Below are 52,516 nucleotides of genomic sequence, written 5' to 3' on the forward strand. Positions count from 1 at the left end.
TCCAAGACGATCGTGGCCGTCAACAAGGACGCCGAGGCCCCGATCTTCGAGCTGGTCGACTTCGGCGTGGTCGGCGACCTCTTCGACGTCGTCCCGCAGCTGACCGAGGAGGTCAAGGCCCGCAAGGGCTGATCACCGCCGCCGGGCAGTCCGAGGCCCCCGTGACCGACACCGGTCGCGGGGGCCTCGCCGTGCAGGCACCGCCTCGGTTCAGCGCAGGCTCAGGGAGACCTGCACGGGCAGGTGGTCGCTCGGGAACTGACCGTGCATCGAGAAGGTGTCCATCGACGCCTGATGCGTGGTCACCCCCGGTGAGGTCAGGATCCAGTCGATCCGGTCGCCGTCCGGCTTGAGGCGGTGGTAGCCGTGGAAGGTCGCGTACTGCGGGCCGCGGTGCTCCGCCGCGTCCCAGGTGTCGACGAGCCCCGAGTCCACCAGGGTGTCGTAGGCCCGGTTCTTGTGGGCGTAGGCGTTGAAGTCGCCGGTCACCACCACGGGCAGCCGCCGGTCGAACTCCGCGATCCGCTTCACCAGGAGCGTGGCGCTGCGCTCGCGGGCGTACTGGCTCTTCTGGTCGAAGTGGGTGTTGGCGACGTAGAACTCCCGCCCGTCGTCGGCAAGGTCCCGGAAGCGGACCCAGGTGACGATGCGGGGGAAGGCGGCGCCCCAGGTGTTGGAGCGGATGACCTCGGGGGTGTCGGAGAGCCAGAAGGTGTAGTGCTCCAGGGGTTCCAGGCGCCGCAGGTCGTAGTAGACGGCGGTCGACTCGTCCCGGCTGCCGCCCTCGCGGCCGGTGCCGACCCAGTCGTAGTGCGGTCCGAGGTCGCTGTCGATGTCGCGCAGCTGCTGGTAGAGGCCTTCCTGGGTGCCCATGACCTGGGGCTGTGCGCGGCGGAGCAGTTCGGCCATCACCGGGCGGCGGTCGGCCCAGCTGTTGGGCTCGGCGGTGCTGGCGTACCGCAGGTTGAAGGTCATGACGTCGAGGCGGGGGGCCGGCCGCGCCGGTGCCGCGAGGGTCGCGACCCGGCGGGCCCGCGAGCCGGCGGCGGAGACGGAGGAGGCGGACGAGGTGGTGATCGCGGCACTGGAGAGGGGCACGGTGACCGCTGCGGCCAACAGGGCCTGCAGTCCCAGCCGGCGGGTGACTCGGCGCTGGTTCGGCACGACGGCTCCTTCAGGGGGCACAAGCCGGACGGGCGGGCGTTGAGCAGTGTGATACCCAGGAGTGTGATGAGCGTGAACATGCCCAGATGGGGGCGTGTCGGCCCGTGGACACGGTGTTGACCGCCCCGACGGCACCCGGATACCTTCATTCAACGGATTGTTGATTCCGTACAGTGGAAAACAGGAGGGTGCGGGATGGGCCAGGGCCGGCAGGAGAAGGTGGCGACGAGCCTCGCGGGCGCCGTCAGCGAGGGGATCAGCGCCTCCCTCGCACCCGTCGACGCCGAACTGGAGCGCCGCTATCCGGGTGATCCGGGGACCCGGCAGCCCGTCCACACCGTGTACGTCCCCGGCGACGCCTTCACGGCCGGCACGATCCGCTCCTGGGGCGACCGGGCCCTCGCCGCCCTCGACGAACACGCCCCCGACGCCGCCGCCTTCGCCGCCGTCCTCGGCCTGCCCGACGACCTCGCCGAGCCGGTCCACTCCCGGGTCCGCGCCAAACTGGAGCGGGAGCCGGTGGAAGACCTGCGCGTCGACTTCGAGGACGGCTACGGCCCCCGCCCCGACGCCGAGGAGGACGAGACCGCCGCCCGCGCCGCCCGGCTGATCGCCGAGGCGTACGCCGAGGGCACGGCCGCGCCGTACATGGGCATCCGGATGAAGTGCATGGAGGCGCCGGTGCGCGACCGGGGCATCCGCACCCTCGACATCTTCCTCACCGGGCTGATCGCGGCCGGGCCACTGCCCGCGGGACTCGTGCTGACCCTGCCCAAGGTGACCTACCCCGAACAGGTCACCGCGATGGTGCGGCTCCTGGAGGCCTTCGAGAAGGCGCACGGACTGGAGCCCGGCCGGATCGGCTTCGAGATCCAGATCGAGACCAGCCAGTCCATCCTCGCCACCGACGGCACCGCCACCGTCGCCCGGATGATCCAGGCCGCCGAGGGCCGCGCCACCGGACTGCACTACGGCACCTTCGACTACAGCGCCTGCCTCGGGGTCTCCGCCGCCCACCAGGCGAGCGACCACCCGGCCGCCGACCACGCCAAGGCGGTCATGCAGGTCGCCGCCGCCGGTACGGGCGTACGCGTGTCGGACGGCTCCACCAACGTCCTGCCCGTCGGCCCGACGGCCAAGGTGCACGACGCCTGGCGGCTGCACTACGGCCTCACCCGGCGCGCCCTGGCCCGCGCCTACTACCAGGGCTGGGACATGCACCCCGGCCACCTGCCGACCCGGTACGCGGCCGTGTTCGCGTTCTACCGCGAGGGCCTGGAGCAGGCGGCCGCCCGGCTCGCCCGGTACGCCGGCCGCGCCGGCGGCGACGTCATGGACGAGCCCGCCACCGCCAAGGCGCTCAGCGGCTACCTGCTGCGTGGGCTGGACTGCGGCGCCCTCGACAACGGCGAGGTGGCCCGGCTGACCGGGCTGACCCGGGCCGATCTGGAGGGCTTCGCGGTGCCCCGGCGCGGCGACCTGACGGCCTTTGGGAAGTAGCGCGTACCGGTCAAGTCACAGCTTTTCCAGTCGACTTGAACCGACCCTGTCACTGCCCCGTACTCTGGTGCGCCATTCACGGACGGGTTTCACAGGATCGGGGCTGCGGTGTCGGGTTCGTACGGACAGGCTGACGGGACCGGTCGCCTGCTGGCAGGGCGGTACCGGGTCGTGGCCAGGCTCGGGCGCGGTGGTATGGGTGTGGTGTGGCGCGCCGTCGACGAGGTCCTCGGCCGCGAGGTCGCCGTGAAGGAACTGCGCGCCTACACCGACAGCGCCGCACCCGAACTCGCCGACCTGCGGCTGCGGATGCAGCGCGAGGCGCGGGCCGCCGCCCGGGTGCGGCACCCCGGGGTGGTCGTCGTGCACGACATCGCCGAGGTCGACGGCCGCCCGCTGATCGTCATGGAACTGGTCGACGGACCCTCCCTGGACGACCTGCTGCGCGAGCACGGCACGCTCGGGGCGCAGGAGGCCGCCCGCGTCGGCGCCGAGGTCATGGACGCCCTGGCCGCGGCCCACCGGGTCGGCGTCCTGCACCGCGACGTCAAGCCCGGCAACATCCTCCTCGACCGCTCGGGCCGGGTCGTCCTCACCGACTTCGGCATCGCCACCATGGCGGATCCCGGCGACGGCTCCGCCACCCAGCTGACCGGCAGCGGCGAACTCGTCGGTTCCCTCGACTACCTGGCGCCCGAGCGGGCCAAGGGCGCGGCCCCCGGCCCGGCCTCCGACATCTGGGCCCTCGGCGCCGCCCTGTACGCGGCCGTGGAGGGCGCCTCGCCGTTCGGCCGTACGTCCACCTTCTCGACGCTCACCGCGATCGTCGACGAGCCCCTCCCGGAGCCCCGCAGGGCCGGCCCGCTCGCGCCCGTGCTGCGGCGCCTGATGGACAAGCTCCCCGACGCCCGCCCGGACGCCGAGGAGGCCTGCGCGCTGCTGCGGGCGGTGGCGCGGGAACCGGTCCCGGACACGCCGACGACGGTCCTGCGGGAGCGGGAGCCCGAGCGGCCGGAGCCCGAGCGGCCGGAGCCCGAGCGGCCGGAGAGCGGGGCCGAGCCGGCGGCGCCGTCGGCGGAATGCGGGCCCGCCCCGGAGCATGTCGGACAGCTCGCCCCGGTACCCGCCGCCGGACTCGTCACGGGAGCCGGGACCCCGGGTGCCGAGCTGGTGCCCGCCCGAAGATTAGAGCCGGTGCCCGGCAGCCCGGACGGCCCGATGAGCCCCACCCGGCCGGGCCGCACCCGCCGCCGCGCCCGGCTGCTCGTCGTGGTGGCCGTCGCCGTCGTCCTCACGGCGACCGGCCTGACCGTCGCGTTACGCAACGACCGGGGGCAGACGGCGAAGACGGACGCGGGGCCGCCCGCCCCGACGCCGGCCGGCGCTTCGGAGAGCGCCCGCGGCACCGGTGCCGGGCACCCGGCCGGGGCCGATCCCGTGGGGCAGGGCGTGGAGACGGGCACCGTACCGGCCGGCAGCGCCACGCACGCCGCCGGGGGCGGACCGGCGGGACCGGCGGACGGCGCCGCCGCCACACCGTCCGGGGCGCAGACCACCGGCCCCAGCCCCTCCGGCGGTTCCGGCACCGCCGGTGCCACCGCCCCCGCCACCGCGACGGCTTCGGCCACCGCATCCGCCACCCCCGTCCCGGTCTGTGCGCCCGTGGGAGACGGCACGTACACCTGCCAGGTGCGCAGTGGCGGCGCCAAGTCCTACACCGCCGACGGCGTCAAGGTCGGCAAGGTCCGCCAGGGCGTTCACTCGTTCTACTGTCAGGCCGACCTGGGCCGCCGGGAGACCCACGGCCGGCGGACCAACGTCTGGTGGGCCGAGACCGACGACGACAAGGGCAACACCGGCGTGTACATCAGCGACGTCTACATCAAGGGCGGCACGAACGACGAGCCGCTCCCCGGACTTCCCGTCTGCTGAGCACGGACGTACCGCTCCAGCCCCGACGCGACCGCCCACTGCCGTTCCGCGAACAGCCGGGTGCCCCGCCCGCACAGCGCCGCGTCGGCTCGCGCCCGCGTGCAGAACTGCTCCGGCGTGCCACCGAACAGCTCCCTCAACTCGGCCGACTCCGCGAGGAGTTCGGTGAGCAGGGTGCGCTCGCCGGGGTGGCGGCGGGGCGCGCCGGTGCCGTCGTGCAGCACGCCGTGCCGGTTGACGTACGCGTGCACGCCCGGGAGCGTCGTGCCGTCCGCGAGAGTGGCGCGGACGGCGGGGGCGGGCAGCCAGGCCCGGACGAAGTTGCCGTGCGGCAGCGGTACGCCCTCGCTCGCGTCGATCACGTCCAGCTGCCGCCCGTCCAGCCAGAGGACGAACAACTCCCGGACCGCCGAAGGGGACGCGACCGGGGACGCCGAGACATAGCCGAGGCGGCTGACATGCGCGGAGACGCCGACGTCGAGGCCGCGCACCCGGGCGCGCACCATGGGGATGGCACCGGTGACACCGAACTCGGCCATCTTGTGCTGGAGCTGGGCGGGTGAGGCGTTGGAGCCGACCGCGAGCACCGGCACCCGGTCCTCGTCGTGCACCAGACGCCCGAGCGGCAGCAGCCGGTCGCCGTCGAGAAGCCCGGAGTCGGCCGGCCAGACACCGGGGTAGGTCAGCGGATGGTCGCGCGGCGCCTCGTCGAGGCCCAGCTCGGCGAGCGTACGGCCGGTCACGGGCGGCTCGTTCCGGCGAACTCCCGGCCGGCGGCCCTGTGGCGGCTCGGTCCCGTGAGCGTCCGGTCCGTCATGCGCGGCTCAGTCCGCCGGGGGCAGTTCGCCCGAGCCGCGAGTGATCAGCCTGGTCGGCAGCTCGATGCGCTCGGGTGCCATGAGGGTGCCGTCCAGCTGGCGGAAGAGCCGTTCGGCGGCCGTGCGGCCGAGCAGGGCCGCGTCCTGGGCGACGACCGTGAGGCCCGGGTGCAGCAGTTCGGCGAGTTCGATGTCGTCGAACCCGACGAGCGCGACCGGGCGGGACTGCTCGGCGAGGACGCGGATCACGGTGACGGTGACACGGTTGTTGCCCGCGAAGATCGCCGTGATCGGTTCCGGCCCCGACAGCATCTCCTCGGCGGCCCGGCGCACCCGCTCCGGGTCCGTCACGCCGAGGGAGGTCCACGCGGCCTCGACGGCTATCCCGGCGTCCTCCATCGCCGTCTGGTAACCGCGCAACCGCTCGACCGCCGTGTGGATCCGGGGCATGTCGCCGATGAACCCGATCCGGCGGTGGCCGTGCGCGATCAGGTGGGCGACCCCGTCCCGGGCGCCGCCGTAGCTGTCGGACAGCACCACGTCCGCGTCGATCATCCCGGCCGGGCGGTCCACGAACACCGTCGCCACGCCCGCCCTGATCTCCGGCTCCAGGTACCGGTGGTCGTCCCCGGCCGGGATCACCACCAGGCCGTCCACCCGCCGCGCGCACAGTGCCAGCGCCAGTTCCTGCTCCCGCTCCGGGTCCTCGGCGCTGGACCCGTTGATGAGCAACGCCCCGTGCGCTCGGGCCACTTCCTCCACCGCGCGGCTCAGCGGGCCGTAGAACGGGTCGGCGAGGTCCTCCAGGACCAGGCCGATGCTCGCGGTACGGCCCTTGCGCAGCACCCGCGCGCTGTCGTTGCGGCGGAAGCCCAGCGCGTCGATCGCCTCCTGCACCCGGCGCTCGGTGTCCGGGGTCACCCCGGGCTCGCCGTTGACCACCCTCGACACCGTCTTGAGGCCCACCCCGGCCCGCGCCGCCACGTCCTTCATCGTCGGCCGGGTCCCGTAACGGGAGCCGGGGAGACGGTCTGCGCGGCGGGAGGTGTCGGGCACGATGCGGCGTCCTGTCCTGTCGTCCACGGGATGCATGGGCTCATGAATCGCGTCTGGGCTCATGGGTTTGTATCAGGGATACACAGGCTCGTGGGTTTGTATGAGGATGTGGCGTCGAGCATAGAGCCTGGACAACGTTGTCAGATGCAAGGGAGACTGTCCACCGCAATCTCCGGCCTGCGTCCCCACCGCTTGACCGGCCTGTTGTGTCACTCGGCTACTCATGGTTGACGGGGAGAACTGACTCTGATGCACACCGACCTCGTGGCGGCCCTCGACATCGGCGGCACCAAGATCGCCGGCGCGCTGGTGGACGGTCACGGACGGATCCAGGCGCGCGCCCAGCGCGCCACACCCGCCCAGCAGGACGGCGAGACGGTCATGCGGGCCGTCGAGGAGGTGGTCGGCGAACTCGCCGGTTCACCGCTGTGGGGGCGCGCCCGCTCGCTCGGGATCGGCAGCGCGGGCCCGGTGGACGCCTCCGCCGGCACCGTGAGCCCGGTCAACGTGCCCGGCTGGCGGGAGTATCCGCTCGTCGAGCGGGTGCGGGCGGCCACCGGCGGGCTGCCGGTCGAGCTGATCGGCGACGGCGTCGCGATCACGGCGGCCGAACACTGGCAGGGCGCGGCCCGCGGCCACGACAACGCGCTGTGCATGGTGGTCTCGACGGGCGTCGGCGGCGGCCTGGTGCTCGGCGGCAGGCTGCACCCCGGCCCGACCGGCAACGCCGGCCACATCGGCCACATCAGCGTCGACCTCGACGGGGATCCCTGCCCCTGCGGGTCGCGCGGCTGCGTCGAGCGCATCGCCAGCGGCCCCAATATCGCCCGGCGCGCCCTGGAGGGCGGCTGGCAGCCGGGTCCCGACGGCGACACCTCGGCGGCGGCGGTGGCGGCCGCGGCCCGGTCCGGCGACCCCGTCGCGGTGGCCTCCTTCGAGCGGGCCGCCCAGGCGCTCGCGGCCGGGATCGCGGCCACCGCGACCCTGGTCGAGATCGACATCGCGGTGATCGGCGGAGGCGTCGGCAAGGCGGGGGACATCCTCTTCACGCCTCTGCGCAAGGCCCTCACCGACTACGCGACCCTCTCCTTCGTCCAGCGACTCACGGTCGTACCGGCGCAGATGGGTACGGACGCGGGCCTGGTGGGCGCCGCCGCGGCCGCGCTGGCCGCCAGGCCGGACGCGGAGGCGGCGGGGGTCTGACAGCGGTCCGACGGCGGTCGTCAGGCCGCGCAGGAACGTTCAGGCCCGGTCGGCCGGGGTTCAGGCCCGGCCGACCGGGCCGCGGGCGGCGGTGCGCTCGCACTCGGCGCCCCGCGGGAGCGGCCGGACGCCGGCCGGCGCTCGGGCAGGGCGCAGCCGGCCGGCGGCACCGGAACCCTCCGGGCCGGGGTACCGCCGGGGCCGGTGACCGGCGGGGTGCGCGCGGCGGCCCGGCCGGGCTCGCCGGACCGGCTGCCGTCCAGGCCGCAGCGATTCGCGCCGTCCGGTGTCCGGGGCCCCGGCACGCCCGGTCCCCGCTCGGGCGTGCCGCATTGCTCCCCTCGCGGGTACGCCCGTGACCCCCGGCCGCCGGCGCAGTTGAGACGGGCATGAAGAAGCGCAGCATGCTCGCCATCGCCAGCCTGGCCACCGGATTCGTCGTGGCCGCCATCACCCCGTCCCACGCGGCCGACGAAGGCCCGCTCGGCGACCTGTACGTCTCGGACACCCTGGAGCACGTCGGCCACGTCGTCGGCGAGGACAGCTTCCAGACCGACCCGGACTTCCTGGGGCAGGAGTAGCCCGGCGGAGCCCGAGTGGACGACAGTGCCGGTGTTCCGGGCGGCGGACGCCGGCACTGTCGATTGCGCGCCCTCAACGGGAACTGGTTTCCGTGGCAGTGTGGAGCGGGCAAGCCACAGGGGGCCAACAGAAGAGGGGGAGTCCGTGATCGTCTGGGTCAACGGCGCGTTCGGTGCGGGTAAGACCACCACCGCACGTGAACTGATCGAACTGATCCCGAACAGCACGCTCTTCGACCCCGAGCTCATCGGCGGGGCGCTGACACACCTGCTGCCGGCGAAGCACCTCGCCGAGGCCGGCGACTTCCAGGATCTGCCGATCTGGCGCCGGCTGGTGATCGACACGGCGGCCGCGATGCTCGCGGAGCTGGGCGGAACCCTGGTGGTTCCGATGACGCTGCTGCGCCAGGAGTACCGCGACGAGATCTTCGGCGGCCTCGCCGCGCGCCGGATCGCGGTCCGGCACCTGTGCCTCACCCCGGCGGAAACGATCCTGCGCGAGCGAATAGCCGACCGGGAGATCCCGCCCGACCTGCCCGACGGGGAGATGCGGATCCGGCAGTGGTCGTACGACCGGATCGAGCCCTACCGCACCGCCCTCGCCTCCTGGATCAGCGCCGACGCCCATCTCGTCGACACCAGCGCGCTCAGTCCCTACGAGACGGCGGTGCGGGTCGCGGAGGCGGTGGGCAGTGGCGAAGCCGCGGTATGTGACATAGTACAAACCCCCGAACCCACCGCCGAGACCGTCGCCGCAGGCGTCCTCCTCTTCGACGAACACAACCGCGTCCTCCTCGTGGACCCCACCTACAAGGCCGGCTGGGAGTTCCCCGGCGGTGTCGTCGAGCCCGGTGAGGCCCCCGCTCGGGCGGGCGTGCGGGAGGTCGAGGAGGAGACCGGGATCCGGCTGGAGGAACTGCCGGGGCTGCTCGTCGTCGACTGGGAGCAGCCCGCGCCACCCCGCTACGGCGGCCTGCGCCTGCTCTTCGACGGCGGCCGGCTCGACTCCGCCGAGGCACGGCGGCTGGTGCTGCCGGGGCCGGAACTGCGGGACTGGCGGTTCGTCACCGAGCAGGAGGCCGCCGACCTGCTGCCCTCGGTGCGTTACGAGCGGCTGCGCTGGGCGCTGCGGGCCCGCGAGCGAGGTGCGGCGCTCTACCTGGAGGCCGGAGTCCCGGTCGGTTGACATTCCCTGAAAGTCCGTCAAGTCCTCGCCGCATCAATGATGTTGGCGGGGACTTTGGCATTTCGGGGGCGTGTGTAGGGGACTTTGCACGGGGTGGAAGGTTCCTAGGGGGAAACGAGGGTGAATTGTCGCCGTCCCGGTATGAACAAGAACGTGAAGGAGGTACACAGACGTTCTACCGTCGGTGCGCAGCTCAACTTCCTCGCGGCCGCTGGCCGCCGTGCACAGGCCGGACAACGACCGGCTGAAGGAGGGACATGCGCGCGCACTCTTCGGCCCTCACGAGGGGCCTCGCACTGACCGCCGGGCTCGTCCTGGCGCTCGCCGCCTGCAGCAGCGGGGGAGGCGGCGGGGGCAGTGGCGGCAAGGGCACCTCCGCCGGCCTCACGTCCTGCGCCACCCAGGGCAAGGCCGACACCTGCAACTCCGGCACCACCAAGGCCGGCGGTACCTTCACCTACGTCATCGAGAAGAACATCCAGCAGTGGAACGTACAGGACACCAACGGCAACACCTTCGAGAACGCCGAGGCGCTGAGCCCCGTGCTGCCCCAGGTGTACGTCCCGCAGCCGGACTTCAGCGTCAAGCTCAACACCGATCTGGTGACCTCGGCGACCCAGACCAGCGCAAGCCCGCAGACCCTGGTCTACAAGATCAACCCCAAGGCGTCCTGGAACGACGGCACCGCCATCACCGCCGACGACTTCGTCTACTACTGGCGCACCAACGACGGCAAGGACTGCCCGCCGCCGCCCGCCAGCGACTCCACCCAGACCAAGGGCTGTCTGCCGGAGAGCACCGCCGGCTACGACCGGATCAAGTCGGTGACCGGCTCCGACAACGGCAAGACCGTCACCGTCGTGATGGCCAAACCCTACGCCGACTGGAAGTCCCTGTTCGGCGCGGGCTACCCGTTCTACCCGGCGCACGTCGCCGAGAAGGTCTCCGGTGCCACGGCCGGCGACGCGGCTCACATGACGGCCGCCCAGCTGACCCAGGGCTGGCAGTACTTCCAGAAGAACCCGCCCACCAAGTACGCGACCGCGGGCCCGTACCGGATGACCGAGTGGGTGGACAACGACCACGCCACCTACGAGCCCGACCCGAAGTGGACGGGCCAGAAGGCCACCCTGCAGCGGCTGATCTTCAAGGTGATCTCGGACGCCACCCAGGAGCCGATCGCGCTGCGCAACAACGAGGTCCAGGGCATCTACCCGCAGCCCGAGGTCGACCTCGTCAACCAGGTCAAGGCCATCCCCAACGTCACCTACACCATCGGCAGCGGGCTGACCTGGGAGCACTTCGACCTCAACCTGCACAACCCGGTGATCGGCAAGTACCTGGCCCTGCGGCAGGCGATGTTCACGGCCATCAGCGTCAAGGACATCATGGCCAAGACGGTCGCCCAGTTCGATCCCGGCGTGAAGCAGCTGTACAACCACAACTTCGTCCCCGGAACGGCCGGTTACAAGGACGTGGTCAGCGCCGGCGGCCAGGGCTCGGGTGACCTCACCAAGGCCAAGAAGTACCTCACCGACGCCAAGTTCACCGGAGTCGGCACCGCTCTGAAGACCCCGGACGGCAAGACCGTCGGACCCTTCGACTGCCGCTACACCACGGGCAACCAGATCCGGCAGAGCGAGTGCCAGATCCTGCAGAGCGACCTCGCCAACCTGGGGATCAAGGTCACGATCAAGCCGATCGGCGCCGCCGACCTCGGCACGGTCCTCGCCGGTCACCAGTACGACATCATCGTCTTCGCCTGGGTCGCCTCGCCGTTCGCGATCAGCGGCGCCCAGCAGCTGTGGACGACCGGAGCCGGCGGCAACTACGGCGGCTACAGCAACAAGCAGGTCGACTCCCTGATCAGCACGGCCATCGGCGAGACCGACCAGACCAAGGCCGCCGCCCTGCTCAACCAGGCCGACCAGATCATGGTCAACGACGCCTACGTGCTGCCGCTCTACCAGAAACCCACCTTCCTCGCGGTGCAGACCCGGTTCGTCAACATGCGCAACAACTCCACCAACGTCGGACCGCCGTACAACGTCGGCGAGTGGGGCCTCAAGAAGTAGCCCGACGACCAGCCGGACCGATTCCCGGCCCCGGAGACCCCGGGGCCGGGCCTCCGCGAGAGAAGACCGCATGCTCGCCTACACCGTGCGCCGCATCCTCGTCTCCATACCCGTCCTGATCGTCTCGACGTTCATCGTCTTCCTGGTCGTCGTCAACTCCGGGGACCCGGTCGCCAACTTCGCCACCTCCCGGCAACCGCCGCCCAGCAAGGCCGCCGTGACCGCCTTCGCCCGCCACATCCACGCCGACGAACCGGTCGCGGAACGCTACTGGAACTGGATCACCGGCGTCCTGCACGGCGACTGGGGCCCGTCCGTCCAGTCCAACCTGGACATCGGCCACGACCTGTTCACCCGCTTCCGGGTCACCGTCACCCTGGTCGCCGCCGCCATGCTGCTCGCCCTCGTGATGGCGATCGTCTTCGGCGTGTTCAGCGCGATCCGCCAGTACAGCGTCGCCGACTACACCATCACCTTCCTCGGCTTCCTGTTCCTCGCCATGCCCGTGTTCTGGTTCGCCGTCCTGCTCAAGCAGGCGGGCATCTGGTTCAACCAGGAGACCGGCAGCCAGTTCCTCGGCACCATCGGCGAGAAGTCCCCGTACCTCGAAGTCGACACCACCTGGAACGAGTTCACCGACCGCGTCGGCCACCTCATCCTGCCCACCATCACCCTGGCCCTGGTCTCCTTCGCCTCCTGGACCCGCTACACCCGCGCCGCCATGCTCGAAGTCCTGGACAGCGACTACGTGCGGCTCGCCCGCGCCAAGGGACTGCGCCGCGGCCGGGTGCTCACCCGGCACGCCCTGCGCACCGCGCTGATCCCGCTCGCCACCGTCACCGCCCTCGACATCGCGATCATCCTCGGCGGCGCGGTCATCACCGAGACGATCTTCCAGTGGCACGGCATGGGCGAGATGCTCGTCCAGGCCGCCACCACCCTCGACGTCTACCGGACCATGGCCTGGCTGCTGCTGTCCGCCGTCGTCGTCATCGTCTTCAACCTGTTCGCCGACCTGCTCTACGCCGTACTCGACCCGAGGATCCGCTATGACTGACATCGGAGCAGTCGGGCCGGCCGGTACCCGGACGCCGAGCGACGACCACGAGTTCACCGTCGTGCAGCGCACCCAGACGCAGCTCGTCCTGCGGCGCTTCCTGCGCCACCGGGCCGCGATGATCAGCCTGGTCGTGTTCGTGCTGATCGTGCTGTGGGCGTTCATCGGCCCGCACTTCTGGCACTACTCGTACGCCAGGTTCACGCCGGACAACTCCGAGGCCCCGTCCTGGAAGCACCCGTTCGGCACCGACTCCTCGGGGTACGACGCCTACGCCCAGGTGATGCGCGGCACCCAGACCTCCCTGAAGATCGCCATCCTCATCGCCCTCGGCTCCACCCTGGTCGGTGCCGTGTGGGGAGCCGTCGCCGGGTTCTACCGCGGATTCGTCGACGCGTTGATGATGCGCATCGCCGACCTGGTGCTGACGCTCCCGCTGTTCGCGATCGCGCTGGTCATCTCCTCGCGCAGCGGCGGCTCCTGGTACTGGATCGCCGTGGTGATCGCCGGACTGACCTGGGCGTACGTGTCGAGGGTGGTGCGCTCGACCGTGCTGTCGCTGCGCGAGAAGGAGTTCGTGGAGGCCGCCCGGGCGCTCGGCGCCTCCGACACCCGGATCATCTTCCGGCACCTGCTGCCCAACGCGCTCGGCCCGATCATCGTGAACGCCACCATCCTGGTCGCCACCGGCATCCTCACCGAGACCGCCCTGTCCTTCCTCGGGTTCGGCGTCCAGCCGCCCGACACCTCACTCGGGCTGCTGGTCGCCCAGGCACAGACCGCGGTCGACACCCGGCCCTGGCTCTTCTACATCCCCGGCGCCTTCATCATCGCCATCGCCCTCACCATCAACTTCATCGGCGACGGACTGCGCGACGCCTTCGACCCCCGGCAGCAAAGGGTGCGACAGTGACCGACACCGGCAACGGCAAGGGCGGCATCGACAGGGTCCTGGGGAAGGGCGAGGAGTCCGGTGCCGTTCTCGAGGTCGAGGACCTGAGTGTGGAGTTCCCGACCGAGGACGGGACCGTACGGGCGGTGCGCGGCGTCGGCTACCGGCTGGAGCGCGGCGAGGCGCTGGGCATCGTCGGCGAGTCGGGGTCGGGCAAGTCGGTCACCGCCCTTGCCGTGATGGGGCTGCTGCCCGGCTCGGCCCGGGTGCGCGGCTCGGCCCGGTTCGAGGGCACGGAGCTGCTCGGGATGTCCGACGCCCGGCTCTCGGACATACGCGGCAGCGGCATCGCCATGGTCTTCCAGGACCCGATGACCTCCCTCAACCCCGTCTACACCGTCGGCTACCAGATCGCCGAGACCCTCCTCCGGCACAACCCGAGGCTCGGCAGACGCCCGGCCCGCGCACGCGCCGTGGAACTCCTCGGCACCGTCGGCATCCCGAGCCCCGAACGGCGCGTCGACAGCTACCCGCACGAACTCTCCGGCGGCATGCGCCAGCGGGTCGTCATCGCCATCGCCATCGCCAACGACCCCGACGTGATCATCGCCGACGAGCCCACCACCGCCCTCGACGTCACCGTCCAGGCGCAGATCCTGGAGGCGCTGGAGGCCGCCCGCGCCGAGACCGGTGCCGCGCTCGTCCTGATCACCCACGACCTGGGGGTGGTCGCCGGCCACACCGACCGGGTCGCCGTCATGTACGCCGGGCGGATCGTGGAGACCGGCTCGGTCGAGGAGATCTTCTACACCCCGCGCATGCCCTACACCCTGGGCCTGCTCGGCTCGCTGCCCCGCCTCGACCGCGAGGAGGACCGCCTGACCCCCATCACCGGCTCCCCGCCCTCGCTGCTCAACCTGCCCCCGGGCTGCCCCTTCGCGCCCCGCTGCCCGCTGCGCCGGGAGCCCTGCGACACCACCGAACCCGCCCTGCGCCCGGCCGGATCCGACGCCCACCGCAGCGCCTGCCACTTCGCCGACGAACTCGTGGACACGGCGGCCGGCGAGGTCTTCGACGCCGTCGGCGCCGACACCGAGGCCCTGGCCCGGTTCGCGGACCTGGAGGACGATGCCCGATGACCGATCCGCTGCCCCCGCTGCCCGGTCACGGCGGCACGGGCGACCCCGTCCTCCAGGTCCGCGACCTGGTCAAACACTTCCCGGTGATGTCGCGGGGCGTGGTCCGGCGCCGGGTCGGCGACGTGCACGCCGTCTGCGGGGTCTCCTTCGACCTGCACGAGAACGAGACCCTCGGCCTGGTCGGCGAGTCCGGCTCCGGCAAGACGACCGTCTCCCGGACCCTGCTCAACCTGGAGACGGCCACCTCGGGCACCGTGCACTACCGGGGCCGCCTGCTGACCGACCTGAGCAGACGTCAGATGCGACCGCTGCGCCGCGAGTTGCAGATCGTCTTCCAGGACCCCTACGCCGCCCTGGACCCCAGGATCTCCGTCCACGAGATCGTCGCCGAACCCCTGCGCATCCACGGCCGCTACGGGCCGGGCGGCGCCGACGAGGTACGCGAACTGCTGCGCCTGGTCGGCCTCAACCCCGAGCACGGCAACCGTTTCGCGCACGAGTTCTCCGGCGGCCAGCGCCAGCGCATCGGCATCGCACGGGCGTTGGCGCTGCGCCCCAAGGTCATCGTGCTGGACGAGCCGGTCAGCGCGCTGGACGTGTCGATCCAGGCGGGCGTCCTCAACCTGCTGATGGACCTGCAGAGCGAACTGGGCCTGTCCTTCCTGTTCGTGGCGCACGACCTCTCCGTGATGCGGCACGTCGCCGGCCGGGTCGCGGTGATGTACCTGGGCCGCCTGGTGGAGATCGCCCCCGCCCGGCAGCTCTTCGCGCGGCCCGCCCACCCCTACACCCAGGCCCTGGTCTCGGCGATCCCGCTGCCCGACCCGCGCAAGGAACGGGCCCGGAAACGGATCACCGTGCAGGGCGACGTCCCGAGCCCGGTCCGCCCGCCCAGCGGCTGCCGCTTCCGCACCCGCTGCCCCAAGTTCGCCGGCCGGCTCACCGAAGGCGAGCGCACCGCCTGCGTCGAGCAGGTGCCGGACCTGGTCGACCGGGGCGGCGGCAACCCGGTCGCCTGCCACTACGCGGAGAGCGTGCAGCTGCTGTGACCGTCCGGGTACGGGAACGGCGTCAGCCGGCTCTCCCGCTCCAGCCGCCGGCAGAAGACCTCCATGCCGACGGCGAGCGGGGCGTGCCGCATCAGCAGGTCGGCGGCGGCCCGCGGGATGCCCTCGGGCCGCCGCCCGCCGGCACAGGCCCGCACGAACTCCGCGCGCTCCTCGCCCCGGTACCCGTACAGGGCGGTCACCAGCCAGATCACCAGGTGGTAGACGGTGTACACGCGGTCGTAGTGCCGGTGCCGGTCGAAGAAGTCCCGTTCGTCCGGGGCCAGTCGGAAGCGGGAGCCGAGGGAGAGCCCGAAGTCGGTGAGATACAGCTGCCGGCCGTCGGTGAGGATGTTGCGGAAGTGGGCGTCGAGATGCAGGAGACGGCTCTCCGAGAGGAACACGGTGAGTTCCTCCAGCCCGTGGGCCGTGAGGGCGCAGGCCGAGTCCGCGCGGCCCGTGCGCAGTTCGGCGTCCAGCCAGTCGTGCAGGGTGTGCGGGACGTGCTCCAGGAACAGGGTGAGGCTCGCGGACGCGTCCCGTAGGCCCTCGATGCGCTCCCGCACGCCCGCGGAGCCGCCCCAGTAGGCCACCGCCCTGTCGACGTCGACGAGTTCGCCGGGCAGCGGGGCGGGCGCGTCGGACAGGACCCGCCAGTGGTGCAGCAGCGGGAAACCGGGGAACCGGCCCGCCAGCACCCGGTCCGTCGCCACCTCGTGCGCGGCCAGCTCCCGCCAGGCCCCGAACCCCGGACTGCCGACCGCGCCGATGCCGTAGTGGCAGTACGCCGGCAGGCCGAAGAGGTTCTCGGTGGAGCGGGTGTGCCGCGGTTCCCGCTCCCGGTCGGTCAGGGGGATCCGCTTCACGAACACCGGCCTGCCGTCCACCGTGAGCCGCACCGCTCTGCCGCCGATCCCGGTGCCGAGCGGCTCTCCGGCCGCGACCAGTTCGGCCAGTTCGGCATCGCCGAGCAGGGCCAGGGAGGTCGCGATGCCGGTGTGGGCGGCGATGCGGTGCGCGGTGTCGGTCATCCCTCCATGGTCACCGCGGCGGCCCGTGGGTGTCCGCGGGTTCCCGCGGCCTGCGTACCGCGTCGGCGGTCACCGGGTCCCCGCGGCGAGGGTCCTGCGCTGTGGGCGGAGCGGTTCGGGTCACGGCGGAGGGCGGCGGACCGTGGATGTCCGCCGCCCCGGTGCGTCAGCCCGCGGCGTAGTTCCGCAGGAACAGCGCCTCCGCCACCGACAGCCGCTCCAGCTCCTCGGGGGACACGCTCTCGTTGACGGCGTGGATCTGCGCCTCCGGCTCGCTCAGGCCGATCAGCAGGATCTCGGCCTGCGGGTAGAGGCCGGCGAGGGTGTTGCACAGCGGGATGGAGCCGCCCTGGCCCGCGTACTGCATCGTCTCGTCCGGGTAGGCGACCGCCATCGCGTCGGACATCGCCCGGTACGCCGGGCTGGTGGTGTCCGCGCGAAACGGCTGGCCCTGGCCGACCACCTCGGTCCGCACCCGGGCGCCCCACGGCGTGTGCGCCTCCAGGTGGGCCTGGAGCAGCTTGCCGGCCTCGGCCGCGTCCACGCCCGGCGGCACCCGCAGGCTGACCAGGGCGCGGGCGCCGGCCTGTACCGACGGGGTGGCGCCGACCACCGGCGGGCAGTCGATGCCCAGCACCGTGACCGCCGGCCGGGCCCAGATGCGGTCCGCGACCGAACCGTCACCGATCAGCCCGACACCGTCCAGCACCTTGGCGTCCTCGCGGAACTGCTCCTCGTCGTAGGCCAGACCCTCCCACCGCGACTCCGGCGCGAACCCGTCGACCGTCGTGGAACCGTCCTCGGCGCGCAGCGAGTCCAGGACGCGGATCAGCGCGGCCAGGGCGTCGGGGGCGGCACCGCCGAACTGGCCCGAGTGCAGATTGCCCCGCAGCGTGTCGATCTGGATGCGGACCATGGCCATGCCCCGCAGTGTCGTGGTCACCGTCGGCAGCCCCACCCGGAAGTTGCCCGCGTCGCCGATGACGATCGCGTCCGCCGTCAGCAGCTCGGGGTGCTGCTCGGCGTACCGCTCCAGGCCGCCGGTGCCCATCTCCTCCGAGCCCTCGGCGATCACCTTGACGTTGACCGGGAGGCCGCCGTTCGCCTTCAGCGCGCGCAGCGCCAGCAGGTGCATGATCACGCCGCCCTTGCAGTCGGCGGCACCGCGCCCGTACCAGCGGCCGTCCCGCTCGGTCAGCTCGAACGGCGGGGTGGTCCAGGCGGCCTCGTCCAGCGGCGGCTGCACGTCGTAGTGCGCGTACAGCAGGACCGTTTTGGCACCCTCCGGACCAGGCAGATAGCCGTACACCGACTGCGTGCCGTCCGGGGTGTCCAGCACGGCGACGTCCGTGAAGTCCTCGGCGCGCAGCGCGTCGGCCACCCAGTTCGCGGCGCCTTCGCTCTCGCTCTTCGGGAACTGGGCGAAGTCCGCCACCGACTTGAAGGCCACCAGCTCGGCGAGCTCCGCCTTGGCCCTGGGCAACAGGGCGGCGACGGTCTCGGCGACCGGATTGGACGACATGGGCACGCTCCTCGTGGGTGCGACGTTGAACTGGTGAGTGGACCGATCCTCCCACAGCGGCCTGCGGCGATCTCCGCCGTAGGATGCGGGGGGACAGGTGACAGGTGTCGGCCCACGGGCGGACGGATCCTGCCCCACGGCTTTACCGGCACCTACGGCTTGAAACGCACCTACGGCTTGAAACGGCCTCTACGGCTTGATACGGCTTCTACGGCTTGATCGGAGCAGCGGACCATCGTGAGCGGCGAGAATTCTTCGGCGGACGACGTGCAGGCGGACGACGCGCAGCGGGTGTGGGACGTCGTCGTGGTGGGCGCGGGACCCGCGGGGGCCTCGGCCGCCTACGCGGCGGCGGTCGCCGGACGGCGCGTGCTGTTGCTGGAGAAGGCCGAGCTGCCCCGCTACAAGACCTGCGGCGGCGGCATCATCGGCCCCTCGCGGGACGCGCTGCCGCCCGGCTTCGAGCTGCCCCTCAGGGACCGGGTGCACGCGGTCACCTTCTCCAACAACGGACGGTTCACCCGCACCCGCCGCTCCAAGCAGATGATGTTCGGGCTCATCAACCGGCCCGAGTTCGACCAGCAGCTGGTCGAGCACGCCCAGAAGGCGGGCGCCGAGCTGCGCACCGGCGCCGCCGTGCAGCGCGTCGAGCAGCACGGCTCGGCGGTCCCGGACCGGCGGACGGTCGCGGTCGTGCTCCAGGGCGGCGAGACCCTGCTGGCCCGCGCGGTGGTCGGCGCCGACGGCAGCGCCAGCCGCATAGGCGCCCACGTCGGGGTGAAGGTCGACCAGGTCGACCTCGGCCTGGAGGCGGAGATCCCGGTGCCGGAGACGGTCGCGGAGGACTGGAAGGGCCGGGTCCTGATCGACTGGGGCCCGATGCCCGGCAGTTACGGCTGGGTCTTCCCCAAGGGCGACACGCTGACCGTCGGCGTCATCTCGGCCCGTGGCGAAGGCGCCGCCACCAAGCGGTACTTGGAGGACTTCATCGCCCGGCTCGGCCTCGCCGGCTTCGAGCCGAGCATCTCCTCCGGCCACCTGACCCGCTGCCGCGCCGACGACTCCCCGCTGTCCCGCGGCCGGGTCCTGGTCTGCGGCGACGCGGCGGGCCTGCTCGAACCGTGGACCCGCGAGGGCATCTCCTTCGCGCTGCGCTCGGGCCGGCTCGCGGGGGAGTGGGCGGTACGGATCGCCGAGGCCCACGACGCCGTCGACACCCGCCGCCAGGCGCTGAACTACGCCTTCGCCGTCAAGGCGGGCCTCGGCGTCGAGATGAGTGTCGGCAAGCGGATGCTCGCGGTGTTCGAGCGCCGCCCCGGCCTGTTCCACGCGGCGCTGACCGGGTTCCGTCCCGCCTGGCGGGCGTTCAAGGAGATCACCCAGGGCCGCACCTCCCTCGGCGAACTCATCCGCTCCCACCCGCTCGCCCAGCGCGCCCTCACCGCCTTCGGCCCGGAGCCGGCGGCGAAGGAGAACGTGCCGGCGGAGGAGGGCGCGGCCGACGAGGAAGCCGTCACTTCCTGACGGTGATCCGGAAGACGGGGTGATCGGCGCCGGCCGCGAGGAGTTCGTCGTCGGAGGACCCGGCCGTCACCCCGGGGAAGTACTGCTTGACCTCCCAGCCCCACCTCTCCAGGTAGGCCCGCAGCACCGGGAGCTTCTCGGCGTCGGGAAGCTCCACCACGGTGAACTCCCGGATCTTCCGCCCCACCCGCAGCTCCCCGCCGCCGGCCACCCGCATGTTCCGCACCCACTGCGAGTTGCCGCGCGCCGAGACCAGGTACCGGATGCCGTCGTACGTGTGCGGGTTGACCGGGACGCGCTGCATCCTGCCGCTCTTGCGGCCGCGCACGGACAGCTCCGCGCTGCCCGCGAGGCTGATCCCGCGCCGGGCGAGCCACCCGACGAGGCTGTTCATGCGGACGGCCACCGGGTTGGCCTCGGCGTAGTACGGCTTCGGAAACGGCTGCGGCTGCCGCTGCGGTTGTGACGACGACATGGTGACCCCCACTTGGTCGGATGTGATTGGGAGAGCAGTGCTCTCTCTTGAGGACCAGTGTGGGGAGATCGGTGATCCATTGCAAGAGCGGTGCTCTCTTTTTTGAGCGGTGCACTTGTGTCTGGGCGCCGCTCCGATTCGAGACCGCCGCTCCCATTCGAGACAGGTGATCCGATTCGAGGCCGGCGATCCAAATCGCGTGCGCTGCTCCATGACGTGTGCACTGCTCTGCAAGCGTGGCAAACTGCGTCCCATGACCACTCCGCAGGGCGCCCGAGCGCGAGCCAGGATGGAAGTCACCACGGCCATCAAGGACGAGGCACGCAGGCAGCTCGCGGCCGAGGGCGCGGCCAAACTGTCGTTGCGGGCGGTGGCGCGCGAGCTCGGCATGGTCTCCTCGGCGCTCTACCGCTACTTCCCCAGCCGCGACGACCTGCTGACCGCGTTGATCATCGATGCCTACGACTCCCTGGGCGAGGCCGCCGAGTCCGCCCACGCCGCTGCGGCCGACGCCGTCCCGGCGCGCCGCTGGGTCGCCGTGTGCGAGGCGGTGCGCGGCTGGGCGCTGACCCATCCGCACGAGTACGCGCTGATCTACGGCTCGCCGGTGCCCGGCTACTCGGCGCCGGAGACGACCATTCCGCCGGCCGCCCGGGTCGGCCTCGTCCTCGTCGGGATCCTGCGCGAGGCGTTCGAGGGGCGCGGTCTGGCCCGCACCCCCGTGTCCGCCGAACTCGCCCCCGAGGCCCGCCGGATGGCCGACGAACTGGTGCCCGGCCTGCCGCCGGAGGTGGCGGTGGCCGTGGCCGCGGCGTGGGCCCAGCTGTTCGGGCTGGTCGGGTTCGAACTGTTCGGTCAGTTCCAGGGGATCGTGCAGGAAGCGGAACGGGAACGGTTCTTCCGGCATGCGGCCGCACAGCTCGCCCACGGTGTGGGGCTGGTCTTTTCCTGACGGTGCCGGGTCATCCGGTCGGGCAGGCCGGGCAGGCCGGGCAGGTCGGGCAGTTCAGGTCCGTCGGGCCGTTCGGGCCGTTCGGGCCGGTCATCCGGTCACCTTCTCCAGGAACGCGGCGAGGTTCCCGACCGTCCGCCGTACCTTCTCCTCCAGTGTGAGCGACTCCGGCATCCGGCCGCCCACGCCCGCGTCCCGCTTCCCCCGCACGTACAGCGAACAGGCGAGGTCGCTGCAGAGGTAGGCGCCCACGGAGTTGCCCTGCTGCCCGGCCTTCCCCGCCTTGGCGGCGACCATCAGGGAGACTCCTCCGGTGTGCGTGGTCAGGCAGATCGTGCACATGCTGCGCCGGTTCTGCCAGGAGGCGGGGCTCGGGCAGCGCAGCGCCACCGCCCGGGGGTGACCGTCGTCCAGTTCGGTCACCAGGTAGGCGCGGTCGGGTGCCTGGGGGTCGCGCCAGCCGAAGTAGTCCAGGTCGGCCCACGGCCTTTCGGTCAGGTCGTGCGGGATGTTCAGGCGTTTTGCCGCGCCCTTGGTGCAGTTCACGAAGGCGCCGCGGATCTCTTGCTCGGTCAGCTGTCGCATGTGACGCACGCTAATTTGCCTAAAGCTTTTAGGCAAATGCATAATCGGTTCTCGGTGAGAGGTAAGAGGTCAAGGCGGAGGAGCGGGTGTGGCGCGAGCGGGACTGAGCACGGAGCGGCTGGTCCGGGCCGGAGCCGAGCTGGCCGACGAGGCCGGCTTCGACCAGGTGACCGTCTCGGCCCTGGCCAGACGGTTCGACGTGAAGGTCGCCAGCCTGTACTCGCACGTCAAGAGCTCCCAGGACCTGAAGACGAGGATCGCGCTGCTGGCGCTGGAGGAGCTCGCCGACCGGGCCGCCGACGCGCTGGCCGGCCGGGCCGGCAAGGACGCCCTCGTCGCGTTCGCCGACGTCTACCGCGACTACGCCCGTGCCCACCCCGGCCGCTACACGGCGGCCCGGCTGCGCCTCGACCCGGAGACGGCGGCGGCCAGTGCCGGTGTCCGGCACTCCCAGATGACCCGGGCGATCCTGCGCGGCTACGACCTGACGGAACCGGACGAGACCCATGCCGTCCGCATGCTGGGAAGTGTCTTCCACGGCTACGTCGACCTGGAGCTGAGCGGCGGCTTCAGCCACAGCGCCCCCGACAGCCAGCAGTCCTGGACCCGCGTCCTCGACGCCCTCGACGCGCTGCTGCGCAACTGGCCCACCCCGGACTGACCCCCCTTCGCGCAGAACACAGACGGAAGACGGACGGAACACAGAGGCGATGCACACCGACCCCCGCTGGATCACCACGCCGATCACCGCCGACCTCCTGCGCGGCGCCCTCGACCTGGAGCACACGGAACACGGCGTCCTGCCGCACCGGCTCCCGGCCCGGGCCCGCGCCCAGTGCGGCGACCCGCAACTCGCCATGGTCGAGTCCCAGCCCTCCGGCGTACGACTGGTGTTCCGCACCCACGCCACCGCCGTGGAACTGGACGCCCTCCCCACCAAGCGGCTCTACGTCGGCGCGCCGCCCCGCCCGGACGGTGTCTACGACCTGCTCGTGGACGGCACCCTGGCCGGCCAGGGCAGCGTCTCCGGCGGCACGGTCCAGGTCGTCGACATGAGCGCCGGGACCACGGAGCTGCGCCCCGGACCGATCGGCACCCTACGCTTCACCGGCCTGCCCGACCGGGAGAAGTCGGTCGAGATCTGGCTGCCGCACAACGAGACCACCGAACTGGTCGCGCTGCGCACCGACGCCCCCCTCGCCGCCGTACCCGACCACGGCCGCAAGGTCTGGCTGCACCACGGCAGTTCGATCAGCCACGGCTCCGACGCCGCGAGCCCCACCGCCATCTGGCCCGCGCTCGCCGCCTCGCTCGCCGGGGTGGAGCTGGTCAACCTGGGGCTGGGCGGTAGCGCCCTGCTCGACCCGTTCACCGCCCGTGCCGTCCGAGACGCCCCCGCCGACCTGATCAGCCTCAAGCTCGGGATCAACGTCGTCAACGCGGACCTGATGCGGCTGCGCGCCTTCGGCCCCGCCGTGCACGGCTTCCTCGACACCGTCCGGGAGGGGCACCCCACCACCCCGCTGCTGGTCGTCTCGCCGATCCTGTGCCCCATGCACGAGGACACGCCCGGTCCCACCGCCATGGACCTGAGCGCCTTCGGTGCCGGCCGGCTCGCCTTCGTCGCCACGGGCGACCCGGCCGAGCGCGCGAGCGGCAAGCTCACCCTGAACGTCGTCCGGGACGAGCTGTCCCGGATCGTCGCCCAGCGCGCGGCCGAGGACCCGCACCTGTACTACCTCGACGGCCGTGCCCTCTACGGCGAGGCCGACGCCGCCGAGCTCCCGTTGCCCGACGGACTCCACCCGGACGCGGCCACCCACCGCCGTATCGGCGAACGCTTCGCCGGGCTGGCGTTCGCGGAGGGCGGCGCGTTCGCCGGGGGCGGTGGCGGCTGCCGAGCCGGCGGCCGCTGAGCGGAGGGTCACCGGGTGGAGGGTCGCCGGGTGGAGGGTCGTTGAGCGGGCGGCCGCTGAGCGGGCGGTCGCGGAAACGGCGGTCGCGGAAACGGCGGTCGACGGGCCTGCGGTTCTCATCGCGCCGAGTCGGCCGATGCCCCGTCGCCGGCGTCCGGGACCAGTACCACCTTCCCCGCGACGGTCCCCGACTCGGCGAGCCGCAGGGCCTCGGCGGCCCGGGTCAGGGGCAGCCGGGCGGCGATGCGCGCGGTGACCTCGCCACGCTGGAAGGCCTGGAACACCTGGGTGAGGTCGGCGTCCAGCCGGGCCCGGAAACGGTCCTTGCCGAGGGCGCGGCCCTCCCAGACGTTGAAGAAGTAGGCGTGCCGCCCGTTGGGCAGCGCGTTCCACAGCCACACGCGGCCGAGGATCTTCAGCACGGGGAGCTGCTTGGAGCCGGAGTCGTCCCTGGTGGTGGCGCTGCCGTAGGCGACGAGGGTGCCGCCCGGGGCGAGGAGCCGCCAGGAGTCGACGACGCTGCGGCCACCGAGGTGGTCGAAGACGGCGTCGACACCGCCGGGGGCCAGTTCCCGGACCCGGGCCGGGACGTCCTCGGCGCGGTAGTCGACCGGGGTCACACCCAGCTCCCGCAGCGCGGCGTGATGACGGGCGGAGGCCGTGCCGATCACCCGAAGGCCCGCCGCCCGTGCGAGCTGGACGAGCACCGTGCCGACGCCGCCGTTGGCACCGTGCACCAGGATCGTGCCGCCACTGCGCACCCGCGCCTTGCGGTGCAGCATCTGCCAGGCCGTGATCCCGTTGACGACCAGCGTCTCCGCCTCCGCGGCGCCGACACCGGCGGGCACCTGTACGGCGTCGGCCGCGTCGAGCACGACATGGCTGGCCCAGCCGCCGACCTTCACGAGTGACGCCACGCGCTTGCCGACGAGCCCGGACGCGACGCCCTCACCGGTCGTGAGCACCGTGCCGACCAGGTCGTAGCCGGGGACGAACGGGAAAGGCGGCTGGTCGTAGTAGCGGCCGCGGCGCATCTGCTGCTCCGCGAAGGAGACGCCGGTCGCCTCCACGCGGACGACGATCTGGCCGGCGGCGGGGGCCGGGATCTCCCGGCGCTCGATGCGGAGGCCTTCCGGCTCCACGATGCCCGGCAGGACGACCTCGACGAGCTGGTCGGTTCCCGGGGTTCCGGTGCTTCCGGTGCGTCCGGGGGTTCCTGCGGTTTCTGCGATGCCCATGGCGACGGCCTCCGTGCGTAGCGATGTGTAGATGCAGTCGCAAGCGAGATGGGCTCTTGCTTGCGTTAGAAGCTATAACAAACATGACTGGTGCTCGCGGAAGTGTCAAGCCGTCGCGATGGATGGTGTCCTCGCGACCGTTAGAAGCCATCTCGAAAGTGATAGCCTGAAACAAAGGTGTGCGAGAGGAGCGTGATGACCATGGCGGCGGACGCAGGCGCGGACGCGGTGAGCCCCCGCGAGCGGTACCGGACCCAGGTGCGAGCGGACATCAAGGCGCGAGCCTGGGAGCAGATCGCCAGGTCAGGCGCGTCGGGCCTGTCCCTCAACGCGATCGCCAAGGAACTGGGCATGAGCGGTCCGGCCCTCTACCGCTACTTCGGCAGCCGCGACGAGCTGATCACCGAGGTGATCCGGGACGCGTACCGCAGCCTGGCCGACACCTGCCGTGCAGCCGCCGACTCCGCGGCCGGCATCGACGGCCTCGCCCACGCCCTGCGCCGCTGGGCGCTCGACGACCCCCAGCGCTACTTCCTCGTCTACGGCACGCCGGTCCCCGGCTACCACGCGCCCGAGGACATCACCGGCATCGCCCAGGAGATCATGGGGGCTCTGCTCGACGTCTGTACGGCGGCCGAGCCCGAGGCGCCTCCGCCGGTCTCCGCCGGGTTCACCGCGCACCTCTCGCAGCATCGCGAGTGGGCCGGCGGCCATCCCGCGCCGCCGGGAGTGCTGCGCCGGGCACTGGCCTTCTGGACCAGGCTGCACGGGGTTCTCTCCCTCGAACTCGCCGGCCACTTCACGGGCATGGGCTTCGACCCGGACCGGCTGTTCGACGCCGAGGTGGCGGAGCTGAAAACCGGGCGCTGATCCGGGCGCTGATCCGGATGGCGCCCCGGCCGCCGACCGGCCCCGGTGACCTCCTGCCACCTACTACCGGGGGAGTAGGCGTGATCACCTCGCCGGGCTGACGCTCGCGCGGGGCGACGGCGTCTAGCGTGGCGGTCATGGACGAGCAGCGGGTACGGGAGCGCGGCCCCGCGCAGTGGTGGCAGCACGGCCCCCCGTGGTGGAACCACCCGGAAGCCACCGCGACCACCGGTGCGACCACCATCGCCACCACCGGCGCGGGCACCGGTTCCGGTGCCGGAACCCCCCGCCGCCGCCTGCCCTGGCGTTCCACCCTCCTGCTCACCATCCTCGTGCTGGTGGGCTCGAACTTCGCCGCCCACACCCAGCCCCACCGCGAGCACCTCGACACCTACGCCCGCCTGCTGCTCCTCGCCACCTGCGCCCTGTTGCTGTGGCGGCACCGGCACCCGGTGACCGTGGTGTTCGGCACGGCCGCGCTCGCCCTGGTCTACCTCGGTGCCGGGTACCCGTACGGACCGGTCTTCGCGGCCGTCGCCGTGGCCTGCTTCGGTGCCGTAGTGGCCGGGCACCGCCGGGCCGCGTGGGCGGCACTCGGGATGCTGTGGGCCGGGCATCTGCTGATCTCGCTCTGGCTGTACCGGTGGCTGCCGCCGCCGGGCGACACGGGTACCGGCCCCGGCCAGGAAGTGATCATCGCCACCTGGGTGCTGATCATCGTCTCGGTGGCCGAACTGGTCCGGCTGCGGCGCGAGCAGTGGGCGCGGGAGCGGGCCGACCGGGCCCAGGCGGCCCGGCGGCGCGCGGACGAGGAACGGCTGCGGATCGCCCGGGAGCTGCACGACGTCCTGGCGCACAGCATCTCGGTCATCAACGTCCAGGCGGGCATGGGACTCGCGCTCCTCGACTCCGACCCCGAGCAGGCCAGGTCGGCGCTCACCACCATCAAGGCGGCCAGCAAGGAGGCGCTCGGCGAGGTGCGTCAGGTGCTCGACACCCTGCGCGCCCCGGGAGACGCGCCGCGGACGCCCGCGCCCGGTCTCGGCCGGCTGCCGGAACTGGTGGAGCAGGCGGCGAGCGCCGGCCTCACCGTGGACGTGACGGGGGAGCCGCCGCACCTCGCGCCCGGCGCCGACCTGGCCGCCTTCCGTATCGTGCAGGAGGCCCTCACCAATGTCGTACGGCACTCGGGTTCGCGGCATGCGCGCGTGCGGCTCGAAGACGGGGGCGGAAAGCTGCGGTTGCGGATCGACGACGACGGTCCCGCGACCGGGGCGGACGCGGGCGGCAGCGGGAACGGGCTGGCCGGGATGCGGGAGCGGGCGGCGGCCCTGGGTGGCACGATCGAGGCGGGGCCGCGTGCCGAGGGGGGCTTCCGGGTGCTCGCCGTACTGCCCTTGAGCGGTCGGGGCGACCCGGGCGACCCGGGCTACCAGGACGTACGGGAGGACCGATGATCCGGGTGCTGCTCGCCGACGACCAGTCGCTGGTGCGGGCCGGTTTCCGGGCGTTGCTCGACGCGCAGCCGGACATCGAGGTGACCGGTGAGGCGGCGGACGGCGAGGAGGCGCTGCGCAAGGTGCGTGAACTGCGCCCCGACGTCGTCCTGATGGACATCCGCATGCCGCGTCTGGACGGCCTGGCCGCGACCCGCCGGGTCACCGGAGAGCCGGAGCTGGCGGACGTCAAGGTGGTGATGCTGACGACGTTCGAGCTCGACGAGTACGTCTTCGAGGCGATCCGGTCCGGGGCCTCGGGCTTTCTGGTGAAGGACACCGAGCCGGACGAACTGGTGCGCGCGGTCCGGGCGGTGGTGGCCGGGGACGCGCTGCTGTCTCCGGGGGTGACGCGGCGGCTGATCGCGGAGTTCGCGGCCCGTTCCAAGGAGCCTGCGGCCGCCGACGTCCTCGCCCGGCTCACCGAGCGGGAGCGGGAGGTGATGGCCCTGGTCGGTATCGGCCTGTCCAACGAGGAGATCGCCCGCCGCCTGGTCGTCAGCCCCCTCACCGCCAAGACCCACGTGAGCCGCACCATGGTCAAGCTGGGCGCCCGCGACCGCGCCCAACTGGTCGTCCTGGCCTACGAGTCGGGGTTGGTACGGCCGGGCTGGCTGGGCTGACCCGGGCGCTGGAAGCGGACCAGCACGCTGACGACCCGGGCGACGAACAGCAGGCCGGCGAGGACCGCGCCCGCGACGGGCAGCGCCCGCTCCAGGCCGCCGGGCAGCTCGAACAGCAGCACCGGGCCGGCCACCGCCCCGAACACGACCACGGCCGCGAACACCGCACTGCACAGCGCGTATCCGATCTCGACGGTGATCGCGTCCCGCTCGGCCTGACCGCGCCGTCCCCCGTACGTCGTCATCCCGGCAGTCTCACAGCCGGGTGCCCGGCGGGGCAACAGGCCCCCGCCGGGCACACGTTCGGAGGCGTCCCCGTTCAGTCGCGTGCGGACACGCGCTCCGCCTCCAGGGAGGTGGACTTGGCGATCACGACGGTCTGCTGCGGCCGCCGGGTGCGCACTCCCGTGAGGGTGATCAGCAGCCCGGCGAGGGCCACGACCGCGACCACCAGGAAGCCGGGACGGTAGCTGTCGAGCACCGCCTGCGGGGTCGCGTGGGCGGGCGCGCCCGCGGTGACCACGGCCGTGACGATCGCCAGGAAGATCGCACCGCCCACCTGCACCGAGGTGTTGAGGAGCCCGGAGACCATGCCCTGCTCGTGGTCGTCGACGCCGTTGGTGGCCTGGATGTTGAGGGAGGGGAAGACCAGGGCGCAGGCCGCGCCGATCAGGAGCATCGACGGCAGGATCGCCGCGGCGTAGGCCGGGCTCAGGTCGACGCGGAGGAACAGGGCGTAACCGACGACCATGAACGCGAAGCCCGCCGCGATGAGCCGCGGGGTGCCGAAACGGTCCACGATCGCGCCGACCTTGGTCGACGACACCGCCACCAGCGCGCCCGCCGGAAGGAAGGCCAGGGCGGTGTGCAGCGCGGACCAGCCGAGCAGGGACTGCATGTAGAGGGTGGTGAGGAACTGGAAGCCGACGTACGAGCCGAAGAAGGCGATCGCGCCGAGCTGGGCGCGGACCTGGTTGCCCGAGCGCAGCACGCCGAGGCGGACGAGCGGTCCGGGGGAACGGCGTTCGACCTGGACGAAGACGGTCAGCAGGACGGCGACCGCGAGGAAGGAGAGCAGGGTGCGGGCCGACGCCCAGCCCACCTGCGGGGCCTCCACGACGGTGAACACCAGGAGCAGCATGGAGGCGGTGCCGAGGATCGCGCCGGGGATGTCGTAGCCGTTGTGGTCGCGTTCGCGGGAGCTGCGCGGCAGCAGCTTGAGGCCGACGAGGAGTGCGATCAGGGCGATGGGCGCGGGCAGCAGCATGGTGAGGCGCCAGCTGGCCTCGGTGAGCAGCCCGGACAGCACCAGGCCCATGGAGAAGCCGGTGGCGGCGCAGGTGGTGTAGATGGAGAGGGCGCGGTTGCGCAGCGGGCCCTCCGGGAACGTGGTCGTGATGATCGAGAGGCCGGCCGGTGCGGTGAAGGCGGCGCTCAGGCCCTTGATGAAGCGGCTGGCGATCAGCAGCGGGCCCGAGTCGACGAGGCCGCCGAGCAGCGAGGCGAGCGCGAAGACGCCGAGGGCCACGAGGAACACCTGGCGCCGGCCGAGCAGGTCCGCGGTGCGGCCGCCGAGCAGCAGCAGGCCGCCGTATCCGAGGATGTAGCCGCTGACGATCCATTGCAGCGTCGAGGTGGACAGGTGCAGGTCGGAGCCGATCGACGGCAGGGCGACGCCGACCATCGACACGTCCAGCGCGTCCAGGAACATGGCGGCGCAGAGCACCAGGAGCGTGCCCCAGAGCCGGGGGGTCCAGCGTCCCTCGGCGGCGGGTGCGGTGAGCGGAGAGGTCATGGACCCAGACACTACATGCGTATGCATTGAATGCAAACGCATTTAATTACGATGCAACAATCCTGGTTCTCTGCTACGGTGCCCCGATGGCGGCGAAGAAGCCCGAACAGGCACTCGTGGAGCAATGGCGGGACATTCTGGCCCTGCACGCCCGCACCCAGTGCGAGCTGGACCGTGCCCTGCACGGACACGGTCTGTGCGGCAGTGACTTCGAGGTCCTCGACCTGCTCTCCGACAGCCCGGCGGCGGACGGCGTCTGCAGCTTCCGGGTGCAGGAGATCGCCGAGCGGGTGCACCTGAGCCAGAGCGCGCTGTCCCGGCTGATCGCCCGCCTGGAGAAGGACGGCCTGGTCGAGCGGGCCATGTGCCCGGAGGACCGGCGGGGCGTGCGGGTGGCGCTCACCGGCAAGGGGCGCGCGCTGCACGGCGAGGTCCTGCCGGTGCAGCGCGCGGTGCTCACCCGGATGCTGGCCGCCGAGGCGGGCTGAGCCCGGCAGGCCGGACCGCTCGCCGGTGCCGGCCGGCGTCAGATACCGGAGTCCGTCCGCCACAGGTCGGCCAGTGCCGGGTCGCCGGTCACCTTCGGCACCGGTACCCGGTTCCACAGTGCCAGGTACAACTGGTCGGCAGGTCCTGCGAGTTCGGCTGTCGCGTCCTGGGGCGCGCCGAGTTCCGCTACCGGCGGTCGCTCCGACAGCCTTACGGTCCAGGCCGCGTCCGCGTCCACCGTGCGCACCCCGAGCACCCGCGGGTGTGTGCTGCGGACCCGGCTGCGGGTGCGGGCGTGGAAGCCGCGCAGCAGTTCGTCGATGCCGTCGACGGCGAAGCCCGTGCCGACCGGGGTCGCCGGGCCGCCCCGTGCCGCCTCGGCGTCGTACCGGTGGACGGTCGTCTCATGGGCCTGCCGGCGGAGCCAGAAGGCCAGCGGTGAGGGGACGGGGGCGGGGTGGAAGGTCCAGTACGTCACGTCCCGCGGGGCGGCGTCGAGGGTGTCGACGAGCCGGCGGTGGCCGTCCCGGTACCAGGCTGTCAGTTCCGTGCCGTCGATGTCCGGGGGGCCGGGGATGGGGCGGGGCGAGGTCTCGGCGTCGGCGACGACACCGGCCGCCCACCGGTGGATGGTTCCGGTGTGCCGCAGCAGGTCGCGCACCTGCCACTGCGGACAGGTGGGCACCGGGGCGTCGAGCCCCGCCTCGTCGGCGGCCGAGGCCAGCAGCCGGCCCTCCCGGTCGAGGATCTCGAGAAAGTCAGCAGTCTCCATGCGGGGAGTCTGCCGGATGTGCGGCTGTTCCTGCTGCTGGGCGATCCGCCGGACGCGCCCCGGACATGCCGTCGTTCGCGCTCAGCGCAGCAGGAACCCCACCGCGTAGCCGAGTGCGTTGACCGCCCAGTGCAGGGCCATCGGTGCCAGCAGGGAGCCGCTGCGATCGCGTACCCAGCACAGCAGACAGCCCGCCGCGGCAGTGAACAGCACGGCGCCGACGTCCACCAGGACCGCCCCGGTGACCGAGTGCCCGAAGAGCGAACCCAGGGTCGGCTTGTCCTTGTTGAGGTTCAGCGAGGGGAGGATGTGCCAGAGCCCGAAGAGCACGGAGGACAGGACGGCGGCCGAGGTGGCCGTGCGAAGACGGCACAGCAGCGCGAACAGCACCCCGCGGAAGGCGGTCTCCTCCAGCAGGACCGTCCCCACGGGCACCGCGACCAGCGCCTTGAAGGCGGTCTCCGAGCCGCTCAGCGCGTTGGTCCGCTGGTCCGCGAACAGACCGCGGGTGACCGGCAGCAGGGCCGCGCACAGGTAGACCGCCGCGACGATCCCGATCAGGGCCGCCCCCCAACGCACCCCGTCCGCAAAAGTGTTCTGCTCAAGTCCCAGCTCCGCCCAGCCGCCCCCGGCCCAGAACAGCAGCCCCACCAGGACGGCCGTGGTGAGCAGCGCGGTGAGCAGGATCCAGGACCCGGCCCAGCGGTTGTCCAGCAGGTTCGCGAGCACCAGCACGACCACCACCGCCGCCACGGCGGTACGGGTGGGGAGCCGTGCAATCCGGGGCAGCGGCATGGCGGGCGGGGTGTCAGAACCCGACCGGGGCGCGAAGCGGCAGGCAGGTCACGAGGTGCCCGCCGCCACCGCTCCGGCCCGGCACGGCGCCGACGACGGTGACGACCCCGGTACCCGACGTCCCCGGCGGGGTGCCGGCGCAGGCGGCGCGGGCACCGGCGGGGACCACGCCCGGCGGCGGCGCGGCCACGCCGACGAGCGGGGTGGCGTGCTCGGTAGTCCGGGCCAGGGCCATGCCCACCACGATGGGACACCTCGTGCGGCTCCGCACCTTTTCCCGGATCTTCCGGATGCGGCGGCGGGTGCGGTGGCCGATCGTGGTCCCGAGGTGGCGAAGTGAGTGGTGCGGGCAGGGCTCTGAATCGTACGAAGGACTGGACCCGGCGGACGGCGGATCGGGTGCGCCGGCACCTGGGCCCGGACCGGGTGGTCCGGCGACGGCCGTGCTGGGCCGGGATCGCGCTGGCGGTCCTGTGCTACTGCCTGTCCCTCACCCCGTCGCTGCTTCCGCGGGCCTGGTGGCTGCAGGGACTCGCGGCCGGTGTCTCGGCGGCCGTCGGCTACGCCGTCGGGGCCGTACTGGAGTCCCTGGCCCGGCTGCTGCTCCGCTGGGCCGGTGTCCGGGTCCGTCGGCGGGTCCGCCGTACCCTGTGGGCCGCCCTGGCCGTGCTCGGCGCCGCCGCCGTGGTCACGGCCACCGCCTGGAGCGTCCGCTGGGAGGACCAGGTCCGCCGGGTGGTGACCCTGCCCCCGCACCTCGTCTGGTGGCAGTGGGCGCTCGTCCCGGTCGTGGCCGCACTCGTGACCGCACTGCTGCTCCTGGCCGCCCGGACGGTACGGCTCGGCATCCGCGTCGTCGCCCACGCGTTCGGCGCCCTCGTCCCGCGCCCCGTCGCCTACGCCACCGGGGTCGTCCTCGCCGCCTTCGTGGTGGTCGGAGTCGTCCAGGGCTTCCTGCTGCGCGCCGCGCTGGACGCCATCGAGAGCGGCGCGTCCCTCGCCGACCAGGGCACCACCAAGGGCGTCCACCGGCCGGGGCTGGCCACCCTCTCCGGCAGCCCCGATTCCGCCGCCCACTGGGACACCCTGGGGGCCAAGGGCCGCGACTTCGTCGGCACGGCCACGCCCCGCGCCGACATCGCCGCCTTCACCGGGCGCCCGGCCGAGGATCCGGTACGGGTCTACGTCGGCCTGCGCTCCGCCGACACCCTCGACGAACGCGCCGCCCTCGCCGTACGCGAACTCGAACGCACCGGCGGTTTCTCCCGCAGGGTCCTCGCCGTCATGGGCACCACCGGCACCGGCTGGATCAACGACCAGGGCAGCAGACCACTGGAGTACATGTGGGGCGGCGACACCGCCATGGTCGCCATGCAGTACTCCTACCTCCCCAGCTGGGTGTCCGCGCTCACCGAGGACGAGGCCGCCGCCACCGGGCGAGCCCTTTTCGACGCCGTCTACGCCAAATGGCGGACGCTCCCGGCCGGTTCCCGCCCCCGGCTGCTGGTCTACGGCGAGAGCCTCGGCTCCTTCTCCATGGAGTCCGCCCTGAACGGCTCCCTGGCCACGCTCGTCGCGGAGACCGGTGGCGCGCTGTTCGTCGGGCCGACGTACGACAACCCGCTGTGGAAGTCGGTCACCGCGAAACGGCAGCCGGGCAGCCCCGAGTGGCGGCCGGTGGTCGCCGACGGGGCGCATGTGCGCTTCGCGCAGGTACCGGCGGACTACGGCATCCCGGACGCGCCCTGGGGCGAGCCCCGCGCGGTCTACCTCCAGAACGGCTCCGACCCGGTCGTGTGGTGGTCGCCCGGTCTCGCCTTCCACCGGCCGGACTGGCTGGACCGGCCCCGCGCCCGGGACGTCTCACCGGCGATGCAGTGGTATCCGCTGCTCACGTTCTGGCAGGTGGCCTGCGACCTGGCCGGCGCCGACAGCGTGCCGAACGGCTTCGGCCACCGGTACGGCACGCTGCCCACGAGCGCGTGGGCCGAGATCACGAACCCACCGGACTGGACGGCCGCCGACACGGCGAGACTGGCCGGGGTGCTGGAGTCGGTGCGGGAACCGGGGTTGCTGGACTGAGCGGGGCCGGACGTCCGAGAACGTGACGTCGTGCGGTCTGTGACTTCCTTCGCGTAGCGGCTGCGCACCGTTCTGCGATACCCGCGGACGAGCATCGCGAACGCGAACCGAACGAGCGTTCGACGGAGCGGGCGGTGACGTCGGTCAGTGCCCCGCCGTGCGCCGGGTCAGGAGTGCGATGGCCGCGGCGGTGGCGGCGAGGGCGGCGACCGTGGTCAGGGCGGTGGGGAGGGAGAGCCAGTCCGTCATGAAGCCGATGGCGGGCGGTCCGAGGAGCATGCCGCCGTAGCCGAAGGTGGAGGCGATGGCGACGCCGTCGGGGCCGGCCAGTGTGCCCGCCCGTTCGACGGCGACGGGGAAGAGGTTGGCGAGCCCGAGTCCGGTGATCGCGAACCCGAGGAGGGCCGCCCACAGGGCCGGGGCGAGTGCGCCGAGCAGCATGCCGGCCGCGGCGGTCGTGCCGCCGAACACCAGGGTGCGCGTCTGGCCGAGGGCTTCGAGAAGCTTTGTCCCGCTGAGCCGGCCGACGGTCATGGCGAGCGCGAAGCAGGAGTAGCCGATGGCGGCGGCGCCGGGTGCGGCGCCCAGGTCCTGCTCCAGGTGCAGGGCGCTCCAGTCGGCCATGGCCCCCTCGCCGTAGGCCGTGCACAGGGCGATCAGACCGAACGTGACGACCAGCAGCCGGGTGCGCCCTGCCAGACGGCGGCGTGCGGACGTGCCACGCGGTGCGTCGTCCCCGGGTGTGGCCGGCGGGGGAGTGCGCAGCAGGGTGCGGCCGGCGAGAAGGGTGACCAGGAGGGCGACGGCGGTGAGGGAGAGCAGGTGCTGCGTGGGGGTCAGCACGCCGGCGATCAGTGAGCCCAGACCGGAGCCGAGCATGCCGCCCAGGCTGAAGGCGGCGTGGAAGCTGGGCATGATCGGCCGCCGCAGGGCTCGTACCAGGTCGACCGCGGCGCTGTTGAACGCGACGTTGATGCCGCCGTAGGCGCTGCCGAAGACGAGCAGTACGGCGCCGAGGGCCGGGACCGAGTGGGTGAGCGGGGGCAGGGCGACGCTGAGGGAGAGCAGGACGGCGCAGACGACGGTCACCGGGTGGGAGCCGTAACGGCGGCACAGCCGTCCGGTGAACATCATCGTGATCACGGCCCCGGCCGAGACACCGAGCAGGGCGAGTCCCAGGGCGCCGGCCGAGGCGCCGGTCTGTTCCTTGATGGCAGGGATGCGGACGACCCATCCGGCGAAGATGAAGCCGTCCATGGCGAAGAAGACGGTCAGGACGACACGCAGTCGGGTGAGGGAGCTACCGGGCACGGCGTTGTGCGTCCGGGTTTTGTTTATTAGCGGCACAAACTCAGGCTAGGTGAGGGCGGGGGCCGGGACAAGGGCGGACGGGGACCGGGACCGGACCGTCGGCCGGTGGGAGGGCGCGGGCGTGGTGCCCGTCACGGAGCGCGGGTGCCCCGGAGACCGGCGGCGCCCCGGACGTACGTGCCCGGCCCCCGCGCCGCGGCCGGACCTCCGCCTGCCGTGAGCTCGGCGCCCGCCCTCGCGACCGTGCCCCCCGGTTGCGCCCCGTGCGGCCGCCGGCGCACGCGGGCCGGGCGCGCGCCATCCGGCGGGCGGCCACGAGCCGCCGATCGGCTCGGCGTCCTCGTCCGTCCGTATCGACCGCTCACCTCCCGCCGTTACGGCCGTTAGGACCGTTGCGACTGCCACGCCGTCGCGCGGTCGCGCCGCCGACCGCTCCGACCGCTCCGACCGCTCCGACGGCACCGACGACTCCGAAGAGGAGAGGAACCGTGAACGGATTCGAGCCGAGGACCCGCACCGTGCCCGCCGAACTGCCGACCGAGGTCTTCGACTGGGGAAGCATCAAGTGGGGAGTGAGCGCCGGCCTGTTCCCCGGGGCGCCCCTCACCGCGGGCGAGGTGATCATCAACCCCGCCAAGGGGCACGACCTGCACACGCACCCGGACTCCGACGAGGTGCTGTACTTCATCGACGGCGAGGGCGTCCAGACCGTCGGTGGCTCGGGGGAGTTCGCGGTGACGGCGGGCGACTTCGTCTACGTGCCCAGGGGAACGCTGCACTCCACCTTCAACACCGGCTGGCGGCAGCTGCGGGTCATCGCGGTCTACACGCCGGGCGGCGCCGAGCGGGCCCTGCGCGAACTGCCCGACTTCACGGCGCTCGGTCCGGGGGTCCAGCCGGTCTGGGAACGGGCCCGCTGAGCGGACCGGCGCCCGCCGCACCGCCGTCCCGCCGCCCGCCCCTCCCGGCCAGGGCCGTGAGGTAGCCGCGCAGCATGACCTTCGCCTCGTCGAGGAGGGCCGCGTCGCCCTCGGCGTCGCGGCGGAAGGCCTCCTGGGCGAGCGCGTCGGCGGCGAGGACGGCGGCATGGCAGGCGTGGCCGAGCCCCGCCGTGTCGCCGGCGATGCCGAGCGCGAGCAGCACCCGGCGCACCCCGTCGGCCATCCGGCGCTTGTGCTCCCGGTCCGCCGCCCGCGTCCGGTCGGTCAGGCCGCTGCCGAACCACAGGGCCCTGAAACCGTGTTCGGCGCGGTAGAGCCCGGCGTAGGTGTCGATCAGCACGCCGACCGGGTCGGGCCGGCGCTCGGTCGCCGCGCCGCGCACGAACTCCTCCATCACCGCTTCGAGCCGGGCGAAGTACGTCGCGGCCAGCGCGTCGATGATCGCGTCCCGGTCGGGCAGGTACTGGTACAGCGAGCCGACCGAGACCCCGGCCTCGGCCGCGACCCGGGTGGTGGTCAGGGCCGGTACGCCCTCGGCGATCAGCACGCGCTCGGCGGCCTTGAGTACCAGCGCCAACCGGGCTTTGCTGCGGGCCTGTTGGGGAGTGCGGCGCAGTACGGCCCCGGTCTTCTCGGCGGCCGGGTCGGTCACACCACCACCCCTTGAATCTGAACGTGACTTTGTTTCAGGTTTACGTTACCGTCGCGGCCATGACGGACTCAAGCTCCGCGCTGGTGCAGGAACGGGCCGCGGTGGCGGACGTCTGCCGCCGCCTGGGAGCGGCGGGCCTGCTGATCGGAACGGCGGGCAACGTCAGCGTGCGGGTGGGGGACCGGGTCGCGGTCACCGCGACCGGCGCGGTGCTCGCCCAGCTCACCGCGGGCCAGGTGACGGTGGTCGACCTGGACGGCAGGGCCGTCGCCGGGACACTGCAGCCGACCTCCGAACTCGACCTGCACCTCGGGGTCTACCGCCGTTTCGGCGCCGGCGCGGTCGTCCACACGCACGCCCCGATGGCCACCGCCCTCTCCTGCGTCCTCGACGAACTGCCCTGCATCCACTACCAGTTGCTCGCCCTCGGCGGCACCGTGCGGGTGGCGCCGTACGCCACCTTCGGCACCCCGGAACTCGCCGAGTCGGTACTCGCCGCGCTCGACGGCCGCAGCGCCGCGCTGATGGCCAACCACGGCTCGGTCACCGTCGGCCCGACCCTCGACAAGGCCGTCGAGAACGCCCTGTTGCTCGAATGGGCCTGCGGCGTCTACCAGCACGCGGCGGCCCTCGGGCCGCCCCGCGTCCTGGACGAGCGGCAGCAGCTCGCGGTGATCGAGGCCGCGATCGCCCGGAACTACGGCACCACCCGATCCCTGCAGGAGGGCAAGCCATGAGAGTCGTCACGATGGGCGTGCACGTGCTGGACGTGCTGGTCCGGCCGGTGGACGCGATACCCGAGGGCCAGGGCGCGACCCTGGTCGAGGACATCAGGATGACCGCGGCCGGGACCGCCGGCGGGACCGCGCTGAGCCTCGCCAAGCTCGGCGCCACCGTGCGCAGCGCCGGGGCCGTCGGCGCCGACGCGACCGGCGACATGCTGGTGCAGCTGCTCGGCAGAGCCGGGATCGACACCCGCTTCCTCGTCCGCCGGACCGACACCGCCACCTCGGCGAGCGTGCTGCCCATCCGCCCCAACGGCGACCGGCCCTCCCTGCACCTGCTCGGTGCGAACATCACCTACGGCGTCGACGACGTGCCCTGGGACGCCCTCGCCGAGGCCGACCATCTCCACCTCGGCGGCCCGGAGTTGATCGGCGTCGACGCCGCCGCCCGCATCCTGCACTTCGCCAGGGAGCACGGCGTGACGACCTCCGTGGACCTGCTCGCACCCGGTGTCCTCGGCAGCTTCGAGCAGATCGCGGCCGCGCTGCCGTACGTCGACCACCTCCTCCCCAACGACGACCAGGTACTGGGCTTCTCCGGCGAGGACGACCTGGTGGCGGGCGCCAAGAAGCTGGTCGGGGCCGGCGCCGGGCTGGTCGCGGTCACCCGGGGCGGCGACGGCGCACTGCTGGTCACCGCCGAGGGCGCCGAGCCGGTGCCCGCCTTCGAGATCGACGTCGTGGACACCACCGGCTGCGGCGACGCCTTCTCGGCCGGATTCGTCTACGGCATCGGCCTCGGCCGCCCCCCGCAGGACGCCGCCGTCCTCGGCAACGCCGTGGCGGCCCTGGTCGCGCAGGGCCTCGGCAGCGACCACGGGGACTTCGACCTCGCCGCTGCCGACGCGTTCGCGGCGACGGGTGCCAGGCGTGCGTAGACCGGGTGCCGGACCCGCATAAAACGTGACGTTGGCCACGGTCGTCCCGGAGGTCCGAGAGGTACCTTCCGTCCCCCGAACCACTGAATTCCTGCGGATATTCACTCGTCCCGGACGTCTGTGTTCGGACAGAGTCCGGCAACAGCTCGGTTAATAACTGCTCGCTGGTTGGTTACCGGAGAGTGAGCGGGCCATGATGGCCCCATGACGTTGGCCTCGCGCGCTCTGGCGCAACTGGCGACCTGGCCCGACCTGACCCAGGCCGTACCGAGCTGTGGTCTGGGGCAGGCCGTGAGTTCGGCGCAGGGCGAGATCGCGCACTTCCATTCCGACCGCGATGTGGACCTGCGTCTCACCACCCATGCCATCCGGCACTTCGCGAAGAACCTGAAGAGCACGGGAGCGATCCGGATCGTGCCGGGCTCGCAGTGGGTGACCATACGACTCGACGCCGCGAGCGACGTCGACCTGCTGCTGACCCTGGTGAGCGTCGCCCTCCAGGCGCAGCAGAGCTGGCCCGACCCGGCCGACCGGCCCGTGTTCGGCTGCAACGACCAGCGGGGCGCGGGATTCGTCAGCGCGGACACCAGCGGAATGTGACAGCAGGCCGGGCCGTACCGGGGCGCACTCACACGGTCAGAACCCGGATCCCCGCCTCCTCGAACCTGCGCACCGTCTCCGGCGCCGCCGCCGTGTCCGTGACCAGGACGTCCACCAGCTCCGCCGCGCAGATCCGGGCGAACGCCCGCCCGCCCAGCTTGCTGGAGTCCGCGGCGACCACCACGCGGGCCGCCCGCTCGCACAGCAGCCTGTTGACCGCGGCCTCGCCCTCGTCATGGGCCGCGGCCCCGTGGACGACGTCGAAGGCGACCACCCCGAGCACCGCCACATCAAGGGTGACCTGACCCAGCACCCCGTCCGCGAGCGGCCCGGTGAGCTCGTACGACTGCGGGCGTGCCACCCCGCCCGTCACCACGATCTTGAACTGGGGCCGCACCGCGAGCTCGTTCGCGATGTTGAGCGCGTTCGTGACGACCGTCAGCGCCGGCGTGCCGGTGGTGAGGTCCCCGCGTACGGCCAGGGCGCGGGCCACCTCCGTGGTGGTCGTACCGCCCGTCAGCCCCACCGCCTCGCCCGGCTCGACCAGTTCAGCCACTGCCTTGGCGATCCGCTGCTTTTCCGAGGCCTGCCGCGCCGTCTTGTAGCGCAACGGCAGCTCGTACGACACCCCGTGCACCACCGCTCCGCCCCGGGTGCGCACCAGCATCTGCTGCTCGGCGAGCTGGTCGAGGTCCCGGCGGATGGTGGCCGCCGAGACCGCCAGCTCGGCCGCCGCCTCCTCGACGTCGAGGCGGCCGCGCTCGACCAGCAATTCGAGCAGCGCCTTCCAGCGGGCATCGCGCGACATCCGCCGCCTCCGTTCCTCGGTCTTCCGGCGACTCCGGGTGACCTTAGCGCACCTGGATTTCGATGGAATGCTTGATTGTGCTTGAAAAGTCGCTCTATCTTGCAAGAGTAATCACGATGCGTCGCGCAGGAGGGAGCAGTGATATGTCACATATCGCTGAAGAGCTGAACAGCCAGCCCGAGTGCTGGACCCGGGCCGCCACCGAAGCCGCCCGCCATGCCCACGTCCTCCCGGCCCCGGGCGAGCGGGTCGCGATCGTGGGCTGCGGCACCTCGTACTTCATGGCCCAGGCCGCGGCCGTACTGCGCGAGTCCGCGGGACAGGGCGAGACGGACGCCTTCGCCGCCTCGGAGTTCCCGCACGGGCGGTCGTACGACCGGGTACTGGCCCTCACCCGGTCCGGTACCACCACCGAAGTCCTGGCCCTGCTCGACGAGTTGAAGGGGCGCACACGCACCGCCGCGATCACCGCCGACCCCGACACCCCGGTACCGGACGCCGCCGACGACCTCGTCGTCCTGGACTTCGCCGACGAACGCTCCGTCGTCCAGACCCGCTTCGCCACCAGCGCGTTCACCCTGCTCCGCGCGCACTTCGGCCTGCACACCGACACGGTGGTCGCCGACGCCCGGACCGCACTGTCCACTCCGCTGCCGCCGCAGCTGGTCGAGTGCGGACAGTTCACCTTCCTCGGGCGCGGCTGGACCGTCGGACTCGCGAGCGAGGCCGGACTCAAGATGCGCGAGGCCTCGCTGTCCTGGACCGAGGCCTACCCGGCGACGGAGTACCGGCACGGCCCGATCAGCATCACCACCAGGGCCACCGCGGCCTGGATGTTCGGCCCCGCGCCGGCCGGACTCGCCCGACAGGTCGCCGCCACCGGCGGGCTGTGGATCCAGGGCACCCTCGACCCGCTCGCCGAACTGGTCCGAGCCCAGCGCCTCGCGGTCGCCGTGGCCGCCGCCCGGGGCCTGGACCCCGACCGGCCGCGGCACCTCACCCGCTCGGTGATCCTCACCCCGACCGGCGAGGAGTGAGCGTGCCCCTGGCAACCACCGGCACACTCCTGGCCCGAGCCGCCGAAGTCCACTCCGCCGTCGCCGCGTTCAACGTCATCACCCTGGAACACGTGGAGGCCGTCATCACCGGCGCCGAGGCTGCCGGTTCACCCGTCGTCCTCCAAGTCAGCGAGAACGCCGTCAAGTTCCGCCTCGGAAGCCTCCTGCCGCTGGCCCGCGCCGCCACCGCGGCCGCCGAACGCGCCCGCGTGCCGGTCGCGTTGCACCTCGACCACGTCCGCAGCGACGAACTGCTCCGGCAGGCCCCGGACGCCGGATTCAGCTCGGTCATGTACGACGCGTCCCAGCTGCCCTACGCCGGGAACCTCGCCGCGACCACGGCGGCCGTCGACTGGGCGCACGACCAAGGCCTGTGGATCGAGGCAGAGTTGGGTGAGGTCGGCGGCAAGGACGGCAGACCGGCGCTGGACGCCCACGCAGCCGGGGCGCGTACCGACCCCGCCGAGGCACGGGACTTCGTCGCCGGCACCGGCGTCGACGCGCTGGCCGTGGCGATCGGCAGCGCCCACGCCATGACCACCCGCACCGCCGCCCTCGACCACGACCTCCTCGGCCGCCTCTCGGCCGCCGTGCCGGTCCCTCTAGTCCTGCACGGCTCCTCCGGAGTCCCGGACGGGGGACTGGTCGCCGCGGTCGCCGGGGGCATCGCCAAGGTCAACGTCGGCACGGCGCTCAACATGGCGATGACCGCGTCCGTCCGCCGCTTCCTCACGGACCACCCCGACGCCGTCGACTCCCGCCCGTACCTCGCTGCCGGCCGGGAGGCGATGGCCCGGGAGACGACCCGGATCATCGGCGTGCTCAGCGGCGGGACTACCCGCGCCTGACCGCCTTCAGCACCACGAACTTCGGGTCGCTCGCAACCAGTTGGCTGTTTCCGAACAGGCGCCGCAGCGTCACGTGGTAGCTCAGGTGCCGGTTGCCGACCACCCACAGCTCGCCGCCCGGCCGCAGCGCCCGCTTCGCCCCGCTGAACATCCGCCACGCCGTCGCGTCGGTGGTCGCCTGGTGGGAGTGGAACGGCGGGTTGTTCAGCACCACGTCCACGCTGCCGGCCGCGACCCCGGCCAGCCCGTCGCCGACCCGGAACTCGGCGTGCCCGGGTACCCCGTTGGCCTTGTAGGTGGCCTCCGCCGAGGCCACCGCCTGGAACGACTCGTCCACGAACAGCACCTCGGCCGTGGGATCGGCCAGCGCCACCGCCGTACCCACGACCCCGTTCCCGCAGCCCAGGTCGACGATCCGGCGGCCGCCCCCGGGCAGATGCGCGAGGAAGAACCGCGTCCCGATGTCGAGCCGGTCGGCGCAGAAGACCCCCGCGTGGTTCACGACCGTACGGCCGGAGACCGCGCCGATGCCGGCGGGGAGCGCGTAGCTGTACGGCCACGGGTTCGCCGGGCGCTCCAGCGACGGATCCGGCGTGCAGTGGATCAGCCGGGCCTTCTGCTCGGCCAGCGAGGTCCGGGTCGGCCCGAGGATCCGCTCGAACAGCCGGAGCGTCGAGGTGTGGATCTCCTTGACCATGCCGGTGCCGATCACGACCGTCCCCGCGTGCACGGCGGGCGCCAGCCGCAGCAGTTGGTCCTCGAGCAGCGCAAGGCTCTTCGGGACCCGTACCAGCAGCACGTCCACCCGGTCCGGCGGCGGATCCTGGGTGGTCAGCAGCTGCACCGCGCCCGGTTCGACACCCGCGCGCGCCAGGTTCACGCGGGTCGCCTCCTGACTCAGGTACGAGTCGGTGATCTGCACCGGCCGGTGCGCCGCCAGCGCCGTGACCAGCGCGCCCCAGCGGTCGCCGAGCACCACGACCGTGCCGGACAGCCCGGTCCGCTCCCGGTCGAGATACCGCAGCAGGTACGCGTCCGAGGCGTCCCAGGCACGCAGCCGGTCGCGCGGATCCTCCGGGAAGCGGGACAGCTCGAACTCGCCCCAGGCAGTCGTCATACGGTCGCTCATCGTGCGTCCAGGCTAGCGGAACCGCAGCTCAGGCCCGGTCGGGCAGGATGGGGGCATGGAGGACGAACTGTTCCCGAGGGCGTGCGCCCGCATCGCACCGGGCGCCGTGCACGTCCCCGACTGGCTGGACACGGACCGGCAGCGCGCGCTGCTCGCCGCCTGCCGGGACTGGGCCCGGCCCCCGGCGGGCCTGCGCACGGTCCGCACGCCCGGCGGCGGCACGATGACCGCCCGCCAGGTCTGCCTGGGCTGGCACTGGCACCCGTACGCCTACGCCCGCACGGTCGTCGACGGCGACGGCAGCCCCGTCAAGCCGTTCCCGGCCTGGCTCGACGAACTGGGCCGCCGCGCGGTGGCCGACGCCCTGGGCCCGGCGGCGGTCGACGGATTGTCGTACGACATCGCACTGATCAACTTCTACGACGCCGACGCCCGCATGGGCATGCACCGCGACGCCGACGAGAAGTCGCAGGCCCCGGTGGTGTCACTGAGCCTCGGGGACACCTGCGTCTTCCGCTTCGGCAACCCGGAGAGCAGGGGCAGGCCGTACACGGACGTGGAGCTGAGGTCGGGGGACCTGTTCGTGTTCGGGGGCGGGAGCAGGCTCGCGTACCACGGGGTGCCGAAGGTGCACCCGGGCACGGCACCGGCGGAGCTGGGCCTGACGGGCCGGCTCAACGTCACACTGAGAGTGAGCGGCTTTGGAGGTGCCTTGACTTGAGCGCCCCTTCAGGGGCGCGGGGCTGTACTGATTTGCGGCTCCGCCGCGTGGGCGCGACCAGCCACAACGCACCGCCACCGTGCTCCGCTACGGATCATGGCAGACTCCCTCTCATGAGCGGAAAGGCGGCCCCCGGCCCGACGGGGAACGGAACCTCGAAACCCCGGCTGGACCGAGGACGTGGCGCACTCGGCCCCGCCCTGGAACTCGTGCACACCGGCCGCGCCCCCACCCGCGCGGTGCTCACCGCGGAACTCGGCGTCACCCGGGCCACGGCCGGCGCCGTCGCCGCCGAACTGGAGGCGCTCGGCCTGATCAGGGTCGACGCCCACCCGGGCGCCGCCGCGGGCTCGCAGGGCCGCCCCTCGCACCGCCTGGAGGTCGCCGAGAACGGCCCCGTCGCACTCGCCGCGCAGGTCCACGCCGACGGCTTCCGGGCGGCGCTGGTCGGCCTGGGCGGCCGGATCGTCGCGACCGCGCCCGGCTGTGAGACCGTCGACGCCGACCCGGCGAAGGTGCTCGGCTCGGTGGTCGAGGCGGGCGCCGACCTGCTGCGCAGCACCGGACTGCGCTGCGTCGGCGCAGGTCTCGCCGTGCCGTCGGCCGTGGCCGAGCCGGAGGGCCTCGCCCTCAACCCCCTGCACCTGGCCTGGCCGGTGGGGGCGCCGGTACGCCGGATCTTCGCGGAGTGCGTGCGTGCGGCCGGCCTCACCGGGCCGGCGTTCGCGGGCAACGACGTGAACCTGGCCGCGCTCGCCGAGCACCGGCACGGCGCGGGCCGGGGCGCCCGGGACCTGCTCTGCGTGGCTACCGGGCACCGGGGTGTCGGCGGCGCACTGGTCCTGGACGGCCGCCTGCACACGGGGAGTTCGGGCCTGGCCCTGGAGGTCGGCCACGTCGCCGTGAACCCGGAGGGCCGCCCCTGTCACTGCGGCAGCCGGGGCTGTCTGGACGTGGAGGCCGATCCCCTGGCGCTGCTGATCGAGGCGGGCCGTGATCCCGGGCCCGAGGTGTCGCTGCTGCGGCAGGCCGAGGACCTGGTCCGCGACCACTACCGCGACCCGACCGTCCGCAGGGCCACCGAGGCCCTGATCGACCGCCTCGGCCTCGGGCTGGCGGGACTGGTCAACATCCTCAACCCCGACCGCATCATCCTCGGCGGCCTGCACCGCACCCTCCTGGACGCCGACCCGGAGCGGCTGCGCGCCGTCGTCGCCGACCGCAGCCTGTGGGGCCAGAGCGGCAGCGTACCGATCCTGCCGTGCACGCTGAGCCACAACAGCCTGGTGGGAGCGGCCGAGCTGGCCTGGCAGCCGGTACTGGACGACCCGCTCGGGGCACTCCGGTAGCCGCCCACCGCGACCAGGGCCGGGGACATCTCGGTGGCCCGAGCGCCCTGAAGGGGCGCGGGGAACTGCGCGACCAGCCACGACGGCGCAGCAGTCGGTACACGGCACGCAGTTGTACACGGCAGTGCTGCGGCACCTCCAGCTGAGCGCTGAGCGCTGAGCGCCTAACGCCAGTCGACGGCGAAGGCTCGGGCGGGGTTGTCCATGAGGATCCGGCCGACGTGCTCCGCACCCAGCTCGGCCTCCAGCCGCGCCCGCACCCGCCGCAGCAGGTACGGCATCCCGGGTCCGCCGTCCACCGACCGCGCCCCCGCCACCACGGTGTCGCCGCCCAGCAGCAGCCGGTCCCCGAACCCGGCCTCGGCCAGGGCCCGTACGGCCTCGGGCATCCGCCAGTCGGTGGCATGGTTGGCCCGCGACGGCCCGTCGAAGGCCAGCCAGCAGCCGGAGGCGGCGGCCTGCCGCTGGACGACGAGGTCGGGGGAGCGGTTCAGGTGGCCGAGGATCACCCGGTCCCCGGGGACGCCCAACTCCCCGCAGAGCAGGTCGAGTACGTCGAGGGCGCCGGTGCCCAGCTCCAGATGGACGGCGACCGGCGCGCCCGTCGCGTGATGGGCCTCGGCCGCCGCGGTCATCGTCCAGCGGGCGTGCGCGTCGAGGTGGTGGAAGCCGCCCGCCACCTTGACCAGACCGGCGCGTACCCCGGACGTACCGATGCCCTCGGTCAGTTCGCAGACGAAGACCTCGGCGAGCCTTCCGCGCAGTTCGTCGAGCAACTCCGGTGCGTAGTGCGCCGCCTGGTGGAGACCCGTCGCGCAGATCAGGTGCACTCCGGAGGACCGGGACAGCTGCGGCAGGTCGGCGGCCCGCCGTCCCATCCCGTACGGCGTCCACTGCACGACGGCCGCCCCGCCCGCCGCGCGGAACGCCGCCACCTCGGCACGGGCGGCGCTCGCGTCGTTCAGCTCCTGTCCCGGCAGCCGGGGGCTGCGGAGGAACAGGTGGTCGTGCGCGTCGCAGACGCCCAGGTCGGCGGGCCGGATGTCACCGAGGACCGTACGGACAGCGCTCACCACTGCCGCCCTCGCGGCAGCGCGCCGTGCCCCGGCTCGGACAGGTGCAGTACCTCGAAGACGTCGCCCTCGGCCTCGGGCGTGTCGTGCTCCCAGAGCGAGAAGTGGACCAGCTCCCAGGCGTCCGTGTCCACGGCGGACGCCGCCAGCACGGCACCGTCCTCGGCCGCCAGCCGCCGGGTCCCGTCCGCCGCGTCGGCCATGAAGGCGGCCAGTTCCACACCGTCCGGCACCGGTTGCCGCCGCCGCACGGCGAACGCGGCAGGGGAGCCGGCGGCGGTGCCCACCTCGAAGGCCAGGCCCGTCCACTGCCGTATGTGCGGCCGCCCGAAGTCGTCGACGGCCCGCTGGAAGGCGCCTCCCCACAGGAAGCTGTTCATGCCCCGCACGGTGTTCCAGAGGTAGAACGGGCCGTACTGGTTGACCGGCGAGCCGTGCCGGCCCCGCTCGCGCAGGAGGTAGGTCTTGATGCCGAGGCCGTCCCAGTCGTCCAGCAGATGCCCGACGCGCGCGACGCGGGCGCGGATGACGCCCATGTCGTAGTCCGCGGGCAGGGCAGTCGGGACACCCTTGCATGTACCATGCGGCGCAGGGGAGGGGCTATGGCAAAGCTGATCGATCTTTACTTGCGGAAGTCCGCGATCACGCGACAGCGAGAGCGGGCCTTGACGTTCCGGGCTCAGGAGGAGCGGGGACGTCGGTGGGCAGACGAGAATGGCTACACCGTCCGTAAGGTGTGGGCGGACAACCTGAGCGCGTACACGGACACGGTACGCCCGAAGTTCGATAAAGCCATCGGCGCACTCCTTGCGGACGAGGTACCGGCGTTGTGGTGCTACGCGGCCGACCGTTTCTCTCGAAAGGGTGCGGGCGCTGTCATACCGCTACTCGACGCCGGCAAGCGGATTGTCTTCGACTACGAACGCTTGGACTCCGCAGACCCCCGCGACCGTCGAGACATCATCAACCGCGCAGAAGAGGCGCGTGAGTATTCGTCGCTTCTCTCCCACCGTGTCCGTGACACGAAATCGCAGCAGCGCGACGAGGGCGCTTGGCTAGGCGCAGCACCCTATGGCTTTGAGATAGCCGATAGGGAAACGCGAAAACTCCGACACGCAGAAACGTGGCCAACGCTAATCAGCATCTTCGAGGCGACGGCCGAAGGTAAGTCGGCGCGGACCATTGCACAGGAGTTGAACGGGGAGTGTGTCCCGTCGCCTGACGGGATCACATGGGGCGGATCCACAATCCACCGGATGATTCGAACTCCGGTCTACGAGGGTTGGCAGTCGGTTGCCCTGACGAGGGGTGGTCGCTCTGTTCCTTACCGGAACAAGAAGGGTGAGCGGGTTTCAGTGCTTGCGGACGGCACCGAACCTGTACCCGCAGACCTTGTAAGGAGGGCTCGTCTAGCGGTTGCGGGGCACCTACCCGTAGCCCCGGAGTACCAGCGCGGCAAGGTCAAGCATCTGCTATCGGGGCTCTTGCGCTGCGCAAGTTGCGGGGGCGGTACAGCGATCCACGGGCGTTCGTACCGCTGCTACAACTACACCGTCGGGAAACCCTGTGCGGAGCCGGCGTCTGCCATGAGGTCTCTCATTGAGGCATATGTCTTCGAGGAGTGGCTCAGCGCGGTACTGAAAGCCGACCTAGACGATGCCGACCCGCTCATGATTGCTGTAGCGCAGCGCTGGGTGGCTCTGACGAAGCCCGAGGAGACGGAGGAGCACCGTCAGGCCGTAGCGGCCGTCAAAGCGGCGGAGAAGGCAATGGAGCGCCTTGCGGAAGACCGCAAGGCGGGTATCTACGACGGCGCCATGGGGCGCTTCTACCCTCGACTAGTCGAGGAGGCGGAGGCCGACCTAGCCGCCGCTACGAATCGCGCAGCGGAGTTCGGCGGGTCGGTAGACCTGACGATCTTTGACGATATGGATATGTTGACTGCCGCATGGGAGGCGGCGGACGACACCATGCGGCGGGACTTGATTCGTCTCGCTATCGACGAAGTCAGCGTGACGCGCGGCGCACGCCGAGGAGCCCCCTTCGACGGCGATGCGCGCTGCACCATCAAGTGGGCTACCCCCGACGAGGAGTAGCGCAGGTGCAGCAGAGCCCCGCCAGGACAACCCGGCGGGGCTTTGTCACGCCTTCGGTGCCTCGCTCCACGGGCCGGCGGGAGGCCGATCCGGGAGCTTGGCGCCCGGCCTGCGGCAGTAGTGGGCGACGAAGCGCCGGAGGACGTCTGAGCGGTCGGTGTCGTCGGGCACAGCGTCCCCGAACGCCTTCCACAGCTCCGCGTCGATTCGGAAGCGGCTGACGGGTGTCTTCGGTTGGTTGGGCATGGCAGAACGGTAGCAGAGGTGTGGCCACACCAGGGGGGTTGCGGAGGTGTGGCCACACCCTCTACGGTGTAGCCACACCCCGACGCAAGCAAGACGAAGGGCCCGCGGAATCTTGGCGGACGCAGCGGGCCCCTTGTCTCCATATCTGGAGGTTCCATAATGGCACGCCCCATCCTCGTCGTAGGCAACTTCACCACCGCTGACAACCTGGCCGACGTCACGGCCTTCGCGTCCGACGTCGCCGACCGTCTCCGCCTCCCCGCTGTCGTCGCGACGGGCCGGGACTACGACCTGTCGCAGTACGAGGGCGTCGTACTGGCCGACGGCTGGCACGCATCGCTTCCGTCGGCCGCCCTGGGCTGTGAGGCGCTGCTCACCGACATGTGCACCCTGTGGGCCCACGAGGTCTATGAGTACCCGGTGGACACCATGTGCGGGCACTGCGGCACCGACGACCCGGAGGCGGCCCCGGTGTACGCCGACGGGGTGTGGACGACGTCGCTGTGCCCCGGGTGCGTAGCGGCGCACGAGAGCCTCAGCTTCCCCGGCGTCGTCCTGGTTGCCGCGTGAGCGCCGCGGAGCGGGACCTCCGGGAGCTCCTGGAGGCGGTGTGCGAGGCACTGACGGTCCCCGGGGAGGACTTGAACCGCCGTCGCCTCGTCGAGCGGGCTCTGTGGGCGCGGACGACGATCCGCGGCGCTCTTGACGAGGATCCGGCGGACGTCGGATGGAATGTCGGCTACCTCCGACGGAAGATGACCGACGAGGAGCAGCGCAACAAGTAACTACTATCTGTGACGGAAGGGCCCGCCCGGCTTCGGCTGGGGCGGGCCCTCCGCATGCTCTGGGCGCCTCGTCGACGTCCTCTGTGGCCCTGGAATGTGATCGGGGTCACCGTCACATAGCTTCGTCCTCCGTCGGCCGCCGTCCGGAGACCCCGCGTGCCCCGGTGCCCGCCAAATTTCGCACCCCTCTGACCTGCGACGTTGTCCAAATGGCCAAACTAACCCCCTTTCCTGAACTCCTCTTAACGCGTGTTAGAGAGAAGTCAGAATGGGGGTTAGTTTGGCACTTTGGACCAACTCCGCCCTGGAGGACGTCGAACCTCCGCCCGACGGAGGCCGACGAGGAGGAGCGAGACGGGTGAGGCCCGGGAAGGGGCCTGCGCGCCCGTCTGGGCGCCTTTCTCGGCCTCGGGGTACTCAGGGAGCCTGGAAATGCGTACAGAGCCACTCAGGGCTTCGTGCCGCTCATGACCCCGCCCGCGACGACAACGCCCCCTGTAGCACAGAGTAGTTGATCTTCCCTGCGTCACATCCGACCCCCATTACGACACAACGTAAGTAGCAAGTCGAACAAGCGGCTTGCTCGACGAATGGGGACGCTGTGAGGCACGAAGACGGCTTGAGGGTGCGCCGCACCCGTCGCACGTACGAGGCGATGGAGATGGATGCGCTCGAAGAGGAGATGACGGAGCTCGACGCCTACGTATCCCCGGGGCGGGGTTACTGGCGGGGCCTGTCGGGGCGGGATCCTCTGGCGGAACTCACCGATGAGGAGTACGGCCTCCAACGCTTCGAAGACTGGCACGATGCCTCGGAGGTCGACGAGGAGCGTCCGACGCGGAGCCGGCCGAGAGGGCGTGACGTAGACATCGTGCCGCCCGTCGTGGGTGAGGTCACCGTGCGCGTGGATCCCGCGATAGCCGCCGCACACGCGGCACGTCAGCGGGGCGCCACGCCGACGCTCTCGTACGAGTCGGCCGGCGGACATGTGACCGTCGAGGGTGCGCTGAAGATCTGGCGGGGCGCGTGCGCGCAGTGCGGCACGTCGTTCGAGCAGCGCCGCCCGGTGAGCCAGCGTCGACGGTGGGCGAGCCTGTGCGGCGACGAGTGCCGGACGCAGTGGGACCGTGAGCGTGCTCGCGACCGCATGAGGCGCCTCCGGGGCGACGAGGCGGCCTGACGCGTTCGACTTACTTATGTATCTGGAGGAGGGGGACCGCACAGCGCCCCTCCTCCTCGTCGCATCGCGGAGAGTCTCCGGCCCCTCAATAGCCGTCGAAGCCTCCCGTGCCGCGTGGCGCCGCTCTCTCTCCCGGCGTCGCGCTAAGGGCTCCCGCCTGTGTCCCTTCGGGGAGCGTGTAGAGCGCCGGTCTCCTCCTCTGGGCCGTGCCGTTCCGCGCCGCCACTCCACGGGCGGGAGCCCTTCTTTGCGAGCTCATTTCGAGCGATAGACCGAACGCCATGGACGGAGACCAATGCGCACCCTTGACGTGCCTGGCCCGACGTCGCGGCCCTGCCTCACCTGTGGGGAGTCGTTCCCTCTCACGCTGGAACACTGGCCGTTCGACGCGATGGGACGAGGCGGCACACGACCTCACTGCCTTTCCTGTTACAACCGCAAGCGCCGCGAAGCGTACGCCCGGGATCCGGGGCCGACGAGAGAGCGCATGCGGCTACGCCGTGCGGAGCGTACGGCGCACTTCCGAGGAGCCTTGACCCCACATGGGCAGGGCTCTTCGTCGTTTCTGGAAACAGAGGAATGACCATGAACAAGCACCTGGAGGCGGCTCAGAGCGCCGTCCCGGAGATCGCGGACTACGAACGCCGGAAGGCGCTCGTCGAGGCGAAGCTGAGCGAACTCCCGTCCGCCGATGACCCCCAGGAGGCCGCCAGTGCTGTTGTTGCTGAGGCTCTGATCACCTATCTCGACACGGGGACGTGGCCGGCTGACGTCGACGAGCGCGCGCGGACGGCGTATGTCGACGCCATAGCGGCGGCGGAGATCCGGGGGCAACTCACCTACATGCGGACGGAGTTCCGCAACGGCCACGAGCTGAAGGGCATCGTCGAGCGCCGCGCGCCGGAGATCCTGGAGCACCTCGACGGACAGCTCCGTGACGTCCTGGAGGCCGTCAGGAGGGATCTGGGCGCACTCGCGGACGTGCGCACCGCGGATGACGCCATCAACGCCCCGAAGGCCTCCATGGAGGCCTACAAGCGCATTGTGGCGCGCGTGCCGGAGCTGTTGAGTATCCGGGAGGCGCAATGGACGACACTCTCTGACACCGTCGACGTCACCGGACCGCACAGCCCGCTCAGGCACGCCAAGCGGGACGGCTGGGGACACGTTCGGGGCGCGGCTCTGCCGGCCGACCATGCAGCCGAAGCGGTAGCGGGTCGGTTCACCCTCGATCACCTCGTCTGGCTCGCACAGCAGCCTGACGCTTACGTGCCGACGGATGCTGACGAGTTCATCGAGGCGCGTCAGGCGTACCGCGCTTCGCTCACCGACGACGGTTCCATTCCGCGGGAGGCCGATCCGTACGGCGACGACCCGCTCATCATCGACGCCAGGAAGGCCACCCATGTCTGAGACCACCGCTCCGAAGAAGGGCACCGTCCGTGCCGGCGCGGAGCGTTACCGCAAGTTGCACGACGAGAGCGGCCAGCGACTCCCACGCCCGATCTTCGACCCGTCGGAGCCGGAGACGGACGCCCCCGGGACGGAGGTCATGGAGTGAGCGACGTACAGGGCTACGTGCCCGGCCTAGGCATCGGTGAAGCGCGGTACCGCGCAGCACAGGGCGACACGTCCTCGGACGTACGGATGACGCTCCGCGGCACCGTGGGCGGACGCTCGGATGTCCAGTCTTCGGAGCCGGCGCCTGCCATGCCGATGAACGGCTTCTTCGACAGCGGACTCCACTGGACCCAGACAGCCGCCGGACAGGCGTACCTAGAGCAGTGCCGTACGGGTCGGCTCTGACGTCAGGTGAGGATGACATGACTGCCTGGGAAGGCAGCACGAGACGCGCAACCCTGCCCCGCAACTGGGCCACGCTGCGACGTCGAGTGATCCGCCGTGACGCAGAACAGTGCACAGCACGCCACAGCGACGGCACGCGGTGCCCGGAGCCAGGGACCGACGTCGACCACGTGATCCCTCACTCGCTCGGAGGGACAGACGACATGACCAACCTGGCGCTGCTGTGCCCTTGGCATCACCGACGGAAGAGCAGCAGCGAAGGCGGGCGAGCGTCCGCACTCAAGCGCGTGTCGACGCACCGTCCGCGCGCGTCGCATCCGGCGCTCGACGACTGAGAACGTTCTGACGCGTAAATAGGTGCAGGTCAGGGCGATCGTGGGCAGGGCTGGGTGCCGGGTGGCTGTGGGCCGCCGGGCGTCTGGTCTTCTGGTCTTCT

At 72.0% G+C, this 52,516-nt stretch carries 54 protein-coding genes and 1 pseudogene; 35 read left to right on the top strand and 20 right to left on the bottom strand.

Going from position 1 to position 52,516, the window contains the following annotated elements; all coding sequences use genetic code 11:
* Positions 1 to 132, top strand: a pseudogene (locus ACIQVL_RS49635) (electron transfer flavoprotein subunit alpha/FixB family protein); the annotation flags it as partial.
* Positions 133 to 210: 78 nt separating this feature from the next.
* On the opposite strand, the gene ACIQVL_RS49640 reads toward ACIQVL_RS49635, so the two are convergent.
* A complete protein-coding gene (locus ACIQVL_RS49640; protein WP_403436281.1) occupies positions 211 to 1,164 on the bottom strand; it encodes an endonuclease/exonuclease/phosphatase family protein in 954 nt (317 codons plus the stop codon).
* A gap of 195 nt (positions 1,165 to 1,359) precedes the next feature.
* On the opposite strand from ACIQVL_RS49640, the gene ACIQVL_RS49645 reads away from it, so the two are divergent.
* Both ACIQVL_RS49645 and ACIQVL_RS49650 read left to right on the top strand, forming a co-directional pair.
* Positions 1,360 to 2,664, top strand: coding sequence for a DUF6986 family protein (locus tag ACIQVL_RS49645; RefSeq protein WP_403479038.1), 1,305 nt, complete (start codon positions 1,360 to 1,362; stop codon positions 2,662 to 2,664).
* Positions 2,665 to 2,835: 171 nt separating this feature from the next.
* Positions 2,836 to 4,596: a protein kinase gene (locus tag ACIQVL_RS49650; RefSeq protein WP_403479039.1), complete on the top strand. Its 1,761-nt coding sequence runs from the start codon at positions 2,836 to 2,838 to the stop codon at positions 4,594 to 4,596.
* Here ACIQVL_RS49650 and ACIQVL_RS49655 read toward each other — a convergent pair.
* Together ACIQVL_RS49655 and ACIQVL_RS49660 are read right to left on the bottom strand one after the other, a co-directional pair.
* Positions 4,542 to 5,339: a hypothetical protein gene (locus ACIQVL_RS49655; RefSeq protein WP_403479040.1), complete on the bottom strand. Its 798-nt coding sequence runs from the start codon at positions 5,337 to 5,339 to the stop codon at positions 4,542 to 4,544. The genes ACIQVL_RS49650 and ACIQVL_RS49655 overlap by 55 nt on opposite strands.
* A gap of 81 nt (positions 5,340 to 5,420) precedes the next feature.
* Positions 5,421 to 6,506 (bottom strand): LacI family DNA-binding transcriptional regulator, encoded by a 1,086-nt coding sequence (locus ACIQVL_RS49660; RefSeq protein WP_403479041.1) that lies wholly within the window; start codon positions 6,504 to 6,506, stop codon positions 5,421 to 5,423.
* A gap of 213 nt (positions 6,507 to 6,719) precedes the next feature.
* On the opposite strand from ACIQVL_RS49660, the gene ACIQVL_RS49665 reads away from it, so the two are divergent.
* From ACIQVL_RS49665 to ACIQVL_RS49700, 8 genes are all read left to right on the top strand, one after another.
* Positions 6,720 to 7,673, top strand: a complete 954-nt coding sequence (locus ACIQVL_RS49665; protein WP_403436293.1) for an ROK family protein — start codon at positions 6,720 to 6,722, stop codon at positions 7,671 to 7,673.
* Positions 7,674 to 8,062: 389 nt separating this feature from the next.
* The gene (locus ACIQVL_RS49670; protein WP_403436295.1) at positions 8,063 to 8,254 is read left to right on the top strand and encodes a hypothetical protein; all 192 of its coding nucleotides are present in this window, start codon (positions 8,063 to 8,065) and stop codon (positions 8,252 to 8,254) included.
* Between the two features lie 145 nt (positions 8,255 to 8,399).
* On the top strand, positions 8,400 to 9,440 hold the full coding sequence (locus ACIQVL_RS49675; RefSeq protein WP_403479042.1) for an NUDIX domain-containing protein: 1,041 nt from the start codon (positions 8,400 to 8,402) through the stop codon (positions 9,438 to 9,440).
* 257 nt (positions 9,441 to 9,697) lie between these two features.
* The gene (locus ACIQVL_RS49680; RefSeq protein WP_403436299.1) at positions 9,698 to 11,515 is read left to right on the top strand and encodes an ABC transporter family substrate-binding protein; all 1,818 of its coding nucleotides are present in this window, start codon (positions 9,698 to 9,700) and stop codon (positions 11,513 to 11,515) included.
* Positions 11,516 to 11,585: 70 nt separating this feature from the next.
* Positions 11,586 to 12,572 carry an ABC transporter permease gene (locus ACIQVL_RS49685; protein ID WP_403479043.1) on the top strand — a complete coding sequence of 329 codons (987 nt, stop codon included), beginning with the start codon at positions 11,586 to 11,588 and terminating at the stop codon, positions 12,570 to 12,572.
* Positions 12,565 to 13,485 (top strand): ABC transporter permease, encoded by a 921-nt coding sequence (locus ACIQVL_RS49690; protein ID WP_403479044.1) that lies wholly within the window; start codon positions 12,565 to 12,567, stop codon positions 13,483 to 13,485. Before ACIQVL_RS49685 ends, ACIQVL_RS49690 begins: the two co-directional genes overlap by 8 nt.
* The gene (locus tag ACIQVL_RS49695) at positions 13,482 to 14,603 is read left to right on the top strand and encodes an ABC transporter ATP-binding protein (RefSeq protein ID WP_403436303.1); all 1,122 of its coding nucleotides are present in this window, start codon (positions 13,482 to 13,484) and stop codon (positions 14,601 to 14,603) included. The genes ACIQVL_RS49690 and ACIQVL_RS49695 overlap by 4 nt, the downstream gene beginning before the upstream one ends.
* Entirely contained in the window at positions 14,600 to 15,652 is a 1,053-nt protein-coding gene (locus ACIQVL_RS49700) for an ABC transporter ATP-binding protein (protein ID WP_403479045.1), read from the top strand. The genes ACIQVL_RS49695 and ACIQVL_RS49700 overlap by 4 nt, the downstream gene beginning before the upstream one ends.
* Here ACIQVL_RS49700 and ACIQVL_RS49705 read toward each other — a convergent pair.
* Together ACIQVL_RS49705 and ACIQVL_RS49710 are read right to left on the bottom strand one after the other, a co-directional pair.
* Positions 15,625 to 16,680 carry a protein kinase family protein gene (locus ACIQVL_RS49705; protein ID WP_403479046.1) on the bottom strand — a complete coding sequence of 352 codons (1,056 nt, stop codon included), beginning with the start codon at positions 16,678 to 16,680 and terminating at the stop codon, positions 15,625 to 15,627. The genes ACIQVL_RS49700 and ACIQVL_RS49705 overlap by 28 nt on opposite strands.
* Before the next feature lie 166 nt (positions 16,681 to 16,846).
* Positions 16,847 to 18,202, bottom strand: a complete 1,356-nt coding sequence (locus ACIQVL_RS49710; protein WP_403436308.1) for a dipeptidase — start codon at positions 18,200 to 18,202, stop codon at positions 16,847 to 16,849.
* Positions 18,203 to 18,439: 237 nt separating this feature from the next.
* Here ACIQVL_RS49710 and ACIQVL_RS49715 point away from each other — a divergent pair, with 237 nt between their 5' ends.
* Positions 18,440 to 19,726: a geranylgeranyl reductase family protein gene (locus tag ACIQVL_RS49715; RefSeq protein ID WP_403436311.1), complete on the top strand. Its 1,287-nt coding sequence runs from the start codon at positions 18,440 to 18,442 to the stop codon at positions 19,724 to 19,726.
* Here ACIQVL_RS49715 and ACIQVL_RS49720 read toward each other — a convergent pair.
* Positions 19,716 to 20,201 carry a nitroreductase/quinone reductase family protein gene (locus ACIQVL_RS49720; protein ID WP_403479047.1) on the bottom strand — a complete coding sequence of 162 codons (486 nt, stop codon included), beginning with the start codon at positions 20,199 to 20,201 and terminating at the stop codon, positions 19,716 to 19,718. The two genes, ACIQVL_RS49715 and ACIQVL_RS49720, sit on opposite strands and share 11 nt — an antisense overlap.
* 253 nt (positions 20,202 to 20,454) lie before the next feature.
* Here ACIQVL_RS49720 and ACIQVL_RS49725 point away from each other — a divergent pair, with 253 nt between their 5' ends.
* Positions 20,455 to 21,153, top strand: a complete 699-nt coding sequence (locus tag ACIQVL_RS49725; RefSeq protein ID WP_403479048.1) for a TetR/AcrR family transcriptional regulator — start codon at positions 20,455 to 20,457, stop codon at positions 21,151 to 21,153.
* 90 nt (positions 21,154 to 21,243) lie between these two features.
* On the opposite strand, the gene ACIQVL_RS49730 is transcribed toward ACIQVL_RS49725, so the two are convergent.
* On the bottom strand, positions 21,244 to 21,738 hold the full coding sequence (locus ACIQVL_RS49730) for an FBP domain-containing protein (RefSeq protein WP_403436317.1): 495 nt from the start codon (positions 21,736 to 21,738) through the stop codon (positions 21,244 to 21,246).
* Between the two features lie 88 nt (positions 21,739 to 21,826).
* Between ACIQVL_RS49730 and ACIQVL_RS49735 the strand changes: the two genes are divergently transcribed.
* Both ACIQVL_RS49735 and ACIQVL_RS49740 read left to right on the top strand, forming a co-directional pair.
* Entirely contained in the window at positions 21,827 to 22,399 is a 573-nt protein-coding gene (locus ACIQVL_RS49735; RefSeq protein ID WP_403436320.1) for a TetR/AcrR family transcriptional regulator, read from the top strand.
* Between the two features lie 49 nt (positions 22,400 to 22,448).
* Positions 22,449 to 23,654 (top strand): GDSL-type esterase/lipase family protein, encoded by a 1,206-nt coding sequence (locus ACIQVL_RS49740; protein WP_403479049.1) that lies wholly within the window; start codon positions 22,449 to 22,451, stop codon positions 23,652 to 23,654.
* A 116-nt stretch (positions 23,655 to 23,770) separates the two neighbouring features.
* Here the strand turns inward: ACIQVL_RS49740 and ACIQVL_RS49745 are convergent, their stop codons facing one another.
* A complete protein-coding gene (locus ACIQVL_RS49745; protein WP_403479050.1) occupies positions 23,771 to 24,892 on the bottom strand; it encodes a medium chain dehydrogenase/reductase family protein in 1,122 nt (373 codons plus the stop codon).
* 201 nt (positions 24,893 to 25,093) lie between these two features.
* Between ACIQVL_RS49745 and ACIQVL_RS49750 the strand changes: the two genes are divergently transcribed.
* From ACIQVL_RS49750 to ACIQVL_RS49760, 3 genes are all read left to right on the top strand, one after another.
* Complete coding sequence (locus ACIQVL_RS49750; protein WP_403436327.1) at positions 25,094 to 25,762, top strand: TetR/AcrR family transcriptional regulator; 669 nt, start codon at positions 25,094 to 25,096, stop codon at positions 25,760 to 25,762.
* Positions 25,763 to 25,899: 137 nt separating this feature from the next.
* Positions 25,900 to 27,219: a sensor histidine kinase gene (locus ACIQVL_RS49755; RefSeq protein WP_403479051.1), complete on the top strand. Its 1,320-nt coding sequence runs from the start codon at positions 25,900 to 25,902 to the stop codon at positions 27,217 to 27,219.
* The gene (locus tag ACIQVL_RS49760; RefSeq protein WP_403479052.1) at positions 27,216 to 27,881 is read left to right on the top strand and encodes a response regulator; all 666 of its coding nucleotides are present in this window, start codon (positions 27,216 to 27,218) and stop codon (positions 27,879 to 27,881) included. The genes ACIQVL_RS49755 and ACIQVL_RS49760 overlap by 4 nt, the downstream gene beginning before the upstream one ends.
* On the opposite strand, the gene ACIQVL_RS49765 is transcribed toward ACIQVL_RS49760, so the two are convergent.
* Positions 27,842 to 28,126 (bottom strand): DUF6332 family protein, encoded by a 285-nt coding sequence (locus ACIQVL_RS49765; RefSeq protein WP_403479053.1) that lies wholly within the window; start codon positions 28,124 to 28,126, stop codon positions 27,842 to 27,844. The two genes, ACIQVL_RS49760 and ACIQVL_RS49765, sit on opposite strands and share 40 nt — an antisense overlap.
* A 74-nt stretch (positions 28,127 to 28,200) precedes the next feature.
* Positions 28,201 to 29,676 (bottom strand): MFS transporter, encoded by a 1,476-nt coding sequence (locus ACIQVL_RS49770; RefSeq protein ID WP_403436336.1) that lies wholly within the window; start codon positions 29,674 to 29,676, stop codon positions 28,201 to 28,203.
* Positions 29,677 to 29,762: 86 nt separating this feature from the next.
* On the opposite strand from ACIQVL_RS49770, the gene ACIQVL_RS49775 reads away from it, so the two are divergent.
* Positions 29,763 to 30,164: a MarR family winged helix-turn-helix transcriptional regulator gene (locus ACIQVL_RS49775; RefSeq protein ID WP_403479054.1), complete on the top strand. Its 402-nt coding sequence runs from the start codon at positions 29,763 to 29,765 to the stop codon at positions 30,162 to 30,164.
* 38 nt (positions 30,165 to 30,202) lie between these two features.
* Here the strand turns inward: ACIQVL_RS49775 and ACIQVL_RS49780 are convergent, their stop codons facing one another.
* The 3 genes from ACIQVL_RS49780 to ACIQVL_RS49790 all read right to left on the bottom strand — a co-directional run bounded on the left by ACIQVL_RS49780 (position 30,203) and on the right by ACIQVL_RS49790 (position 31,976).
* A complete protein-coding gene (locus ACIQVL_RS49780) occupies positions 30,203 to 30,937 on the bottom strand; it encodes a maleylpyruvate isomerase family mycothiol-dependent enzyme (RefSeq protein ID WP_403479055.1) in 735 nt (244 codons plus the stop codon).
* Between the two features lie 81 nt (positions 30,938 to 31,018).
* A complete protein-coding gene (locus ACIQVL_RS49785) occupies positions 31,019 to 31,732 on the bottom strand; it encodes a lysostaphin resistance A-like protein (RefSeq protein WP_403479056.1) in 714 nt (237 codons plus the stop codon).
* A 13-nt stretch (positions 31,733 to 31,745) separates the two neighbouring features.
* Entirely contained in the window at positions 31,746 to 31,976 is a 231-nt protein-coding gene (locus tag ACIQVL_RS49790; RefSeq protein WP_403479057.1) for a hypothetical protein, read from the bottom strand.
* Positions 31,977 to 32,131: 155 nt separating this feature from the next.
* Between ACIQVL_RS49790 and ACIQVL_RS49795 the strand changes: the two genes are divergently transcribed.
* On the top strand, positions 32,132 to 33,814 hold the full coding sequence (locus ACIQVL_RS49795; RefSeq protein ID WP_403479058.1) for an alpha/beta hydrolase: 1,683 nt from the start codon (positions 32,132 to 32,134) through the stop codon (positions 33,812 to 33,814).
* A gap of 144 nt (positions 33,815 to 33,958) precedes the next feature.
* Here the strand turns inward: ACIQVL_RS49795 and ACIQVL_RS49800 are convergent, their stop codons facing one another.
* The gene (locus ACIQVL_RS49800; protein WP_403479059.1) at positions 33,959 to 35,125 is read right to left on the bottom strand and encodes an MFS transporter; all 1,167 of its coding nucleotides are present in this window, start codon (positions 35,123 to 35,125) and stop codon (positions 33,959 to 33,961) included.
* A gap of 488 nt (positions 35,126 to 35,613) precedes the next feature.
* Here ACIQVL_RS49800 and ACIQVL_RS49805 point away from each other — a divergent pair, with 488 nt between their 5' ends.
* The gene (locus ACIQVL_RS49805; protein WP_403436352.1) at positions 35,614 to 36,045 is read left to right on the top strand and encodes a cupin domain-containing protein; all 432 of its coding nucleotides are present in this window, start codon (positions 35,614 to 35,616) and stop codon (positions 36,043 to 36,045) included.
* On the opposite strand, the gene ACIQVL_RS49810 is transcribed toward ACIQVL_RS49805, so the two are convergent.
* A complete protein-coding gene (locus ACIQVL_RS49810) occupies positions 35,996 to 36,718 on the bottom strand; it encodes a TetR/AcrR family transcriptional regulator (protein ID WP_403479060.1) in 723 nt (240 codons plus the stop codon). The two genes, ACIQVL_RS49805 and ACIQVL_RS49810, sit on opposite strands and share 50 nt — an antisense overlap.
* 59 nt (positions 36,719 to 36,777) lie before the next feature.
* On the opposite strand from ACIQVL_RS49810, the gene ACIQVL_RS49815 reads away from it, so the two are divergent.
* From ACIQVL_RS49815 to ACIQVL_RS49825, 3 genes are all read left to right on the top strand, one after another.
* Entirely contained in the window at positions 36,778 to 37,455 is a 678-nt protein-coding gene (locus ACIQVL_RS49815; RefSeq protein ID WP_403436358.1) for a class II aldolase/adducin family protein, read from the top strand.
* On the top strand, positions 37,452 to 38,381 hold the full coding sequence (locus ACIQVL_RS49820; protein ID WP_403479061.1) for a carbohydrate kinase family protein: 930 nt from the start codon (positions 37,452 to 37,454) through the stop codon (positions 38,379 to 38,381). Before ACIQVL_RS49815 ends, ACIQVL_RS49820 begins: the two co-directional genes overlap by 4 nt.
* Positions 38,382 to 38,585: 204 nt before the next feature.
* On the top strand, positions 38,586 to 38,981 hold the full coding sequence (locus ACIQVL_RS49825; protein WP_403436363.1) for a luciferase family protein: 396 nt from the start codon (positions 38,586 to 38,588) through the stop codon (positions 38,979 to 38,981).
* Between the two features lie 28 nt (positions 38,982 to 39,009).
* On the opposite strand, the gene ACIQVL_RS49830 is transcribed toward ACIQVL_RS49825, so the two are convergent.
* Entirely contained in the window at positions 39,010 to 39,789 is a 780-nt protein-coding gene (locus ACIQVL_RS49830) for a DeoR/GlpR family DNA-binding transcription regulator (RefSeq protein ID WP_403436366.1), read from the bottom strand.
* A gap of 143 nt (positions 39,790 to 39,932) precedes the next feature.
* Here ACIQVL_RS49830 and ACIQVL_RS49835 point away from each other — a divergent pair, with 143 nt between their 5' ends.
* A complete protein-coding gene (locus ACIQVL_RS49835; RefSeq protein WP_403436368.1) occupies positions 39,933 to 40,826 on the top strand; it encodes an SIS domain-containing protein in 894 nt (297 codons plus the stop codon).
* A 2-nt stretch (positions 40,827 to 40,828) separates the two neighbouring features.
* Positions 40,829 to 41,695 carry a ketose-bisphosphate aldolase gene (locus tag ACIQVL_RS49840; RefSeq protein WP_403479062.1) on the top strand — a complete coding sequence of 289 codons (867 nt, stop codon included), beginning with the start codon at positions 40,829 to 40,831 and terminating at the stop codon, positions 41,693 to 41,695.
* Here ACIQVL_RS49840 and ACIQVL_RS49845 read toward each other — a convergent pair.
* Positions 41,682 to 42,812, bottom strand: a complete 1,131-nt coding sequence (locus ACIQVL_RS49845) for a methyltransferase (protein WP_403436374.1) — start codon at positions 42,810 to 42,812, stop codon at positions 41,682 to 41,684. The genes ACIQVL_RS49840 and ACIQVL_RS49845 overlap by 14 nt on opposite strands.
* A gap of 67 nt (positions 42,813 to 42,879) precedes the next feature.
* Here ACIQVL_RS49845 and ACIQVL_RS49850 point away from each other — a divergent pair, with 67 nt between their 5' ends.
* Both ACIQVL_RS49850 and ACIQVL_RS49855 read left to right on the top strand, forming a co-directional pair.
* A complete protein-coding gene (locus tag ACIQVL_RS49850) occupies positions 42,880 to 43,545 on the top strand; it encodes an alpha-ketoglutarate-dependent dioxygenase AlkB family protein (RefSeq protein WP_403436376.1) in 666 nt (221 codons plus the stop codon).
* Positions 43,546 to 43,658: 113 nt separating this feature from the next.
* Positions 43,659 to 44,894 (top strand): ROK family protein, encoded by a 1,236-nt coding sequence (locus ACIQVL_RS49855; protein WP_403436379.1) that lies wholly within the window; start codon positions 43,659 to 43,661, stop codon positions 44,892 to 44,894.
* A gap of 164 nt (positions 44,895 to 45,058) precedes the next feature.
* Here ACIQVL_RS49855 and ACIQVL_RS49860 read toward each other — a convergent pair whose 3' ends face one another.
* Complete coding sequence (locus tag ACIQVL_RS49860) at positions 45,059 to 45,967, bottom strand: phosphotriesterase (protein WP_403479063.1); 909 nt, start codon at positions 45,965 to 45,967, stop codon at positions 45,059 to 45,061.
* Positions 45,964 to 46,521, bottom strand: coding sequence for a DUF4865 family protein (locus ACIQVL_RS49865; protein WP_403479072.1), 558 nt, complete (start codon positions 46,519 to 46,521; stop codon positions 45,964 to 45,966). The genes ACIQVL_RS49860 and ACIQVL_RS49865 overlap by 4 nt, the downstream gene beginning before the upstream one ends.
* Positions 46,522 to 46,569: 48 nt before the next feature.
* Between ACIQVL_RS49865 and ACIQVL_RS49870 the strand changes: the two genes are divergently transcribed.
* A complete protein-coding gene (locus ACIQVL_RS49870; protein WP_403479064.1) occupies positions 46,570 to 48,063 on the top strand; it encodes a recombinase family protein in 1,494 nt (497 codons plus the stop codon).
* 45 nt (positions 48,064 to 48,108) lie between these two features.
* On the opposite strand, the gene ACIQVL_RS49875 is transcribed toward ACIQVL_RS49870, so the two are convergent.
* Positions 48,109 to 48,309 carry a hypothetical protein gene (locus tag ACIQVL_RS49875; RefSeq protein WP_403479065.1) on the bottom strand — a complete coding sequence of 67 codons (201 nt, stop codon included), beginning with the start codon at positions 48,307 to 48,309 and terminating at the stop codon, positions 48,109 to 48,111.
* A gap of 159 nt (positions 48,310 to 48,468) precedes the next feature.
* Here ACIQVL_RS49875 and ACIQVL_RS49880 point away from each other — a divergent pair, with 159 nt between their 5' ends.
* The 6 genes from ACIQVL_RS49880 to ACIQVL_RS49905 all read left to right on the top strand — a co-directional run bounded on the left by ACIQVL_RS49880 (position 48,469) and on the right by ACIQVL_RS49905 (position 52,415).
* Positions 48,469 to 48,879, top strand: coding sequence for a hypothetical protein (locus tag ACIQVL_RS49880; protein ID WP_403479066.1), 411 nt, complete (start codon positions 48,469 to 48,471; stop codon positions 48,877 to 48,879).
* Positions 48,876 to 49,094 carry a hypothetical protein gene (locus tag ACIQVL_RS49885; protein ID WP_403479067.1) on the top strand — a complete coding sequence of 73 codons (219 nt, stop codon included), beginning with the start codon at positions 48,876 to 48,878 and terminating at the stop codon, positions 49,092 to 49,094. The genes ACIQVL_RS49880 and ACIQVL_RS49885 overlap by 4 nt, the downstream gene beginning before the upstream one ends.
* Before the next feature lie 625 nt (positions 49,095 to 49,719).
* Complete coding sequence (locus ACIQVL_RS49890; RefSeq protein ID WP_403479068.1) at positions 49,720 to 50,274, top strand: hypothetical protein; 555 nt, start codon at positions 49,720 to 49,722, stop codon at positions 50,272 to 50,274.
* A 585-nt stretch (positions 50,275 to 50,859) separates the two neighbouring features.
* Positions 50,860 to 51,687: a hypothetical protein gene (locus tag ACIQVL_RS49895; protein WP_403479069.1), complete on the top strand. Its 828-nt coding sequence runs from the start codon at positions 50,860 to 50,862 to the stop codon at positions 51,685 to 51,687.
* Entirely contained in the window at positions 51,680 to 51,835 is a 156-nt protein-coding gene (locus ACIQVL_RS49900; RefSeq protein WP_403479070.1) for a hypothetical protein, read from the top strand. Before ACIQVL_RS49895 ends, ACIQVL_RS49900 begins: the two co-directional genes overlap by 8 nt.
* Before the next feature lie 262 nt (positions 51,836 to 52,097).
* Positions 52,098 to 52,415, top strand: coding sequence for an HNH endonuclease (locus ACIQVL_RS49905; RefSeq protein ID WP_403479071.1), 318 nt, complete (start codon positions 52,098 to 52,100; stop codon positions 52,413 to 52,415).
* Positions 52,416 to 52,516 lie beyond the last annotated feature (101 nt).

The sequence above is a fragment of the Streptomyces sp. NPDC090499 genome, from assembly GCF_044769305.1.
Taxonomy (GTDB): domain Bacteria; phylum Actinomycetota; class Actinomycetes; order Streptomycetales; family Streptomycetaceae; genus Streptomyces.

Excerpts from the sequence above, each read along its gene's own strand:
- ACIQVL_RS49905 (WP_403479071.1), top strand. The coding sequence starts at position 52,098 with ATGACTGCCTGGGAAGGCAGCACGAGACGCGCAACCCTGCCCCGCAAC.
- ACIQVL_RS49730 (WP_403436317.1), bottom strand. The coding sequence starts at position 21,738 with ATGCGACAGCTGACCGAGCAAGAGATCCGCGGCGCCTTCGTGAACTGC.
- ACIQVL_RS49835 (WP_403436368.1), top strand. The coding sequence starts at position 39,933 with ATGTCACATATCGCTGAAGAGCTGAACAGCCAGCCCGAGTGCTGGACC.
- ACIQVL_RS49765 (WP_403479053.1), bottom strand. The coding sequence starts at position 28,126 with ATGACGACGTACGGGGGACGGCGCGGTCAGGCCGAGCGGGACGCGATC.
- ACIQVL_RS49880 (WP_403479066.1), top strand. The coding sequence starts at position 48,469 with ATGGCACGCCCCATCCTCGTCGTAGGCAACTTCACCACCGCTGACAAC.
- ACIQVL_RS49690 (WP_403479044.1), top strand. The coding sequence starts at position 12,565 with ATGACTGACATCGGAGCAGTCGGGCCGGCCGGTACCCGGACGCCGAGC.
- ACIQVL_RS49750 (WP_403436327.1), top strand. The coding sequence starts at position 25,094 with ATGGCGGCGGACGCAGGCGCGGACGCGGTGAGCCCCCGCGAGCGGTAC.
- ACIQVL_RS49710 (WP_403436308.1), bottom strand. The coding sequence starts at position 18,202 with ATGTCGTCCAATCCGGTCGCCGAGACCGTCGCCGCCCTGTTGCCCAGG.
- ACIQVL_RS49775 (WP_403479054.1), top strand. The coding sequence starts at position 29,763 with ATGGCGGCGAAGAAGCCCGAACAGGCACTCGTGGAGCAATGGCGGGAC.
- ACIQVL_RS49875 (WP_403479065.1), bottom strand. The coding sequence starts at position 48,309 with ATGCCCAACCAACCGAAGACACCCGTCAGCCGCTTCCGAATCGACGCG.
- ACIQVL_RS49670 (WP_403436295.1), top strand. The coding sequence starts at position 8,063 with ATGAAGAAGCGCAGCATGCTCGCCATCGCCAGCCTGGCCACCGGATTC.
- ACIQVL_RS49760 (WP_403479052.1), top strand. The coding sequence starts at position 27,216 with ATGATCCGGGTGCTGCTCGCCGACGACCAGTCGCTGGTGCGGGCCGGT.
- ACIQVL_RS49700 (WP_403479045.1), top strand. The coding sequence starts at position 14,600 with ATGACCGATCCGCTGCCCCCGCTGCCCGGTCACGGCGGCACGGGCGAC.
- ACIQVL_RS49745 (WP_403479050.1), bottom strand. The coding sequence starts at position 24,892 with ATGGGCATCGCAGAAACCGCAGGAACCCCCGGACGCACCGGAAGCACC.
- ACIQVL_RS49825 (WP_403436363.1), top strand. The coding sequence starts at position 38,586 with ATGACGTTGGCCTCGCGCGCTCTGGCGCAACTGGCGACCTGGCCCGAC.
- ACIQVL_RS49680 (WP_403436299.1), top strand. The coding sequence starts at position 9,698 with ATGCGCGCGCACTCTTCGGCCCTCACGAGGGGCCTCGCACTGACCGCC.
- ACIQVL_RS49830 (WP_403436366.1), bottom strand. The coding sequence starts at position 39,789 with ATGTCGCGCGATGCCCGCTGGAAGGCGCTGCTCGAATTGCTGGTCGAG.
- ACIQVL_RS49850 (WP_403436376.1), top strand. The coding sequence starts at position 42,880 with ATGGAGGACGAACTGTTCCCGAGGGCGTGCGCCCGCATCGCACCGGGC.
- ACIQVL_RS49785 (WP_403479056.1), bottom strand. The coding sequence starts at position 31,732 with ATGCCGCTGCCCCGGATTGCACGGCTCCCCACCCGTACCGCCGTGGCG.
- ACIQVL_RS49870 (WP_403479064.1), top strand. The coding sequence starts at position 46,570 with ATGGCAAAGCTGATCGATCTTTACTTGCGGAAGTCCGCGATCACGCGA.
- ACIQVL_RS49845 (WP_403436374.1), bottom strand. The coding sequence starts at position 42,812 with ATGACGACTGCCTGGGGCGAGTTCGAGCTGTCCCGCTTCCCGGAGGAT.
- ACIQVL_RS49660 (WP_403479041.1), bottom strand. The coding sequence starts at position 6,506 with ATGCATCCCGTGGACGACAGGACAGGACGCCGCATCGTGCCCGACACC.
- ACIQVL_RS49855 (WP_403436379.1), top strand. The coding sequence starts at position 43,659 with ATGAGCGGAAAGGCGGCCCCCGGCCCGACGGGGAACGGAACCTCGAAA.
- ACIQVL_RS49725 (WP_403479048.1), top strand. The coding sequence starts at position 20,455 with ATGACCACTCCGCAGGGCGCCCGAGCGCGAGCCAGGATGGAAGTCACC.
- ACIQVL_RS49645 (WP_403479038.1), top strand. The coding sequence starts at position 1,360 with ATGGGCCAGGGCCGGCAGGAGAAGGTGGCGACGAGCCTCGCGGGCGCC.
- ACIQVL_RS49820 (WP_403479061.1), top strand. The coding sequence starts at position 37,452 with ATGAGAGTCGTCACGATGGGCGTGCACGTGCTGGACGTGCTGGTCCGG.
- ACIQVL_RS49755 (WP_403479051.1), top strand. The coding sequence starts at position 25,900 with ATGGACGAGCAGCGGGTACGGGAGCGCGGCCCCGCGCAGTGGTGGCAG.
- ACIQVL_RS49895 (WP_403479069.1), top strand. The coding sequence starts at position 50,860 with ATGAACAAGCACCTGGAGGCGGCTCAGAGCGCCGTCCCGGAGATCGCG.
- ACIQVL_RS49780 (WP_403479055.1), bottom strand. The coding sequence starts at position 30,937 with ATGGAGACTGCTGACTTTCTCGAGATCCTCGACCGGGAGGGCCGGCTG.
- ACIQVL_RS49720 (WP_403479047.1), bottom strand. The coding sequence starts at position 20,201 with ATGTCGTCGTCACAACCGCAGCGGCAGCCGCAGCCGTTTCCGAAGCCG.
- ACIQVL_RS49705 (WP_403479046.1), bottom strand. The coding sequence starts at position 16,680 with ATGACCGACACCGCGCACCGCATCGCCGCCCACACCGGCATCGCGACC.
- ACIQVL_RS49665 (WP_403436293.1), top strand. The coding sequence starts at position 6,720 with ATGCACACCGACCTCGTGGCGGCCCTCGACATCGGCGGCACCAAGATC.
- ACIQVL_RS49900 (WP_403479070.1), top strand. The coding sequence starts at position 51,680 with ATGTCTGAGACCACCGCTCCGAAGAAGGGCACCGTCCGTGCCGGCGCG.
- ACIQVL_RS49740 (WP_403479049.1), top strand. The coding sequence starts at position 22,449 with ATGCACACCGACCCCCGCTGGATCACCACGCCGATCACCGCCGACCTC.
- ACIQVL_RS49815 (WP_403436358.1), top strand. The coding sequence starts at position 36,778 with ATGACGGACTCAAGCTCCGCGCTGGTGCAGGAACGGGCCGCGGTGGCG.
- ACIQVL_RS49685 (WP_403479043.1), top strand. The coding sequence starts at position 11,586 with ATGCTCGCCTACACCGTGCGCCGCATCCTCGTCTCCATACCCGTCCTG.
- ACIQVL_RS49770 (WP_403436336.1), bottom strand. The coding sequence starts at position 29,676 with ATGACCTCTCCGCTCACCGCACCCGCCGCCGAGGGACGCTGGACCCCC.